The organism is Mageeibacillus indolicus UPII9-5 (genome assembly GCF_000025225.2).
GTDB lineage: Bacteria > Bacillota > Clostridia > Saccharofermentanales > Fastidiosipilaceae > Mageeibacillus > Mageeibacillus indolicus.
The window spans coordinates 980,418-1,038,088 of the sequence record NC_013895.2 but is presented as its reverse complement, the minus strand read 5'-3'; the positions used below and the strand labels follow the sequence as shown (position 1 = coordinate 1,038,088).

Annotated in this window: 52 protein-coding genes, 1 tRNA gene and 1 pseudogene (2 of these 54 cut by a window edge); 47 read left to right on the top strand and 7 right to left on the bottom strand. The window is 44.0% G+C overall.

Annotated features, from left to right (window positions below; genetic code table 11):
* The 4 genes from HMPREF0868_RS04625 to pyk all read left to right on the top strand — a co-directional run.
* A protein-coding gene (locus tag HMPREF0868_RS04625; RefSeq protein ID WP_012993543.1) for a chromate transporter crosses the window boundary here: on the top strand, window positions 1-573 show its 3' portion. Its footprint begins 12 nt before the window's first position; only the last 573 of its 585 coding nucleotides appear in the window; its start codon lies off the left edge, out of view; its stop codon occupies window positions 571-573.
* Entirely contained in the window at window positions 570-1,163 is a 594-nt protein-coding gene (locus HMPREF0868_RS04620) for a chromate transporter (RefSeq protein WP_012993542.1), read from the top strand. Before HMPREF0868_RS04625 ends, HMPREF0868_RS04620 begins: the two co-directional genes overlap by 4 nt.
* Window positions 1,164-1,195: 32 nt before the next feature.
* On the top strand, window positions 1,196-1,789 hold the full coding sequence (locus HMPREF0868_RS04615) for a hypothetical protein (protein ID WP_012993541.1): 594 nt from the start codon (window positions 1,196-1,198) through the stop codon (window positions 1,787-1,789).
* 105 nt (window positions 1,790-1,894) lie between these two features.
* Entirely contained in the window at window positions 1,895-3,634 is a 1,740-nt protein-coding gene (pyk, locus tag HMPREF0868_RS04610) for a pyruvate kinase (protein WP_012993540.1), read from the top strand.
* Between the two features lie 178 nt (window positions 3,635-3,812).
* Here pyk and pssA read toward each other — a convergent pair whose 3' ends face one another.
* The gene (pssA, locus tag HMPREF0868_RS04605) at window positions 3,813-4,385 is read right to left on the bottom strand and encodes a CDP-diacylglycerol--serine O-phosphatidyltransferase (protein WP_012993539.1); all 573 of its coding nucleotides are present in this window, start codon (window positions 4,383-4,385) and stop codon (window positions 3,813-3,815) included.
* Window positions 4,386-4,388: 3 nt separating this feature from the next.
* On the bottom strand, window positions 4,389-5,024 hold the full coding sequence (locus tag HMPREF0868_RS04600) for a phosphatidylserine decarboxylase family protein (protein WP_012993538.1): 636 nt from the start codon (window positions 5,022-5,024) through the stop codon (window positions 4,389-4,391).
* 179 nt (window positions 5,025-5,203) lie between these two features.
* Here HMPREF0868_RS04600 and HMPREF0868_RS04595 point away from each other — a divergent pair, with 179 nt between their 5' ends.
* From HMPREF0868_RS04595 to HMPREF0868_RS04575, 5 genes are all read left to right on the top strand, one after another.
* A complete protein-coding gene (locus tag HMPREF0868_RS04595) occupies window positions 5,204-5,614 on the top strand; it encodes a hypothetical protein (protein ID WP_012993537.1) in 411 nt (136 codons plus the stop codon).
* Between the two features lie 171 nt (window positions 5,615-5,785).
* Window positions 5,786-7,108 (top strand): S1C family serine protease, encoded by a 1,323-nt coding sequence (locus HMPREF0868_RS04590; RefSeq protein WP_049779002.1) that lies wholly within the window; start codon window positions 5,786-5,788, stop codon window positions 7,106-7,108.
* Window positions 7,109-7,281: 173 nt separating this feature from the next.
* Window positions 7,282-7,536, top strand: a complete 255-nt coding sequence (locus HMPREF0868_RS04585; RefSeq protein WP_012993535.1) for a hypothetical protein — start codon at window positions 7,282-7,284, stop codon at window positions 7,534-7,536.
* A 48-nt stretch (window positions 7,537-7,584) separates the two neighbouring features.
* A complete protein-coding gene (locus HMPREF0868_RS04580) occupies window positions 7,585-9,318 on the top strand; it encodes an ABC transporter ATP-binding protein (RefSeq protein ID WP_012993534.1) in 1,734 nt (577 codons plus the stop codon).
* Window positions 9,315-11,084, top strand: coding sequence for an ABC transporter ATP-binding protein (locus HMPREF0868_RS04575; protein ID WP_012993533.1), 1,770 nt, complete (start codon window positions 9,315-9,317; stop codon window positions 11,082-11,084). The genes HMPREF0868_RS04580 and HMPREF0868_RS04575 overlap by 4 nt, the downstream gene beginning before the upstream one ends.
* 236 nt (window positions 11,085-11,320) lie before the next feature.
* Here HMPREF0868_RS04575 and HMPREF0868_RS04570 read toward each other — a convergent pair whose 3' ends face one another.
* Together HMPREF0868_RS04570 and gltX are read right to left on the bottom strand one after the other, a co-directional pair.
* A complete protein-coding gene (locus HMPREF0868_RS04570) occupies window positions 11,321-13,042 on the bottom strand; it encodes a glutamine--tRNA ligase/YqeY domain fusion protein (protein ID WP_012993532.1) in 1,722 nt (573 codons plus the stop codon).
* A 1-nt stretch (window position 13,043) separates the two neighbouring features.
* Window positions 13,044-14,504, bottom strand: a complete 1,461-nt coding sequence (gene gltX, locus HMPREF0868_RS04565; protein WP_012993531.1) for a glutamate--tRNA ligase — start codon at window positions 14,502-14,504, stop codon at window positions 13,044-13,046.
* 183 nt (window positions 14,505-14,687) lie between these two features.
* Here gltX and HMPREF0868_RS04560 point away from each other — a divergent pair, with 183 nt between their 5' ends.
* Window positions 14,688-15,590, top strand: a complete 903-nt coding sequence (locus HMPREF0868_RS04560) for a DUF5685 family protein (RefSeq protein WP_012993530.1) — start codon at window positions 14,688-14,690, stop codon at window positions 15,588-15,590.
* A 31-nt stretch (window positions 15,591-15,621) separates the two neighbouring features.
* Here the strand turns inward: HMPREF0868_RS04560 and HMPREF0868_RS04555 are convergent, their stop codons facing one another.
* Entirely contained in the window at window positions 15,622-17,295 is a 1,674-nt protein-coding gene (locus HMPREF0868_RS04555; RefSeq protein WP_012993529.1) for a formate--tetrahydrofolate ligase, read from the bottom strand.
* 310 nt (window positions 17,296-17,605) lie between these two features.
* Here HMPREF0868_RS04555 and HMPREF0868_RS08780 point away from each other — a divergent pair.
* The 37 genes and pseudogenes from HMPREF0868_RS08780 to HMPREF0868_RS04375 all read left to right on the top strand — a co-directional run.
* Window positions 17,606-17,770, top strand: a pseudogene (locus tag HMPREF0868_RS08780) (J domain-containing protein); the annotation flags it as partial.
* A 13-nt stretch (window positions 17,771-17,783) separates the two neighbouring features.
* Entirely contained in the window at window positions 17,784-18,068 is a 285-nt protein-coding gene (locus tag HMPREF0868_RS08675; protein WP_242821306.1) for a hypothetical protein, read from the top strand.
* Window positions 18,049-18,564 (top strand): hypothetical protein, encoded by a 516-nt coding sequence (locus HMPREF0868_RS04545; protein ID WP_012993527.1) that lies wholly within the window; start codon window positions 18,049-18,051, stop codon window positions 18,562-18,564. Before HMPREF0868_RS08675 ends, HMPREF0868_RS04545 begins: the two co-directional genes overlap by 20 nt.
* A gap of 170 nt (window positions 18,565-18,734) precedes the next feature.
* Window positions 18,735-19,925 carry a M28 family peptidase gene (locus HMPREF0868_RS04540; protein ID WP_012993526.1) on the top strand — a complete coding sequence of 397 codons (1,191 nt, stop codon included), beginning with the start codon at window positions 18,735-18,737 and terminating at the stop codon, window positions 19,923-19,925.
* A gap of 14 nt (window positions 19,926-19,939) precedes the next feature.
* On the top strand, window positions 19,940-20,431 hold the full coding sequence (locus HMPREF0868_RS04535) for an NfeD family protein (RefSeq protein ID WP_012993525.1): 492 nt from the start codon (window positions 19,940-19,942) through the stop codon (window positions 20,429-20,431).
* Window positions 20,432-20,506: 75 nt separating this feature from the next.
* The gene (locus HMPREF0868_RS04530) at window positions 20,507-21,478 is read left to right on the top strand and encodes an SPFH domain-containing protein (protein WP_012993524.1); all 972 of its coding nucleotides are present in this window, start codon (window positions 20,507-20,509) and stop codon (window positions 21,476-21,478) included.
* Window positions 21,479-21,545: 67 nt separating this feature from the next.
* Window positions 21,546-22,850, top strand: a complete 1,305-nt coding sequence (locus tag HMPREF0868_RS04525) for an AAA family ATPase (RefSeq protein ID WP_012993523.1) — start codon at window positions 21,546-21,548, stop codon at window positions 22,848-22,850.
* A 10-nt stretch (window positions 22,851-22,860) separates the two neighbouring features.
* The gene (locus HMPREF0868_RS04520) at window positions 22,861-23,577 is read left to right on the top strand and encodes a hypothetical protein (RefSeq protein ID WP_012993522.1); all 717 of its coding nucleotides are present in this window, start codon (window positions 22,861-22,863) and stop codon (window positions 23,575-23,577) included.
* Window positions 23,570-24,835 carry a radical SAM family heme chaperone HemW gene (hemW, locus tag HMPREF0868_RS04515; protein WP_012993521.1) on the top strand — a complete coding sequence of 422 codons (1,266 nt, stop codon included), beginning with the start codon at window positions 23,570-23,572 and terminating at the stop codon, window positions 24,833-24,835. Before HMPREF0868_RS04520 ends, hemW begins: the two co-directional genes overlap by 8 nt.
* Before the next feature lie 114 nt (window positions 24,836-24,949).
* Window positions 24,950-26,032 carry a heat-inducible transcriptional repressor HrcA gene (hrcA, locus tag HMPREF0868_RS04510; RefSeq protein WP_012993520.1) on the top strand — a complete coding sequence of 361 codons (1,083 nt, stop codon included), beginning with the start codon at window positions 24,950-24,952 and terminating at the stop codon, window positions 26,030-26,032.
* A 4-nt stretch (window positions 26,033-26,036) separates the two neighbouring features.
* Entirely contained in the window at window positions 26,037-26,702 is a 666-nt protein-coding gene (locus tag HMPREF0868_RS04505) for a nucleotide exchange factor GrpE (RefSeq protein WP_049779001.1), read from the top strand.
* 106 nt (window positions 26,703-26,808) lie between these two features.
* Window positions 26,809-28,650, top strand: a complete 1,842-nt coding sequence (dnaK, locus tag HMPREF0868_RS04500; protein ID WP_012993518.1) for a molecular chaperone DnaK — start codon at window positions 26,809-26,811, stop codon at window positions 28,648-28,650.
* 19 nt (window positions 28,651-28,669) lie between these two features.
* Entirely contained in the window at window positions 28,670-29,815 is a 1,146-nt protein-coding gene (gene dnaJ / locus HMPREF0868_RS04495; RefSeq protein WP_012993517.1) for a molecular chaperone DnaJ, read from the top strand.
* Window positions 29,816-29,850: 35 nt separating this feature from the next.
* Window positions 29,851-30,894 carry a 50S ribosomal protein L11 methyltransferase gene (gene prmA / locus HMPREF0868_RS04490; RefSeq protein ID WP_012993516.1) on the top strand — a complete coding sequence of 348 codons (1,044 nt, stop codon included), beginning with the start codon at window positions 29,851-29,853 and terminating at the stop codon, window positions 30,892-30,894.
* A 213-nt stretch (window positions 30,895-31,107) separates the two neighbouring features.
* A complete protein-coding gene (locus HMPREF0868_RS04485; protein WP_012993515.1) occupies window positions 31,108-31,659 on the top strand; it encodes a DUF3793 family protein in 552 nt (183 codons plus the stop codon).
* A 39-nt stretch (window positions 31,660-31,698) separates the two neighbouring features.
* Entirely contained in the window at window positions 31,699-32,130 is a 432-nt protein-coding gene (locus tag HMPREF0868_RS04480; protein WP_012993514.1) for a flavodoxin, read from the top strand.
* Window positions 32,131-32,360: 230 nt separating this feature from the next.
* A complete protein-coding gene (locus tag HMPREF0868_RS04475; RefSeq protein WP_012993513.1) occupies window positions 32,361-33,254 on the top strand; it encodes a YitT family protein in 894 nt (297 codons plus the stop codon).
* A gap of 118 nt (window positions 33,255-33,372) precedes the next feature.
* Window positions 33,373-35,364: a 1,4-alpha-glucan branching protein GlgB gene (gene glgB, locus HMPREF0868_RS04470; protein WP_012993512.1), complete on the top strand. Its 1,992-nt coding sequence runs from the start codon at window positions 33,373-33,375 to the stop codon at window positions 35,362-35,364.
* 47 nt (window positions 35,365-35,411) lie between these two features.
* Window positions 35,412-36,668 (top strand): glucose-1-phosphate adenylyltransferase, encoded by a 1,257-nt coding sequence (locus HMPREF0868_RS04465; RefSeq protein WP_012993511.1) that lies wholly within the window; start codon window positions 35,412-35,414, stop codon window positions 36,666-36,668.
* 15 nt (window positions 36,669-36,683) lie between these two features.
* Window positions 36,684-37,790: a glucose-1-phosphate adenylyltransferase subunit GlgD gene (glgD, locus tag HMPREF0868_RS04460; RefSeq protein ID WP_012993510.1), complete on the top strand. Its 1,107-nt coding sequence runs from the start codon at window positions 36,684-36,686 to the stop codon at window positions 37,788-37,790.
* 14 nt (window positions 37,791-37,804) lie between these two features.
* Window positions 37,805-39,256 carry a glycogen synthase GlgA gene (gene glgA, locus HMPREF0868_RS04455; protein ID WP_012993509.1) on the top strand — a complete coding sequence of 484 codons (1,452 nt, stop codon included), beginning with the start codon at window positions 37,805-37,807 and terminating at the stop codon, window positions 39,254-39,256.
* A gap of 133 nt (window positions 39,257-39,389) precedes the next feature.
* Entirely contained in the window at window positions 39,390-41,126 is a 1,737-nt protein-coding gene (argS, locus tag HMPREF0868_RS04450) for an arginine--tRNA ligase (RefSeq protein ID WP_012993508.1), read from the top strand.
* Window positions 41,126-42,697 (top strand): gluzincin family metallopeptidase, encoded by a 1,572-nt coding sequence (locus HMPREF0868_RS04445; protein ID WP_012993507.1) that lies wholly within the window; start codon window positions 41,126-41,128, stop codon window positions 42,695-42,697. The genes argS and HMPREF0868_RS04445 overlap by 1 nt, the downstream gene beginning before the upstream one ends.
* Window positions 42,637-44,418: an RsmF rRNA methyltransferase first C-terminal domain-containing protein gene (locus HMPREF0868_RS04440; RefSeq protein WP_081470250.1), complete on the top strand. Its 1,782-nt coding sequence runs from the start codon at window positions 42,637-42,639 to the stop codon at window positions 44,416-44,418. Before HMPREF0868_RS04445 ends, HMPREF0868_RS04440 begins: the two co-directional genes overlap by 61 nt.
* Window positions 44,357-44,968: an RdgB/HAM1 family non-canonical purine NTP pyrophosphatase gene (gene rdgB / locus HMPREF0868_RS04435; RefSeq protein ID WP_242821305.1), complete on the top strand. Its 612-nt coding sequence runs from the start codon at window positions 44,357-44,359 to the stop codon at window positions 44,966-44,968. Before HMPREF0868_RS04440 ends, rdgB begins: the two co-directional genes overlap by 62 nt.
* 170 nt (window positions 44,969-45,138) lie before the next feature.
* Entirely contained in the window at window positions 45,139-46,203 is a 1,065-nt protein-coding gene (locus HMPREF0868_RS04430; protein ID WP_012993504.1) for a hypothetical protein, read from the top strand.
* A 41-nt stretch (window positions 46,204-46,244) separates the two neighbouring features.
* Window positions 46,245-46,727 (top strand): Lrp/AsnC family transcriptional regulator, encoded by a 483-nt coding sequence (locus HMPREF0868_RS04425; RefSeq protein ID WP_012993503.1) that lies wholly within the window; start codon window positions 46,245-46,247, stop codon window positions 46,725-46,727.
* Window positions 46,721-47,902, top strand: coding sequence for an aminotransferase class I/II-fold pyridoxal phosphate-dependent enzyme (locus tag HMPREF0868_RS04420; protein ID WP_041705685.1), 1,182 nt, complete (start codon window positions 46,721-46,723; stop codon window positions 47,900-47,902). Before HMPREF0868_RS04425 ends, HMPREF0868_RS04420 begins: the two co-directional genes overlap by 7 nt.
* 5 nt (window positions 47,903-47,907) lie before the next feature.
* Window positions 47,908-49,017, top strand: a complete 1,110-nt coding sequence (prfB, locus tag HMPREF0868_RS04415) for a peptide chain release factor 2 (RefSeq protein WP_012993501.1) — start codon at window positions 47,908-47,910, stop codon at window positions 49,015-49,017.
* Window positions 49,018-49,145: 128 nt separating this feature from the next.
* Window positions 49,146-49,985 (top strand): nickel pincer cofactor biosynthesis protein LarB, encoded by an 840-nt coding sequence (gene larB / locus HMPREF0868_RS04410; protein WP_012993500.1) that lies wholly within the window; start codon window positions 49,146-49,148, stop codon window positions 49,983-49,985.
* A 1-nt stretch (window position 49,986) separates the two neighbouring features.
* Window positions 49,987-51,390, top strand: a complete 1,404-nt coding sequence (gene larC, locus HMPREF0868_RS04405; protein WP_012993499.1) for a nickel pincer cofactor biosynthesis protein LarC — start codon at window positions 49,987-49,989, stop codon at window positions 51,388-51,390.
* A complete protein-coding gene (gene nadD, locus HMPREF0868_RS04400; RefSeq protein WP_012993498.1) occupies window positions 51,383-52,666 on the top strand; it encodes a nicotinate (nicotinamide) nucleotide adenylyltransferase in 1,284 nt (427 codons plus the stop codon). The genes larC and nadD overlap by 8 nt, the downstream gene beginning before the upstream one ends.
* A gap of 187 nt (window positions 52,667-52,853) precedes the next feature.
* On the top strand, window positions 52,854-53,195 hold the full coding sequence (gene rsfS / locus HMPREF0868_RS04395; RefSeq protein WP_012993497.1) for a ribosome silencing factor: 342 nt from the start codon (window positions 52,854-52,856) through the stop codon (window positions 53,193-53,195).
* A gap of 134 nt (window positions 53,196-53,329) precedes the next feature.
* Window positions 53,330-54,235: a ComEA family DNA-binding protein gene (locus HMPREF0868_RS07945; protein WP_012993496.1), complete on the top strand. Its 906-nt coding sequence runs from the start codon at window positions 53,330-53,332 to the stop codon at window positions 54,233-54,235.
* A 113-nt stretch (window positions 54,236-54,348) separates the two neighbouring features.
* Entirely contained in the window at window positions 54,349-55,179 is an 831-nt protein-coding gene (gene thyA / locus HMPREF0868_RS04385) for a thymidylate synthase (RefSeq protein ID WP_012993495.1), read from the top strand.
* A 59-nt stretch (window positions 55,180-55,238) separates the two neighbouring features.
* Window positions 55,239-55,769 (top strand): dihydrofolate reductase, encoded by a 531-nt coding sequence (locus HMPREF0868_RS04380; protein ID WP_012993494.1) that lies wholly within the window; start codon window positions 55,239-55,241, stop codon window positions 55,767-55,769.
* A 37-nt stretch (window positions 55,770-55,806) separates the two neighbouring features.
* Window positions 55,807-55,882, top strand: a tRNA-Lys gene (locus tag HMPREF0868_RS04375).
* 333 nt (window positions 55,883-56,215) lie between these two features.
* Here HMPREF0868_RS04375 and HMPREF0868_RS08830 read toward each other — a convergent pair.
* Window positions 56,216-56,530 carry a hypothetical protein gene (locus HMPREF0868_RS08830; RefSeq protein ID WP_041705684.1) on the bottom strand — a complete coding sequence of 105 codons (315 nt, stop codon included), beginning with the start codon at window positions 56,528-56,530 and terminating at the stop codon, window positions 56,216-56,218.
* A 245-nt stretch (window positions 56,531-56,775) separates the two neighbouring features.
* Window positions 56,776-57,671, bottom strand: partial view of a glycoside hydrolase family 65 protein gene (locus HMPREF0868_RS04365; protein ID WP_012993492.1) — the final stretch only. Its footprint extends 1,243 nt past the window's final position; only the last 896 of its 2,139 coding nucleotides appear in the window; the start codon falls outside the window, past its right edge; its stop codon occupies window positions 56,776-56,778.

The following is a 57,671-nucleotide window of genomic DNA, read 5'->3' as shown; positions in this document are numbered from 1 at the left end:
AAATACGGAATCATAAAAATATTTTTTACAATGCTTTATCTAAGTGCATTTACTTTTGGCGGTGGCTACGTGATAATTTCATTTATGCGGCGCACCTTTGTCGATAAATGGGAGGCTTTTACCGAGGAAGAAATGCTCAACATGTTGGCCTTGGCGCAAGCTGCCCCTGGTCCGGCTGCGGTTAATTCCGCAACTGTCGTGGGCTACAATCTGGCCGGCATACCTGGAGTATTGGCGGCAGTGATCGGTACACTCATACCGCCGTTCATTACTTTCAGCGTAATAAGTTACTTCTATGAGGCGATAATGCAGAATCATTGGCTGGCTTTGGCCATGCAGGGCATGAAGTTGGCGGTTGCTGCAGTTGTTATTCAGACGGCCGAAGCACTGTTTTGTCCTTTGTGGCAAAAAAGCAGCAAAAGTTCACGTTACCGCTTAAGCATAATAACCATTGTCGTTGTTTTGGCAGTTGCTGTTTTTAAGTTAAATCCTATTTGGGTAATTATAGGGATTCTCTTGTTCAGTATTTTTTCATATAAATTTTTAATAGGACGAAAGAAGATACAGGGATGATTTGGCGATTATTTTGGAATTTTTTCCGCATCGGAATTTTTGCTTTCGGCGGCGGCTATGCGGTTTTGCCGCTCATTCAGAGAATTACTGTGGATGAGCAAAAGTGGTTTACCCCGGAAATATTTGCCGATTTGGTGAGCTTGGCAGAGATGACACCTGGCCCTTTAGCCGTAAATGCGGCGACATTTGCCGGACGTAAAGTTGGCGATACGCTTGGATCACTGGTTGCTACGGTGGCCATAAGCCTGCCGGCGGTGATCATTGTGGTAATTTTGGCAGTTATCGGGCAAAAAATTTATCACTACAATCTGACTAAACACGTATTAAGCGATTTTCGCCCTATGATTGTCGGCTTGATTGCCGCAGGGGGAATCAGTTTGTTGATTACCGCAGTGCGTGAGACATTGCTAAATCTGCCAATCACCAAGCTGTATCCGGCGATTGAAACATGTTTTAATATATTGGTAATAGTTGTTTTATTTTGTGGCCTTAAGTTTAAAAAGCTATCGCCGGTGACGGCGATTATCGTAGGTGGACTTGCGGCGGTTGTATTACATAGCGTTGCTGCAATGGTGTATGATATAATCTAGAGTATTGGCTAACTTGTATTGGGAGATGCTTTATGGATTTTTTAGAGGGGGCGTTACTTGGCCCGTTATGGAGTGATACTGATTATGCAGACAAGCCGCATCGCTTTCCGGCGATAATTTATATTGCCGTTTTTTACGGTATATTGCTTAAGCTTTTACGCCAAAACTCGGTGCCGCTTATATTTAAGGGTCTTGCGCCGCTTATATGGTTGATGTTAACCCTGCTTTTTATGGTGGTATCGACTTTTTTGGCTTCAAAATATTATCGGTTAAAACTGCCAGGAAGATTCACCATTTTATTTACGATAGGCGTGAAATATGTGTTCGGAACAGGTTTTTTTATTTCTTTATTTAGGCCGTTGTACCAAATGGATTTAACCGGTTTCAAGGACTGGGTGATCGGCATTATGGATAGCACGGTAGGGGAGTTTATTTCCAATGCGGCAGCTAAGTTCAGAATCATGGGGTTGGTGATCAGCGGAATTTTTTCGGCCGCTATGGGTATGATCATTTTTGTGTTGGTAATAACCATTTTACTCATATTACCGGTGATTTTTTTGCGTTTGATACGTTACGGACAAAATTTACTTGATACTATACTTATGCACAGCAAGTTTACGGTGTAATTTAAAAATTTGGACAATTTTTGTACTTGTAACTGACAACGGTTTGGCTTATCATTTTTAGGATGGATTTAATTATAACGATTTATGATAGAGAAGAGGTATCATATGAGAAAAACAAAAATTATTTGTACATTGGGTCCGGCTACTGATGACGAAAATGTCTTGCGCGAATTGGTTCGCAGCGGCATGAATTTGGCACGGTTTAATTTTTCTCACGGCACCCATGAAGAACATTTTAAACGTCTACAACTTTTGCGCCGTATTGTTGCTGAAGAAGGTGCGACAGTTGCAACTTTGCTTGATACCAAAGGGCCGGAGATTCGTACCGGACAGTTCCCAGAAGGGAAAGTTGAGCTTAAAATGGGCGAAAAGATAGTCATCAGACATGACGACGTGCCTGGAAATGCCCATGAGTTTTCCGTTAGCTACAAAGACATGCATAAAGATGTGAAAGTCGGCTCACCGATCCTCATTGATGACGGCAGTGTTGAGTTGCTAGTTGACAGCATTTCTCCGGAAGGTGACATCAGCTGTACCATCCAAAATGGCGGCTTTGTCAGCGATTATAAAAGCATCAATCTGCCCGATTCTTTTGTGAATTTACCGGCACTGACTGAGCGTGATGTGAGTGATTTGAAATTTGCGGTTGATAACGACATGGATTTTATCGCTGCTTCGTTCGTACGTCGCCCCTCTGATGTTGCCGAAATTCGCCAAACTTTGGAAAGATTCGGCAATCGTGATATCAGAATTATTGCCAAAATTGAAAATCGGGAAGGCGTAGATAAATTTGAGGAGATCTTACATGTATCTGACGCAATTATGGTTGCTAGAGGCGATTTAGGTGTAGAAATACCTGCTTATGAAGTACCGCGTGTACAAAAGAACATGATCCGTCTTTGCTATAGATTTGGGATCCCCGCCATTACCGCAACGCAGATGCTCGACTCGATGATCCGCAATCCGCGTCCGACTCGTGCTGAAGTCTCTGATGTAGCCAATGCTATTATGGACGGAACATCCGCAATCATGCTTTCCGGTGAAACCGCTTCAGGTAAATATCCGGTTGAAGCTCTGCAGATGATGAGCAGAATTGCTGAAGAAACCGAACGTAACTACGATTATTGGGATTTCTTCCGTCACGCGGGTGAGAAAGTACGCCCGACTGTAGGCAATGCGATCAGCCATTCATGCTGCACTACAGCTATGGACTTACAAGCTAAGGCCATTGTTGCTATGTCCATTTCCGGCCGTACGGCGCGCCTCATTTCGCGCTTCAGACCTGGATGCCCGATTATTGCAACGGCAGCTTCCGAGAAAGTCAGCCGTCAGTTACAGCTCAGCTGGGGTGTTATTCCTTATCACGTAAAACCGGTTAACACAACTGATGCCATATTCCAAAAAGGTGTGGACATAGCTGTTAATTCAGGCTTAGTAAAAACGGGTGATGTTGTAGTCATTACTTGCGGAACACCGGTTGGTATGAGTGGAACTACTAACACCTTGAAAGTTCAAAACATCGGCAATGTTCTTTGCCAAGGCAAGGGAATCGGTAAGGGCATAATTTCTAAAGAAGTGTTGAATACTTCGGAAAAAGATTTTAGTATGTCTAATATACCGAGGGACAAATATATTGTCGTAGCTAAAAATACCAATAATGATCTCATGCCGTTGTTGCGTCAAGCTGCCGGTATCGTGGTTGAAAATCCTGATCCTAACGGTCATGCAATCACCGTTGCTGAAGCTTTAAACATCCCAGTAATCTATGATTGCTCGAATGCAACCAGTATTTTACGCAGTGGTCTGATTGTCAGCATGAATGTTAAATCAGGACTAATTGGATGATTAGCTGCAGGTAAGAACGAAGTTGATTTAGAGATGAAAAGAGGCGAGTCGCGATGCGACCGCCTCTTTTAGTTTATCCTAATGATTACAAGTAAAAAAAAAAGCTGAAAGAATAAAATCAATCAAAAACAATTAAAAACCAATGCTAAGGGAAAGGGTTGACACGGCGGACTTTGCTTCAGCGTTTTTGTAACTTGAATTTACTGATCATTAAGACACCCAATATGGCTGTTACAATAATTGTAAGCATGGAAACGGCAAGGCTGCATGGTTGCCCATGTCCAATAAAAACCATAAGTAATAGGTTAATCAATGCTGTCATTCCACCGGCCAAAGTAATCGGTATTCCGACAAAATAGCTTCGATCGTCCTGAATGTTGAACTTGGCTAAACGTAAAGCACCGGCCATTGGGAAGAATAGCACAACTAAGTACAAGATAATTGTAGGCAGGGTTCCTCCTTCGTTTGCGGTAAGGTTGTACAAACGCCAAGTTAGAATTGCCGGAGCTACACCGAAAGAAACGAGGTCACTGAGGCTGTCTAATTCTTTTCCCAATTCACTTACTGTATTTAGCTTGCGTGCCATTTTACCATCGAAACGATCAGTGAAAGCGGCGATGATAATCAGCAGAGCTGACCACAGATAAGGAATGGATCCGATTCCTGACGATGCTGATATCAAAATAGAAACAACCCCTAGAGTGAAGTTGGTTAACGTAAGAATATTTGCTATATGAGTTCTTAAATTCATAGGTTATCCTTTCTTAGCGATTGAAGTTTTGTTGCCACGCACTTTGTCTCCCGGGCGGACTGTGATTTCCGTGCCGGCCGGTAACAAAAGCTCGGTGCAGGAGCCAAATTTTATCATACCAAAACGCTGCCCTTTTTTTATTTCATCGCCCACCTTTACATCACATACGATACGTCTGGCTAAAATTCCGGTTATTTGACGAACTTTATACCGAAAACCGTCCGACATTTTTACGCCGATCGTCGCTCTTTCATTTTCATCGGAAGCGTGCGGCTTGTAGGCCGGTAAAAATTTGCCGGGACGGTAATTGTAATATTCAACCGTTCCGGAACCGGGGGTTCGATTGACATGTACATTAAAGACGGACAGAAAAATTGTTATTTTCTGAGCCTTGGCTCCGACGAAATCATCATCAACTTCCGTTATGCTCATCACCTTGCCGTCCGCCGGGCTTATTAAAATATTTTCGGTTTCATCCACCGGTCTAGTAGGATTGCGAAAGAACCACAATAAAAACGCCAGCAATATGAGGCCGGGGATCAGTAACCATGGGGCTATTATATACAATAAAATATTAAGTATTACCGTTAAACTCAGATAAGGAACGGATTCTCTGCATAAAAATATTTCTCGTTTCATAACTTCCTCCAGTGGTATTTAATTATCTCATAAAAAGCATGGTCGTTCAATCAGAAAATATTACTAGGCGTTTTTATGATACAATACCTTCAAGGGCATATGTGCAGTATATAAAAAATATCAAGCATAAGTATTTCGTGTGCTTGTTGTACGACTTTACAAAAATAGGGAGAAAAATCATGACTCATATAACATTAGCGGAATTGTCAAAGAAGTTGAAACGCTATATTTGGCCAGCTTCGGCATTGACTGCCCTAAGCTTTTGTTTTGTGGTGCGCGGCGTACTGGCTATGGTTGATGGCAAAATTGGCTTAGGCTTGCTAATTTTTTTGCCGGGAACCTTGGTATTTGCTTTTGGGATTAACTGTTTGCGTGCTCTCTGTAAGCAGCTGAGAATAGTCAGACATAAGATGAGTGAGGGCTATAGATACGTCGATTCCGAGTCTGAAACTGGGGCAGAGCTGCTTGACAAAGTAGCTGACGAATCACATCATGATAAGGCACCAGCCAAAGTTTCAGCCAATGCCCCAGTCAAGGTCACGCTTACCAAGGTGGATGACAAGACGGGGAATGATGACTTGAAATTTTGAACCGCTGTACGGCCTGGGCGCGGCGGAGTTTATTTCGATCTCGTGTAAATTTTGTTAACCGAGCGAATTTGTTTAATGATTATTTTATTTTCCGCTTTTTTTGTGCCATAAAATTCTTTTCGGCGTATGATACATTATAAGCATAAAGAAAATGACAGTGAGGTAACTTATATGGAAGACAATACCAATACGACTTATCGGGCTGAATATACTGTTTCAGAGGATTCGGCCACTTCGGGAAATGACAAGGCTAAGGCGGCTTCGGCTGCAGAGGCGGCCAATTATTCTACCTCATCAGATTGCGCTCATAGCGGTGAGGCTGGCTCACCTAAAAAATTAAAGCCCAAATTCCCTTGGCTTCGTATTCTTGCCATGATGCTGGTTTGCGTTCTGCTGGGCGGGGCGGTTGGTGGTCTTACCGTCCATGAAATAGGTATGCTGCCGCCTAATTCATCTAATAGCAAGCACAGTGAAAACGATAGCTCAGTGACCAACATGTTGCAAAACGCACAACCTAAGGCTACTGAGGCGGCCAAAACTTTACTTAAAAAAGACAGCAAACTTTTGACTCCGGCTCAAATCGGAGAGAAGGCAAGTTTGGCTGTTGTAGCCATTAATACTCGTACTCGGGTGCAAAGTATATTCGGCCAAGCTGACGCGGAGGGCGCTGGATCCGGCGTTTTGATTTCCCCGGACGGTACAATAGTAACTAATAATCACGTTATAAATAATGCCACTTCTATTTCCGTAAATTTGGCAAATGGGAAAAAATATGATGCTGAAATAGTTGGTCAAGATCCTACCACCGACTTGGCGGTAATTAAAATTAAGGGCAAAAATTTTCCTTATCTTTCAATGGGCGATTCGGCAAAAGTTAAAATGGGAGATCAGGTCGTGGCCATTGGCAATCCTTTGGGGGAGCTTGAAGGGAGTCTGACCGTAGGTTACATAAGCGCTACTAACCGTAACTTATCCGTTAAGGAAGATGACGGCCGCGTAACTACAATGTACGGCTTGTTGCAAACCGATGCCGCAATTAATCGTGGTAATTCTGGCGGAGCTTTGATTAATATGTATGGCGAACTAATCGGTATAAATTCCATGAAGACTTCCGCTGTTGGTGTGGAAGGATTGGGCTTCGCTATCCCTGTGAGCACGGTAAGGCCCGTTGTGGACGATCTGGTAAAATACGGCAAAGTTAAGAATCGTCCCAGCATCGGCATAACAGGCAGAGCCATTAGTGATGAGGTTGCGAGAGAGTACGAATATCCTAAGGGAATATATGTTCTTTCTGTACTTAAAGGCAGCCCTGCGGAAAAAGCTGGCCTGAAGAAAGGCGATGTAATTACTGCTATCAACGGTAAAAGCGTAGCTTCCGTTGCCGATATCAATGGCATTAAAGTTCAGCTTAAAGCCGGCGATGTAATTAAAGTTCAAATTTATCGCAACGGTGATCAGCATGAAGTTTCACTTACTTTGGCCGGAGAAAATTGAAATCGCTGGCAAACTGTAAGAATGCACAAGATATAGCAAAGTATAAGATAAGGCCAAGCGTGGCCATGATAAAGTCCCTCTCTGAATCGAGGGACTTTTATCGCTTTTACCATCTTGTTATTTAGCTAATTAATCCATATAATAAAATTATATTAGTGTTTTCGAGGTGCTTTATGAAATTATATGATGTTGATGCTGAGGCTTTTGCCAAACTTATTGCTGGTTGCAAAGGCAAGGTTGTTCTAGTGACTGAGGACGGTGACCGCTTGGTTACCAACAGTATGTTGTCGGCTTTGGTCGGTTTTTCCGCATTTTTATCGGTAGCCGAAGCTAAAGAAATTGAAATTGAATGTGAGAATTCTGAAGACAAGAAACGTGTGCTTGACTTCATGATGCAATATCGTCACGACCACCACTTGGAAGAATAATTTTGTTCATTTGAAGCCGCCCTCTTCGGGGGCGGCTTATTCTTTATTATGAAATTTTTTAAAAGTGTTTTACAAAAATATAGTCGATATTTTATCTTAGGCCCATTGTTCAAGTTTATTGAAGCCGTGTTTGAGTTGTTGCTGCCTTTGCTGGTGGCTTTTCTATTAAAATTGGCCTTCAATCAAGGCTTTAATGCGGCATTGAATTATGTCTGGCTTTTGCCACTGTTGTCCACCGCCGGGGCGGTGGCTGCTTTGGTATGTCAGCATATGGCAGCAAAGGCTTCACAAGGCAGTGGAACGGAATTGCGTCGACAAATTGTCAGCAAAATACAGCGGATTTCGCTAGAAAATATCATCGGGGACGGAGCGGAGTTTTATCTCAGCGGAGCTACTGACGATGTCAACAAGCTGCAAACGGTAATTGCCATGACCATTCGGCTTTTGGTACGGGCGCCGTTTATCTGTATCGGCTCGATTTTGATGACCCTGTTTATCGATCGAAAAATTGCCGCCGTTATGGTTGGTATTTTACCGCTTTTTGGATTTGGCATATATTTCATCATTAAATTTATAATTAAACATTATCGTTCGCAGCAAGTTGCACGTGACCGGCTTACTCGTCTAATCAGCGATACATATAATGGTTTAAGAGTGATCAAGAGTTTTAATGGTGCAATTAAACAGAGGGAAAATTTTGCCTCCGCCGACCGGAACCTAATTGATATAACTTCTCGGATCGATTTTACAGCGGCTTCAATCAATATTTGGATTGTCTTATTTCTACAGCTTACTGAACTCGGAATTTTGTACCTCGGAGGGGTGGAGATCAGTCAAGGAGATATGATCAAGCCACAATTAATTGCCGTAATCAACTACTTTAATCAAATGATCATGGCGACGTTGGTGGTGGCGAATTTAGCAATACTGTTTCCACAGGGTTTTGCCGCGGCAGAGCGAATTAAACGGATTTTAAACTTGCCGGAGTTGCCGGAACCTCCCGAAAGCCGGGCAGAAATCGCCAAAGTCAAAGCGTCTTGGAGTAAAAATACCACGAACGGTTTGGAGATAATAAATGTGAGCTACACCTATCCGGGGGCGGCCGCAGCAGCGCTCGCCGGAATTACTTTTTCTCTGAATCCTGGCGAAACCCTCGGTATTATCGGTGGAACAGGCAGCGGCAAGTCAACTTTGCTGAAACTTATGTTGGGCTTTTACTTGCCAAATTCAGGTGAAATAAAAATTGGCGAGTCGGTGTTGAGGCAGCACAATCAGGCTGCTTGGGGAAATATGTTTTCGTATGTGCCGCAAGGCGGGGTGCTGTTTAAAGGCACGATTGCAGATAATTTCCCGGATTCTGACGGGGTAAGACAGGCTTTGGAAACTGCACAGGCGGGAAATATAGTCAACTGGCCGGATGATCGGGGCAAAGAGGTTATGAGTGCCGGTAAAAACTTTTCTGGCGGTCAACGGCAACGCCTATCTATAGCTCGCGCCTTGCTGGTAGAGGCGCCAATTTTGCTTATGGATGATGCTTTCAGTGCTTTGGATTTTTATACTGCTTCATTGGTGCGGCAAGCTTTAGCAAAGAATTATCCACAGCTGACCAAAGTAATTGCCGGGCAACGTATTGAAACGGTAAGCAAAGCCGATAAGATTTTGGTGCTGGATGCGGGGCGACAAGTCGGCTATGGAAGTCATGCTCGGCTTATGTGCAGCTGCCCACTTTATCAAAAAATTTATTTGACGCAAGTGGGTGAGGCAAGAGGTGAATCGGTATGAACGGAAAAGAACTGAAGTCAAGTATCAAGTCAATATTCAGATCTGTCTATCCTACTTCTGCTCACCCCGTGTATTCGGCCATATACAGTCAGCGTTATAAATTTATATTGGCGATGCTGATGAGCGTGATCGTGGTTGTGATCACACTACTATTGCCTCAATTAGTTAGCAAAATTATTGACAGCTTCAGCAAAGGCGGGGCTTGGCCGCGTTCGTGGTCACGGGATGCCGGATTTTTCATTGGTTCAGTTGTAATTTTAGCCGTCAGCTATGTAATGATGAATAAGCTTACCGTGAGATTAATCAATGAGGTTGTGTTTGCTTTGCGTCAGTCAGCCTATGCCAAGCTTTTTAAATGTCCACTGTTAAGGTTAGATCAGTTTTCAGCCGGGGAAATGGTAAGCAGGTTGATAAATGACTTGAATAACATAAAAGACGGTTTTTCGACCGGCGCAATTCAGGCGGCAGGTAACGTAATTGCTATTTTCGGAGCATTATATTTGATATTTGATTTGAGCTATATGGCGGGAGTGGCCGTGCTGGCAATGACTCCGTTTTGCTTTACTATAACATACAATCTAGCTCGGCGTGCAAGGCGATATTTTAAGGCGCAGCAGGAGATTACATCTGAAATGACGGCACTTTTGCAGGAAAATTTGCTTAATGCCGATATAATGCGAGCTTTACACCGCAAAGAAAAATTTTTGGCTGATTATGAAGCATTAAACGATCGTCTGGAGGTTGTCGGACGCCAGGCCCAATTTACGGCTTCGCTAACCAACCCTGCTACGCGGTATGTGAATAATTTGCTTTATGTAGTAATTGCCTTGATTGCTGCTAAACTCGGCAGCGACGGCAGGCTTAGCTACGGGGCGATTACGGCCTTGATAAGTTACACGCTTATTTACGTGGCACCGATTAACCAACTCGGAGCCATCCTCGGTGAAATTCAAAAAGCAGTTACGGCTGCCCGCCGTCTGGCCGATTTCATCTGTTTACCGGAAGAATCGGTGACGGAAGGTGAAATGTTGACATGGCAAGGCGGCAAAGTGGAGTTCGAAAATGTAAGCTTCAGCTATTCACCCGATAAATCGTTTTACCAAAATTTTAATTTGACCGTCATGCCAGGCGAAACAGTGGCTATTGTCGGACCTACCGGAGGTGGCAAAACTACCTTGGTTAATTTACTTATGCGTTTTTATCCCTGCCAAAGTGGCAGAATTTGTTTAGATGGGCAGGATATAAATAAGGTGGCGAAGGACACGTATTACCATACGGTAGGCATGGTTTTGCAGGACACATGGCTTTTTAATGATACGGTGGCGGCCAATATTGCTTATGGTTCTGAACGAGCTACTCCGGCCGAAGTTGAAGCGGCTGCGCGAACTGCTTGTGCTGACAGTTTTATTCGGCAAATGCCGCAAGGTTATGCTACTCTTCTCAATCAATCCGGTGGCAATTTGTCGCAAGGGCAAAGGCAACTACTGACAATAGCCAGAGTAGTTTTGCTGCGGCCACGAGTGCTGATTCTTGATGAGGCTACTTCCAATGTCGATGTCACAACGGAACAGATGGTGCAGGCAGCTTTACAGACAATACAGGAGCATTGCACAACCTTTGTCATAGCCCACCGTTTGTCGACAATTAGGGAGGCCGACAGAATTATTTATATCGATAACGGTAAAATATTGGAAAGCGGAAATCACATTGAATTAATGGCCAAGCACGGTTGTTATTATCGAATGTACATGAGCCAGTACGTATAAAGTAAAATGGAGATAGGACTGCTGGCTGCTGGCGGAGTGAATTCTACGAAGCAGAAATAATGTGACTCGTGGATCACCGAAGTTGCTGCATAAGCTGCTTGGCATAAGTCGGTTGCTATTGTAGCAAAGAGAAGACCGACAAGAATATTTATGAAACAATATTTCTTGCCGGCCTGCAATTGCCTATTTATCCACCTAAGCCTTAGCCTGAGCCTGGGGGCCGTCGCCTGAGTACATCAGTTCATTGACGTAGGTTTAAAGCTGTCTTTCAGCGATACACTTCGGTTGAAGACAAGTTTTTCAGAAGTAGAGAACTTAGTGTCGACAGTAAAATATCCGGTACGTAAAAATTGGAAACTGTCACCGGGTTTGGCCTGCTTAAGCCAAGCTTCAGCAACTGCACCGGGTAAAATTTCTAGCGAATTTGGATTCAAATATTCTTTAAAATCGACTTCGCCGTTCTCCGGATTAGGATCAGTGAACAACTCACTATACAGACGTACTTCGATTGGATAAGCATTATCCTTGTCAACCCAATGAATCGTACCCTTTACTTTGCGCCCGTCAGGCGTGTTACCGCCGCGCGTAGACGGATCATAGGTGGCATATACTTTAGTCACGTTGCCGTAAGCGTCTTTTTCACAGCCGGTACATTTAACAATGTAGGCATATTTTAAGCGAACTTCATTACCAGGATAAAGCCGGAAATACTTGCGAGCCGGATCTTCCATAAAGTCATCAGTTTCGATCCACAAATGTTTGGAAAACGTGATCTCGTGAGTCGCTGAGGCCGGGTCTTCCGGATTGTCCTGAGCAACAAAAGTTTCGCTTTGACCGTCGGGATAGTTGGTTATTTCAAGTTCGACCGGACGAAGTACTGCCATTGCGCGATTAGCTTTTTTGTTCAAATCTTCCCGCAGGCAATATTCCAAAAAGGCAAATTCGACGGTTGAAGCTACTTTGGAAACGCCAATGCGCTCACAAAAATTACGAATGGATGCTGGGGTGAAGCCGCGTCGCCGCAAACCACATAAGGTCGGCATACGAGGATCGTCCCAACCGTCAACGTAGTTGTTTTCAACTAATTCACGTAACCTGCGTTTACTCATGACCGTGTGAGTCAGACCCAAGCGACTGAACTCAATCTGCCGCGGCCGGGCAGGTACGTCACAATTGGCTATAACCCAGTCATACAGCGGACGATGATCTTCAAATTCCAAGGAACAAAGTGAATGAGTAATATTTTCCAGGGCATCTTCTATCGGGTGGGCAAAATCATACATGGGATAAATACACCATTCATTACCCGTGCGGTGATGCTTCAGATGCGCAATGCGATAAATTACCGGATCACGCATGTTCATATTTCCGGAATTCATATCAATTTTAGCGCGTAAGGTGAGTGAACCGTCCGGAAATTTCCCCGCACGCATTTGGGCAAAAAGGTCAAGACTTTCTTCAATCGGACGATTACGTTCGGGCGATTCAACTCCCGGTTCGGTTAAAGTCCCACGATTGAGGCGCATTTCCTCTGGGGTCATGGAACAAACGTAGGCCAGACCGCGTTTTATCAAGCCTTGTGCCAGACGATACATTTCTTCGAAGTACTCCGAAGCGTAGAAGAAACGGTCATCCCAATCAAATCCAAGCCAGTGAATATCTTCTTTAATTGCATCAACATATTCAACATCTTCTTTGGCTGGATTCGTGTCGTCCATACGAAGATTACATATTCCTCCGAATTTTTCGGCATTACCGAAATCGATACAAAGTGCCTTGGCATGGCCAATGTGTAAGTAACCGTTAGGCTCTGGTGGAAACCTAGTATGAACAGTCTTTCCAGCGAAACGGCCACCTTCTGCGATATCTTCTTTGATCATTTCTTGAATAAAGTTAAGTCCGGTTGCGGAATCCCCGGTCGGTTCGGACGAAAGGTTAGAATTGATTGTGTCACTCATATTATTTACCATTTTCTTTCTGTAATTTTGCCAAGCCTGCTTCCAGACGACGTAAACTTTCCTCTTTGCCTAATACGGTTAAGATTTCCACTGCTCCACCTGGGGTAACTAGTTGTCCAGCTGCGGCAATACGCACTGGCCACATGATTTGTCCGTTCTTACAATTTCTTTTGGTGGCGGCTTCCAACAGAAAATCGTGAAGTGCTTCGGACGACCAAACAGGGAGGGCAGTCAATTCGGGAATCAATTCTGCCAGAACTTGCTTGGAAGATTCCAAAGTGGTTTTCATCTTTTTATTTACGTAGATAGAACATTCGTAGTCGGGCAATTGTGCCAAGAATCCCAACATTTCAGGAATTTGGCTCAACTTTTTTAACCGAGGTTGCAACAAACCGGCCAACAATTCGTCATGCGATGAATCATTCGGCAAAATTTGACGAAGATAGGGACAGCAAAGTGCGGTGAAGTCGGCTAGAGATTTTTTTTGCAAATAAACTGAATTAAACCAAGCGAGTTTGTCATAATCAAAAACAGCCGGAGATTTGCTGATGCCTTTAACAGAAAAAATCTTTTCCAGTTCTTTAAGGGTGAATATTTCTTCGGTACCACCCGGAGCCCAACCAAGTAAAGCAATATAGTTAACTATTGCTTCGGGCAAATAGCCTTCTTTAACCAGGTCCTGGAAACTTGTCGCTCCATGTCGTTTGGACAGTTTAAGTCCGTCACTGCCGAGAATCAACGGCAGATGAATGTAAGTAGGAATCTTATAACCGAAAGCCTCATATAGTAAATTATATTTGGGGGTGGAAGATAGGTATTCCGAGCCGCGGACTACATGAGTTATGTGCATGGCGTGATCGTCGACCACATTGGCAAAGTTGTAGGTAGGATAGCCGTCAGATTTAAGCAAAATCTGATCTTCCAGTTCTTTATTTTCTACTGTGATGGCTCCATAAACTTCATCGATAAAGGTTGTTGTGCCGGTGAGCGGCATTTTCTGCCGGATAACATACGGTTTGCCTTCTGCCAGATATTTTTCGACAGTGACCTGATCTAGATCGCGGCAATGACGGTCATAGCCTGAATGATCATTGGCGGCGTGTTCATCCTTCAGCTTAGCGAGCCGTTCTTCACTGCAAAAACAATAGTAGGCTTTACCAGCTTTGACCAGTTTTTCCGCTTCCGGACGGTAAATGTCGCGACGCTCGCTTTGAATATAAGGGCCATAAGGGCCTTCTTTTCCTGGTCCTTCATCATATGATATGCCCACTTGAGCCATGGTTTCATAGATTACGTCAACACTGCCTTCTACCAAACGACCGCGGTCGGTATCTTCCAAACGGAAAACAAATGTACCGTTGTTGGACTTGGCAACTAAGTATTCAAATAATGCCGTTCTCAAATTACCGATATGCATAAAGCCGGTCGGACTTGGCGCGAAACGGGTTCTGGTCTCACACATAAAACTTCCCTCCTGAAACTATATTAACAATTACAATTGACATTGCGTAAACCCATAATTAAACTTAATATTATCACTTTACGCCAACATCTGGCAATAATATCCTTGTGATACTTAATCCACCAATCTATGAGATGCATGAGATGCATGATTTATGATGTATGAAACGAGACGCAGGTAAACATGTTCGGATATATAAAACCTTATAAGCCTGATTTGACCTTCCGCGATTTTGCCGAATACCGTGCCGTATACTGCGGTCTGTGTAAAACTATTGGTCGTAAATCAGGCCAACTGATGCGCTTGGGCCTTACCTATGATGCGACATTTATGGCGATTCTGCTCTTGGCACTCAACGAAAAACCGGCCGCTAAGGATTCGGAAACTTGTATCGTTCACCCCGTGAGTTCCCATCTGGTTATGGCCGAACAGGTCGTTTTGCCGGCGGTAGCGCATATGATGAACATCTTAGCCTGTTTGAAACTCGAAGATAATTTGCAGGACAAAGAGAAGGTTATATTAAGTCGCTTATTGCTGTCTTACATAGACAAAAAGCAGGACGTGGCAGATTTTAAACGTACGAAAGCATCCGCTGCGGTAATGGCTGCCCTTGAAAGGCTACATATTGAGGAGCAGGCCAAGTCTCAGGCTTTGAACCCTGTTTTGATGGGCGAAATTAATGCCGAAGTGGCAGCGACAATTTGGCGATATATGAGCGGAACTATGCGAAAAGATTGGCAACAGCTTCTGCCGGAAGGCGTACGTGGAAAATATGACGGGCTAACGGAACGGTTGGCCGATTTTATTGGCTTATTGAGCAGTTGGGTGTATTTCATTGACGCATGTGACGATTTCATGGATGACAAGAAACACAAGCACGCCAATCCGTTCGCTTTTTGTAGCAGTGAAGAAGAGCTATGGCTGGCCGCTGATCCCTTACTCATTGATCTTGAATTACGCCTCAACGGTATGGCAGCTTGTTTGCCATGGCAAAATTACGTGGAAATAATTGCCAACGTTATCCGCTCCGGCCTGCCATTTACTCGTATGCTTGTTCGCCGTCACTTGCCGCGACCGCGCCTTTGAAGTAATGAACTTCCTGTCACTCAGCCCTGGTTTAGAACAAACCTATGATATTTCCGGTATCGTCGATATCAATATTAAACGCTGCTGGTTGTGCCGGCAAACCGGGCATAGTCATAATATTTCCGGCCAAGGCCAAAACAAATCCGGCACCGGCCGATATGTTGACGTCTCGCACCGTAAATTTAAAGTCAGTTGGACGTCCAAGTAGGCCTGCCTGGTCCGAGAGCGAGTACTGCGTTTTGGCGACACAGATTGGCATGCCGCCCAAGCCTTCCCGCTCATACATAGCCAATTTTTGCCTGGCTAATTTAGATATTTCTATCTCGCCAGCACCGTATATCTTCCGAGCCAGCTTTTCTATTTTTAATGGATAGCTATCTTCAAGCTCATAAGGAAAACTAAGTTCACGGTCTGGCTCAGCCGCTAAATCGGTCACAGCTTCCGCTAAAGCTAAGCTACCATCTGCTCCTGCGGCAAAAGCCTCTGTTACAACTGCTTTGACTTGATAACTTTCACAAAAACACTTTATTGTATCAATTTCCGATGGGGTATCACTGACAAACTTATTAATAGCGACGATCACTTTACAGTTATACCCGAGCATATTTTCAATGTGCTTAGCTAAATTGTTTAAACCGCTTTGTAAGGCTGAGAGATTGGGGATGTTGAGATCGGCTTTTTTTACTCCACCATTATATTTTAAAGCTTTTACGGTAGCGACAATGACTACGACGGCCGGTTTGATACCGTTTAGGCGACATTTTATGTCCAAAAACTTTTCTGCCCCGAGGTCTGCCCCAAAGCCGGCCTCAGTTACTACATAATCTGCGAGTTTGCGGCCGAGTTTGGTGGCGATGACAGAACTGCACCCATGGGCTATGTTGGCGAACGGACCACCGTGAATTAAAATCGGAGCGTGGTTCAACGCTTGGACAAGATTCGGCATGAGGGCATCCTTCAGTAATGCAGCCATGGGGTTGGCCGCTTGCAATTGAGCGGCTGTTATCGGTTTTCCATGACGGTCATAAGCCATGATCATCTTGGCTAAACGATCTTTTAAATTTTTCATATCTTCTGCCAGACACAAAACTGCCATCACTTCGGAGGCCACGCTTATTTGGAAATGTTCTTGTCGTGGCAGACCGTCATTTTTCCCGCCAAGGCCGATCACACAATTTCGCAGGCTGCGATCGTTCATATCCAGACAGCGTGACCAAGCGATATTGTGAATATTAATATCAGCCTCATTACCTTGAAAAATGTGGTTGTCGAGCAAAGCAGCGGCCAGATTATTGGCTGCGGTTATGGCATGAATATCTCCGTTGAAATGTAAGTTGAGATCTTCCATGGGCAAGATTTGTGCAAACCCGCCGCCTGCTGCCCCGCCTTTCATGCCAAAGACAGGTCCCAACGATGGCTCACGCAGAGCGCCGATAGCTCTTTTGCCCATCGCGTGCAAAGCTTCGACTAAGCCTATGGAAACGGTGGTTTTTCCTTCACCTCCGGGCGTAGGGTTTATAGCCGTAACCAAAATAATTTTGCCGTCCCGTTCATTCTCCAGTCGGTGCATTACTTTGGCTTGATCTATTTTAGCTTTATAAAAACCGTATGGAATTAATTCATCTTGCTGTAAGGAAAGTTTGGCGGCTACATCATATATAGGTCGCATGGTCGCCTGGCGTGCTATTTCTAAATCAGACAGCATAAAAAACCTCCTGAAACTATTTGGACAATTTTAGCATACTTGGCACGTGAGGGTGAATAATGCCATATTTATAAACGGACTGTTTTTCAATTTGTTAACAAGTCGGGGGCAAAATTTTGTTATAATAACAAAAAACGTAGTATTCGAAAGATAAGTTCGAGGTAGGGTCTGGAAGTTGCGATATACGATATACGCTGCGTAGGTTGTGCGGCTTCGGCGAACTCAGGGCAGCCGGCTGACCGATTCCAATTCAAATTTGTTGTAGGGGCAAGTGAACGGTTGCCACAATTATTTTTTTAGTGAGGTGCTTATGCAGGATCCATATGAGATACTTGGCTTAAAACCTGGTGCCAGTCAAACAGAAATCAGAGAGGCGTATGACCGTTTATGCCAAGTGTATTCTGCTCAAATTCAAACAAATCCTTCTATGCGTGATTTTGCCGAACGCAAAAGAAGCGAAATTGATGCTGCTTACAACAGTCTGATGTATGGGAGTACCGGATTCAGTCAAAATAGTTCGGCACAAAATGCCGCCAACTCAGGAAATTACAGCAATTCAGGTAGCAACGGTAGTTATGACGCATCAGGCAGCAATGGTAGAAATGCGTACTATGGCGGCACTTCTGGCGGCAACCCTTTTGGTTATAACAATGCATACAGTAGCAGCAATCAGGGCCTTTGTGGCAACACTTCCATTAGTGATTTGTTATGCGGCCTGTGCTTATTTGAAACCTGCTGTGACCGAGGTTGCATGTGCTGAACAAAACATATAAATTAACTCAAGCTGGTCTGCTTGCCGCTTTGTCGCTTGCTATATTCGTTATGAGCCGTTTTCTGCATCTCGGCTTGTTCAGCGTTGGCGTTATCCAGACCGTTTTGATTATGTGTGCCGTACTGATCATAGGCTTGAACCGAGCCGTATATGTCTTTGCGGTTGCTGCCATAGCCGGCCTTATTTTGACTCCGTCAAGTTATGTACTTTCGTACATTGCCTTTTTTGGCAGTTATCCGTTAATCAAAGCCAAGCTCAATCTGATCGCTTGTACGTTTTTAACAGGGCCGGCGGTTAAAGCGGTTTATTTTGCTGTGGTTTGGTTTACAATTGTTTTTGCCAATCGAGTGATGCGTTTTTTTGTGGTTGACGGTATTTTTTATTCGATTTACGTCGGTATGTTTTTCTTCATCCTTGCAGCGTTTATAATTGATTTTATCATTGACCGCTATGCTGAAAATTTACGTATTTGGTTACAAAGGCATCGATTAATTTGAAAGCATTGCAGTGTGTAGGCTCGCCGTATATGTATTTGTGGTGTACTATTGATACTTGTAGATGCTAAAGAAGTTTGGTTTTGATTGGCGTCAGTCAATTTTGTTAAATTGAAAAAAAAACATTGGCGTTATATCATAAGATAAACTTAAAAAGACGATGGAGATCGACAGTGAAAATATTGCAACAAATTAAAGTAGTTTTACCGCCGCTGTGCCGGTCTGGCAGAAAAATTTTTATGGCGGTTTTGATCGGGGCGGCGCTGGGTTTGCCGTTGGCGGGAATGACCGCCTGCACAGGCGGCAGGGAAGAGGCAATGGCTGGCAGCGACTACGGCTCGTTTGGATCGGAAATGGCAATTAAACTGGCCACGCAAGATCCTTACCGCAAGGCATATTCCGCTGGTGAAAAAGCCGCTGCCGAATTTATCGCTCGCCAAATAAAGAATCTTGGCTATGAATATAAAGAGCAGCAGTTTACCAGCAACGGCAAAAGCGGCCGAAATATTATTGTGTCTCTGCCGGGACGCGGCTTTTATCGACCACAGACGGCGGCTACCGATATAGCCGGAGCTCCTGACAAAACGCTTACTGTCGGCGATTTCAAGCGCAGAATTATTGTCGGAGCTCATTACGATACCAAACTGGGTGAAGAAAACAAGTCTGAAGCACCCAAATTTGATGGAATTTCGGACAATGCTTCAGGCGTTGCCGTATTGTTGAACGTGTTGCGCCAAATTAAGGGAGTTACAACAGGTTTTGATGTGGACATAGTATTTTTCGGGGCTTCCGGAGATGGGTTTGCTGGAGCTAAGGCTTATCTTGCATCTATAGGTAATGAACAACGGCGGGAAATTGAAAGCGTGATCGTTGTTGATTCGATATACGGTGGTGACAACTTATATGCTAATGCCGGTATTAATTCCGCCGCACCAGACAATCGCCACCGCCTCCGTACACCGTTATATGACTTGTTAAATATTTCGGTCAGCAATTATACTGGTTTACGGCTTTTGGATAATCAAGGCGGATTTAAAGTTAAAGTCCAAGGGTTGACCAATTCAGTTGTTTATCGTGAATTTACTTTTAAAGAAAGTGATCATACCCCTTTTGATGCCGCCGGGCTGCCGGTTGTTTATATAGAATCCGGTAACTACAAGGTTAAGGAAGTCAATAATACATTGGAAAATCGCACTCAACTTTTTGAACCTACGGGCGGGGCCATACGCGGAACAAATTATGATGATATAGATACTTTGAAAGAAAACTTGCCTGAAGGAATGCTTGAATTACGCATTAATTCAACTACTTTTATACTTAAGACATACATTGAAAGCGGTTTGTACAACGCAAAAATGCATTAAACGGAGGTGAGAATTTGGCTGATTTAATTGGGGCGTTTGCCATTAATTATTCTGGTCGGCAAAACGAGTGGCTGCTTTGGCTGATATTGGCGGTGTTTTTCTTGGTTGTTGAACTGGCTACAGTCAATTTGGTTAGTATTTGGTTTTTCATCGGCACAGTGGCTGCCTTAGTAGTTACCTTGTGCGGTGGTGGGTTTGCGCTTCAGATTAGTGTTATGCTGATTGTATCGCTGATATCTCTTTGGGTGTTTTGGCGTTGCCGTGACCGCATGAAAGTTTCGCCACGCCGAGTTGAATTTACCAATGCTGACCGCATTATCGGTGAAATTGCTTTGGTTACGCATGATATAGATCCTATACGGAAAATCGGACAAATAAGCGTTTTGGGTCAGACGTGGAGCGCGGTTTCCGCAGATGAGCACCCGATTGCCAAGTCAACCAAAGTAAAGGTGGTAGGCTTGAAGGGTGTTAAAGCTGTGGTGGAAACACAGAAAAATTTGCTGTAGAATAATATATAGTTAGTATGAAATAAATCGCATTAAAAATCTATATAATGCACAATTTTGGAAGGAGATGAATTTATGCTGCGAATTGCTTCTTGTTTGGGTGATATGGCCGGATTGAGTAACGTTATTGAACCGGGGACGATAATTCTCGTAGTCATTTTGCTTATTTTGTTGGTGTTGGTTTTACGGAATATAAGGGTTGTGCCACAGGCTCACAACTACATTGTCGAGCGGTTAGGGACGTATCACGCAACTTGGGGTACTGGTATGCATGTAAAAATTCCGTTCGTTGATCGGGTTGCCAAAGTAGTAAGTATGAAAGAAAAAGCAGCCGATTTTGCTCCGCAAGCTGTTATTACTAAAGATAATGTAACGATGCAGATAGACACTATAGTTTTTTACCAAATTACTGATCCGAAGTTGTATTCTTACGGCATTGAAAATCCGGTAATGGCGATTGAAAATCTCTCTGCAACGACACTGCGTAATATTATAGGTGATTTGGAATTGGATGAAACCTTGACTTCACGCGATATTATCAATGCTAAAATGCGCTCAATTCTTGATGAAGCAACTGATCCTTGGGGAATAAAAGTGAACCGGGTGGAACTGAAAAATATCCTGCCACCGCGTGAAATTCAAAACGCTATGGAGCGTCAGATGAAAGCTGAGCGCGAGAAGCGGGAAAACATTCTTCGGGCTGAGGGTGAGAAGGAAGCGGCCATAAGAGTTGCTGAAGGTGAAAAAGAAGCAGCAATTTTACGTGCCGATGCTCAACGCGAATCCGCCATTAGGATAGCTGAAGGACAGGCTCAAGCTATTTTGAAGGTTAAACAGGCTACTGCTGACGGTTTGCAAATGATTAAAAATGTAGGCGCAAGTCAGGCGGTAATTGCCTTGCGCAGCTTAGAAGCTTTGGAAAAAGTGGCTGACGGAAAATCGACCAAAATCATCATTCCCTCAGAAATACAGGGAATGGCCGCTCTTACAGCAGCTCTCAAGAGCGTTGCTGCAGAAATGAGCGAGAAAGATGAGTCAGCAAATTGATATTAACCGATACGCCATGCCTTAGGTATGGGTTTTAAGTATGGTTGCATGGTAAAGGTTTAGGCACATGCTTTTAGGTTTACATATTAAAAATTTTGCCTCATTGGTTGATGTGAAGGTAGGCTTGGACGTGGATCAGCTGTCCGGCTTGAATGAGTCGACGACAAGTTCTGAGCGGAAGAATTTTTCACTTCAATCGGTTTCGGTTCTTATCGGTGCTAATAATGCCGGCAAAAGCAGCGTGTTACAAGCCCTTGATTTTTTGCAGGACTGTGTTTTGCACGGTGTCACGTCTGCGGCTCAAATGAATGGCCGACACGGATTTTTTGACTTGCGTACACGCGGCACCGATGAACCGATGAGTTTGCGAATATTATTTTCCTCGGCAAAGACGGGAATTATCTACAATTATATGCTGCAGATAGGTGATAACGATCAGGGAAAGCCGCTTATTACTGCAGAAAGTTTGCAAATTGTCGAACAGGAGAAGGGTGATTTTTTCCGCTGTGCAGATGATAAATTTACTGCTCGTTTCGGAACACATGAAGAGTCACAAGTGGTAAAACCATATGATTTACCGTTGCTTAGTGTTTATGCTAAATTACCAGGAGCAGATTTCTGTCGCGAACCTTACGAATATATAGAACATTGGCTGTACATATCGTTCCCTGCTTTAATGAATCAACCTGGGCGAGCATCTCGCGATTTTATGTTGCAAGCCAGCCAATTGGGAAATTTATCAGGCGGCCATCGGCATATCAACCGATATGCCGATAATGTACCTAATGTTTTGGCTTATTTGCAAAAAAAACATCCAAATATCTATCAAGAATTTTTGCAGACGGTGCGTCAAAGCGTTAAACTTACGGCAAATTTAAAAAATGCTTTGATAAACAGTGACTTTTCTAATGCTGATGCACGGTATTTTTTGTTAGTATTACTACTCTTTGATCCCAAACCAAGATCATTACTTTTGCTTGATGCGCCGGAAAGTGAACTGTATCCCGACAAAATTAATTCGCTAGCCGAGCAGCTGCGTCGATTTTCGTTTAAAACGTCATCGCAGATTTTGCTCACTACACACAGCCTAGGGTTGGTGGATAATTTTGCGCCATGGGAAGTGTGGCTGTTTAAGAACCATACACAAACCGCGCCACTGGAAAACAGTGATTGGAATGATGAATGGAATCGTTTGGCCTACCAAGTGTTTCCGGTGGAAGGTGAAGAGAAGAAGCCTGAGATAAGCAAAAGCGGCGTTGCGGTTAAAGCTGGGGTGGTTGCCAAATGCGTGGCTGCCGACCCAAAAGTCAGGGCCATGTATAATGAAGGTATTGGCTTGGCTTCGCTTTGGTATTCCGGACATTTTGCGTAGGTGCTCAAATATGCATTTAGAAATTTTGGTTGAAGATAAGTCAGGGGGGATTATACTTGCCGCCTTGGTCAACTCTCTTTTGCGCAATTACAAAGGTGAAAAATGGACATACAGTATTCATCCGCATCGCGGTGTAGGGAAGGTTGATTTCTCTTGGAATGAACCACCAAAACCGCATACAGCTTCTTTGTTGAATTTATTGCCGGCCAAGTTGCGAGCCTACCGCAAAGTTTTGTCCCAACCGGGACTTCAGTGCGTAGATGAAATTTTGGTAGTGGTTCTGGATGCTGATGATAATTCGCCAGATGAACTTAGGTCTGCTATCAGACGAATGGGACGATTGTTTGCTCCGGAAATCGGTTTGGTGATCGGCGTAGCTGTTGAAGAGTTGGAAGCGTGGGCTTTGGCTGACGAGTCGGCCTTGGCAGCGGCTTTCCCAGATTATGACCGTGATTTGTATGCAACCTATAAGCAAGATGCGGTTTGTGGTACTTGGGAAACCTTGGCACGTATAATTATGCCGCCGCACCAAGCGCAACAACTAATTGCTGTCGGCTATCCAGCCGTCGGAGCATACAAGCATTATTGGGCTTCGGCTTTGGCAAAAAATCTGGCAGCAGAAAACAATAGATCGCCGAGTTTCCGAAAGTTCAAAAACGATCTTTATCAAATGATGCGACTGATCGAACGAAACAACCACTGGCAGAACGGGGGAAACATTGTTTGAATGGTTGAGTCTGCCGCGAGCAGCTTATATACATATACCGTTTTGTGAACGGAAATGCGGTTATTGTGACTTTAATTCTTACGCCGGCAAGGAAAAATATATAGAACCTTATGTTGATGCCTTAGTTAATGAAATACGATTTAATTTCCGGAAAATGCTTAGGGCGTTTGGCAGTAGCATACCTCTGTCGGAGCTGAATTTTGGTAGCGAAGGATTTTCATCATTCGACATGGCTTTGCGAACCGTTTATTTCGGCGGTGGCACTCCAAGTTTGCTTTCTGCGCAACAAATCGGCGAAATAATTGATGTTTTACGGCATACTTTCGGTTTGACCCCCAATTGTGAAATTACTTTGGAAGCTAATCCATCCAGTGCGTCTGCCTTGGATTGGTCGGAGGTGAAAAGATTCGGAATCAACAGGGTAAGCGTCGGCTTGCAGTCTTATAATGATCGGTTACTGAATGTTTTGGGACGCATCCATACTTGCCGGGATTTTGATTGTACTACTGCGGCATTGCAACGAGCGGGGCTAGAAAACATTTCCTGTGACCTTATGATCGGACTGCCGACCCAAAGTCTTGCGGATATTCACATGTCTTTAGAACATGTGATTAAATCAGGTTATCGTCATATTTCAGTGTATTCCTTGATTATTGAACCTGGTACTCCTTTTGCGTCGCTTTACGGCATGGATGCCCCTGATAGTAAGAGTAAGTTGGCGACTTCGGTGGCTTTGGCTGTTCTGCCGGACGAAACGACTGAACGGCAACAGCAACATTTTGTATCTGACTATTTAAAAGATCACGGTTTTTCGCGCTATGAGGTAAGTAATTATGCGCAAGAAGGCAGCCGTTCTAAGCATAACATCGTTTATTGGGATGGGCTAGGTTATTACGGATTCGGAGCCGGGGCGCACCGTTTTGTAGGGGGGATCCGTTCAGGCAGCGAGATTAATCCGCTTAAGTATATTAGTAACTTTTCTGATTCAAAAGTTCCAACCAAGCTAGATTATCCGATTGAAGAAATAATTTCCCGGAGGGCTGCCATGAGTGAATTTTTTGTGCTGGGCTTACGTAAAACGGACGGAGTATCCAGACAGGAATTCGTTCAACGATTTGGCTGCGACATTCCTTTGAACCTCCGAGTTAAACTGGATGAGTTGAGGGGGAAAGGTTTATTAATTGCCGAAGCAGGTGGTTGGCGGCTGTCCGATTTTGGGCTGGATGTAGCTAATATAGTTTGGGAAGAGTTTTTATAGCCGTTTGCAAATTAGTTACAAACAACGACTTTGATTTTCCTTGACATTCCTAAATGGTAATGGTAGATTATCTTTAGCACTCAAGTAAGGTGACTGCTAAGGCGGGAGGCAAATATGATTTTAAGTAATCGCAAACAAGCTATTCTCAAAGCGATTGTCGAGGATTATATAGCTACAGCCGAGCCGGTCAGCTCTAAGAGTTTAATTAAAAAATATCCTTTGCAGCTCAGCTCGGCCACAGTGCGCAATGTTATGGCCGAACTTGAAGATGAAGGGTATTTACAGCAACCGCACGTTTCCGCCGGCCGTATTCCTGCGGACAAGGCCTACCGGCTTTATGTTGACAGTTTGATTGATATACCTGAAGTACAACCGGATGTTAAAGAGAAAGTCGAAACGGCTTTACAGGATGATTTTCATGCCTGGGAAACCGCGGTGAAGAAAGCAGCTGAGGTTATGACCAACAGCACCGGCTATACATCGGTTGCTTTGGCTACGCGTACGGAGCGGACAAGTATTTTGCAGATTAAACTACTCATGGTTGAACCGGGTTGTGTGCTTGTGGTTCTTGTTCTCGCCCCAGGGATTGTACGGGATCGTTTAATCAACATTCCGCCTCAGGTCAGCAATTCCGAATTGCAGCGATTAGGAATGGCGATTGAGCAAGGGTTAGCCGGACGCAAACTTAATGAAATAACTTGGATAACCGTTGAAAATACCGGACGTGGAAGTGAGTTGCCGGAATCCTTGTTGAATCAAGTGCTGTTTGAAGCGTATATGGCAATTAAGCAAAGCGATAATTTGGACGCTTACTTGGATGGTATACAAAACTTATTGCGTCACCCCGAATTTCGCGATCCGGATAAGGCAAAAGATATTTTGAATGTTTTAACCAGAGACGGCATGCTCGCTGGCTATTTGACCGACAGTTACCTTAAGGAAGATGCGTCGATGACAACTGAGCTGGGCGACGGCACCAAACGACCTAAATTTATGATCAGGATAGGTCAGGAGATAACCTTACCGGGGCTAAGTGATTGCAGCTTTGTAACTACAACATATGCGCTAGCCGATAATTTGATAGGCCAAATCGGGGTGGTAGGGCCACGCCGTATGGACTACCGTCGGGTAATGGCCAACATGAATTTTATACGACAAGTGTTTAAGAAAAAAATATCCGGCAGAAATGAAAGGTGAAATGATGAAAAAGAATAAAACGGATGTATCAATGAAAGCAGACAATTCGATTGATCCGGGGGCTAAAGCCCAAACTGAACAAGCGGCGGAGGTCGAGATGGAAACAAAGACCGTTGAACCCGGAGCCGATACAGTCGATCGTACTACAACAGAGTGCGACAAAGCCGGAACTGCTGAAAAAAATATTGATCTTGCGGAAGAAATCAAGAAATTGTCGGCAGAGAACGCAAAACTGACGCAAAAATTAGCGGCACGAGATAAAGAATATGTATCTTTGGCGGCAGAGTACGACAACTTCCGTAAGAGAAGTAAAAAAGAAAAAGAAAATTTATATAAAGATTCAGTTAAGGATGTTGCCGAAGCTTGGCTACCATTAGTTGATGATTTGGGACGTGCGGTGGCTGCGGCCGAGGCAATGAGCGAAAAAGTTGATAAGTCAGTTATGGACGGCATAATTTTAATCCAAAAGCGGGCGGAACAAATTTTGGCCAGCTTGAAAATTAAGGAAATCAATGCGTTGGGTGAGAAGTTTGATCCTAATTTACACAACGCAGTTATGCAAACAACTGATGAAACTAAAGGCGAACAAGAGATCGTTGAAGTATTTCAAAAAGGCTATACCTACGATGATCGCGTCATTCGTCACAGTGTTGTTAAAGTGGCTAACTGATTCACCTTGGGCTGCTTTACAAATTAGATTGTTTGTGAGTGAATTTATCAGATTGAACTGTGTGACAGTTCAGTTAAATGTTTGAAATATAGAGGAGGCAGATATTATGGCAAAAGTAATAGGTATTGATTTAGGAACGACAAACTCATGCGTAGCAGTTATGGAAGGTGGCGAACCGGTAGTTATTCCAAATCCTGAAGGCAACCGTACGACTCCTTCAGTAGTAGCATTTACTAAGAGTGGTGAACGTCTGGTGGGACAGATTGCAAAACGTCAGGCGGTAACCAACCCTGACCGCACGATTCAATCCATCAAACGTCACATGGGGACTTCTTATAAGAGAGATATAGACGGAAAGAGTTATTCCCCGCAAGAAATTTCAGCAATGATTCTGCAAAAGTTGAAAGCTGATGCGGAGGCATATTTAGGTGAGAAGGTTACTCAAGCGGTTATTACAGTCCCGGCTTACTTTACCGATTCTCAGCGTCAGGCGACTAAAGACGCTGGTAAAATTGCTGGCCTAGAAGTTATGCGTATTATCAACGAGCCTACAGCCGCATCACTGGCTTATGGCTTGGACAAAGATCATGACCAGAAGATTTTGGTGTTCGACCTTGGTGGAGGTACATTCGATGTTTCGATTTTGGAAATAGGCGATGGTGTATTTGAAGTTCTGGCGACCAATGGTAACAACATGTTGGGCGGTGATGATTTTGATAAAAAGATCATCGACTGGATGGTGGCTGAATTCAAACGTCAGGAGGGCGTTGATCTTTCCGGTGACAAGATGGCTATGCAAAGATTGCGCGACGCGGCAGAAAAAGCGAAAATTGAGCTTTCCGGCGTAAGCTCGACCAATATCAATCTGCCTTACATCACTGCCGATGCAACCGGGACCAAGCATTTGGACATGACTTTGACGCGAGCTAAATTTGATGAATTAACGGCTGATTTAGTTGAGGCCACTATGGGGCCGGTTCAAGCTGCTATGAAAGACTCTGGTTTGAGCACCAATGATATAGATAAAATTTTGTTGGTAGGTGGTTCAACACGTGTGCCAGCTGTACAGGATGCAGTTAAAAAATTCTTCGGCAAGGATCCTTTTAAAGGGATAAATCCGGATGAGTGTGTGGCTATCGGAGCAGCTATACAGGCAGCCGTTTTGACCGGTGATGTTAAAGGCCTCCTTTTGTTGGATGTAACACCGCTTTCATTGGGTATTGAAACCTACGGCGGAGTATTTACTAAATTAATCGAGCGCAACACGACGATCCCTACCAAGAAAAGTCAGATCTTTTCAACGGCTTCGGATAATCAGCCCCAAGTTGATGTCCATGTCTTGCAAGGTGAACGGGAATTTGCCAAGGATAATAAAACTTTAGGCAATTTCATCTTGGATGGTATTGCCCCGGCTCCTCGCGGTGTACCGCAGATCGAAGTAACCTTTGATATTGATGCTAATGGTATAGTTCACGTTTCGGCTAAGGATATGGGTACCGGTCGTGAGCAAAATATCACGATTACCGCTTCGAGCAATTTGAATGAGGAAGAGATAAATAAAGCGGTCAAAGAAGCTGAGCAGTTTGCGGCGGAAGACAAAAAGCGCAAGGAAGAGGTCGATACGAAAAATTCGGCTGAAACAATGATCTATACGGTTGAAAAAACGTTGAAAGACTTGGGCGATAAGGTCGATCCGGCTGATAAAACGGCGGTGGAAAGCGCAGTAGAAAAACTGAAAAAGAGCGTGGCGGCCAATAACCTTGAAGAGATGAAAGCGGATACGGAAGCTACGCAAAAAGCCTTGTTTGCGATAAGTGAGAAGTTGTATAAAAACGCAGCTCCTCAACAAAATGCAGGCGGGAATGCTGGAGGCCCTGCTGGTGGAACAGCCCAAGGCGGATCTGGAAGTTCTGATGGAACTTACAAGGCCGATTTTGAAGAGAAATAATTAGTTGCGGAGGCTGAGTGTGCCTGAAAAAAGAGATTACTATGAGGTTTTAGGTGTCAGTAAGACGGCAAGCGACGATGAGCTTAAGAAAGCTTATCGCAAACTGGCCAAAAAATATCACCCGGATTTAAATCCGGGTGATAAGTCTGCTGAAGCAAAATTTAAAGAAGTCAACGAAGCTTATGCAGTTTTGAGCGACAAAGAAAAACGAAGCCAGTATGATAATTACGGTCACGCCGGAGTTGACGGTCAGGGCTTCGGTAATTATTCACAAGCCGATTTTGCAGACATTTTCAGCTCGTTTTTCGGTCGCGGATTCGGTGGCTTCAGCGGTTTTGGTGGTTTCGGTGGCGAGGGTGCGGCTCGTGGCCCTGTTCGTGGGGATGACTTGCGCTATCAGTTGACGATTGAGTTTATGGAGGCGGCGTTCGGATGCACCAAAGAGTTCAATGTCACCAAAGAAGATGTCTGTGAAGCTTGCCAAGGCAGTGGTGCCAAACCAGGCTCATCCGTTGAACAATGTGCCAGATGCCATGGTACGGGGCAGGTTATGCAGCAACGTCAGTCTATACTTGGCATTGTACAGACGGTGACGGCTTGTCCGGAATGTCATGGCAGAGGTAAAAAAATTAAAGACCCTTGTCCTCAATGTCATGGAGTTGGTCATTACCGTCGTAATAAGACTTTGAGTGTCAAGATTCCGGCGGGAATTAATCACGGTGAAAGCTTAGTCTTGGAGAATGAAGGTGCTCCCGGCGAAAACGGCGGAGGTAAAGGCAATTTATACATAACTATTGCTATAAAGCCTCATCCTATTTTGGGCCGCAATGGTAATGATACCTATTGTGATGTCCCGGTTAAATTTACCCAAGCTGCATTAGGTGGTAAGATCGAAGTTCCGACGATTGACGGGCCGGTAGAGTATGAGTTGCGTGAAGGAACGCAGCCGGGCGATCGTATAACGATTAAAGGCAAAGGAATTCCGTATATCAATCGTAAAGACCAGCGTGGAGATCATATCGCGACGATTAAGATTGAAGTACCGCGCAATTTGTCAGCGGAACAGCGTAAGTTGTTGGCCGAATTTGCTGATACTTGTACAGCAAAAAATTACCAGCAGCATACTGATTTTTTTACTAAACTTAAGCAATTTTTCCGCAATTGAGCGGTCTTTTCACACTAGATGACGGGGTGGCAGATATGGCAAACGCGGCACAATGGTTGGAAGCAAAATTTACGATTAGTGAAGAAGCGTCGGAAGCACTTACTGAACGATTGATTCAGTTCGGAGCCTGCGGTATCGCTACCCAAGATCCGTTTGAGCTTAAACGCCTGCTCAGTGACAATTCGACAACTATATTTGTTGACCCGGAATTTCTGGATGACTTGCCGGATTATGTTACGGTGAAGGCATATTTTGCCTGTGATGATCGGGGCGTGCGTCTGATACCTTCTTTGGCGGATGATGACAATCCTTTTTTGGCGGTGGAGCAATATTTGTATCAGCCCTCTCATGTCAATTATTGTCGACCGGAGGATTTGCTTGCCAATTTACGGGCTATGTTGGCTGATTTGGCACAATTTTTACCAATTGGCCTGGGAAAAGTTGAAGTTGGAACGGTTAACGAGGAAGATTGGGCTAACAATTGGAAGCAATATTACCATCCCATCGAAATATCTGATTCATTAGTAATTTGCCCGGAATGGGAGGACTATAACCTTAAGCCGGGGCAAAAAATGATCAAAATGAATCCGGGCTCGGCTTTTGGCACGGGTAGCCATGAAACTACTGCTTTATGTCTGAAACTTTTAGCCGAGAACATGAAACCTACTGATCTTATACTTGATTTAGGTTGCGGCTCAGGGATTTTAGCGATTGCGGCCGCTAAACTTGGCGGTAAATCAATTACTGCGATAGACATAGATCCTTTAGCGGTAAAGGTATGCCAAGACAATATACGTTTAAATAACGTTGCTGAGCAAGTTACAGCTTCGGCCGGAGAAATCTCTTCCCTTGCCGGGCAAAAATTTGATTTGATCTTAGGCAACTTACTGGCTGAAGTTCTCGCTGCTCTGGCCCCCGCCCTGTATCAAGCCGTTAAGACGAACGGCAAGTTGATTTGTAGCGGCATAGTCGCGCACAAGGCTGACATTGTGTCCCGCGCTTTTACGCCCGATAGATGGGAATTAACCGAAGAACGTAAAGATAACGATTGGATCGCGCGCATTTATCGCCGGCGTTAAAACATAATTGTAAACTTATATTTGTATGCAATTTTTCCCTAGCTCGGTAAAGAAACTTTATTGCAAAAATTTTCTGATTATTTGATCTTACCTATTGACAAAAAGGTTAACCTCGGTTAATATTGTCATCAAGAGTTAGCAAATACTAATTCTTCGAGTTTCTCCCTCGTTGATGTTTTGTTTCCGGCTGCAGTAGCAGAGAAGGAGGTTGCCGTGAACTTTGCAATGGAAATCGCTAATCATTGCTCTCCGGCGCTGGCGGGAATCAAACCGGCCAATCTTATATCCTACTCCTCTGCTACCTGTTGCAGCATAGCTGAGTATCTGGTGTATTTGGCGGAACAGCTTCAAACGGCGAGAATTTTTTTTCGCCTTTTGCAATCTGATCGCCACCACCGTTTATGTTTGGTATATAAAGAGCGTATTTTACAGAAACATTTGTCTCGCCCGGAAGTAAAACATGAATTGGCCTTGCTCGGTTACCCTACTGATGCGGATTTAGAGGCAATGCTAGATCATTTGGCGAAAAGATTCAAGGTTGCCGACTCGTTCCCGCATGAAATAGCTTATTTTTTAGGCTATCCGGTTGATGATATCAAAGGATTCGTTGTTAATGACGGACGCAATTATTGTCTTAACGGTTATTGGAAGGTTTACAGTGACCCTGAACAAGCCATGAAGTCATTTCGTCGATATACGTTGTGTCGTGAGGCTGTGATGCGACGTTTGGCCGGCGGTACGGCTCTGGAGAATTTATTTAGATAATTTCCATCAAAGATGGAGAAATTATAGGAGGAAAATGAAATGGCAAAAATTGCAGTTGTTTATTGGTCAGGAACGGGTAATACAGAAGCTATGGCTAACTTGGTCGCTGAAGGTGCACGTATTGACGGTAACCAAGTTGATGTGCTGAATGTTTCTGATACCGATGTTGATACCGTTTTGGGTTATGACAAAATTGCATTCGGTTGCCCGGCTATGGGTGATGAATCTTTAGAGGAAGTTGAGTTTGAGCCTTTCTACACCGATATTAAAGGACGTTTGTGTGGCCGTCCGGTAGTTCTCTTCGGTTCTTATTCTTGGGCTGAAGGCGCTTGGATGGAAACTTGGCAGGAAGATGCTCGTTCCAACGGCTTGAATTTGGTAGCTGATGGATTGATTTGTTTTGAAGCACCGGAAGGCGATACTGAAGATGCTTGCCGCAAATTGGGTGAAACTTTAGCCAAAGCTAAATAATGATTTGAGCGATAGGTAAATCATTTAATTTGACTGATGTTTCTCTGATATAAATATGTGATATACGTTAAAGCGCCGAACTCATTGAGAGAACGGCGCTTATTTGTTTGATTGCGATTTCACTGGTATAATACGAAGTTATTGAAGTTTGATGGCACTGGTTGAGACGAAATCAGTTTAGATTATGCGGGGGAAACGAGGTAACGGTGTAATTACGCCAAAATAGATATATGACACAATTTCATGCTTGGACTAAATCATTATTCAGCAAAGATGAGTTGATAAATTTTGTGTGGCTGAATATTGGCACGTTTCTAATTGCTATAGGCGTGCATTTTTTCAAATTCCCTAATAATTTTAATATTGGCGGCGTTACCGGTCTGGCGGTAGTTCTCGGGTATTGGTACCCTAATATTTCCGCCTCATTATTCATGTTTATTTTGAACACGATCCTGCTGATAATCGGTTATATGTGTTTTGGCCGCTCATTCGGTTTCAAAACAACTTACAGCAGTCTTATTTTATCCGTTATGGTGGCGGTTATGGAAAAAATTGCCCCGATGCATCATCCTTTAACGGAACAGCCGCTCATGGAACTGATTTTTGCCGTTATTTTACCAGGAATGGGGGCCGCCATAATTTTCAACATCCGGGCCTCCAACGGAGGGACGGATATTTTGGGTATGTTGATGAAAAAATACACCAGCCTCAACATCGGAACAGCTTTGGCGTTGGCTGATTTAACCATAGCTTCGCTTAATTTCATTGCGTTTGGTCCAACAAGCGGTTTGTATTCATTGCTCGGCCTTCTGTGCCGCGCTACGATCACCGATCACGTCATTGAGAGCTTAAATCTACATAAGCATTATACGATAATAACTTCCAACGAAAAGGCGGTGGTCGACTATATCACACATAATCTCAACCGTTCCGCGACAAAGATTAAAGCTGAGGGTGCATTTAGCGGACAACCGAAGGTGATGTTGATAACCGTTCTTAAACGCTCGCAAGGGGTGATGTTGCAGCATTTCCTGAATGAACATGATCCGGAGGCCTTTGTTTATGTTACCAATACCAGTAAAATAATCGGAAAAGGCTTTGCCGTCGGTATGCGTGATCTTTAAAATGCAATAAAACCGCCAAAAAAAGTAACTCTTACCATGAAATTTTGTTGCAAATAGACAAACTATAATCACGAATGTATAATGTGCATAGTAATAAAGATTGAAGGGAGTCGGTGCAATGGCGACAGATTTTTTCGGTGATCCTTACTATTTGTATAATGTTGGCAAAAATGATCACGCTTATAAGTTATTAGGCGCTCATGTCCGGCCGACCGGAAGTGTTGAATTTCGCGTCTGGGCACCCAAAGCGGCCGGAGTTGCCGTAATCGGGGATTTTAATGGCTGGAATGAAGGCAGTTTGCCGATGTACCGAGTCGGTGAAACCGGTATTTGGCAGGCGGCGAGCAATTCAGCTAAAGCCGGAGATAAGTATAAATTTGTTATTTATCATCACGATGGCGGCAAGACTTATAAGGCCGATCCGATGGCTCGTTTCTCTGAATTGCGTCCGAATAATGCTTCCATCATAGTTGACGAATTCAATTTTACTTGGCATGATGCTGAATTTATGAAAAACCGTCCGCAAGCCAGAGCGAATAATTTCCCCCTTAATGTTTATGAAGTGCATTTGGGCTCATGGAAGAAACACTATAACGGAAACTTTTACAATTATCGCGAAATAGCTGAGAGCCTTACCGCGTATTTATTGGATATGGGTTATAACTATGTGGAACTGTTACCGGTTATGGAACATCCGCTAGATGCTTCTTGGGGCTATCAAGTGACCGGGTTTTTCTCTCCCACTTCACGTTTCGGCACGCCGGATGATTTCCAATACATGGTAGATTATATGCATCAGCACGGAATCGGCGTTATTTTGGATTGGGTGCCAGCACATTTCCCCAAAGATGATTTCGGCTTGCGGTATTTTGACGGAACACCTACCTACGAATCTCCTGACAGTCGTATGGCTGAACAGCCGGAGTGGGGGACGATGTTATTCGATTACGCTCGCTATGAAGTTCGTTCATTTTTATTTTCGAGTGCAACGTATTGGATTGAGGAATTCCATATTGATGGGCTTAGATATGATGCCGTTTCAACTATTCTTTATAGAAATTATTGTATGCCCGAATATGTGCCTAATATATACGGTGGCCGTGAAAATTTGGAAGGCATTGATTTTTTGCGTGAACTTAATCAGCGTATAACCGATAATTATCCGCAGGTTTTGTTGATTGCCGAAGAAGCTACAGCTTGGCCACATATAACTTCGCCTACTTACGAGAACGGTGGTCTCGGTTTCACCTATAAGTGGGATATGGGCTGGATGCATGATACCCTTGATTATCAAGAATTAGACTATATCTATCGGTATTATCACCATAATAAGATAACTTTTTCGATGTCTTATGGATTTTCGGAAAGATTTATGTTGCCGCTTTCTCACGACGAAGTGGTGCATGGCAAACGTTCATTGATTGAGCGTCAACCGGGCGATTACTGGCGAAAATTTGCCGGATTGCGTACTTTGTATGCCTACATGATGGCGCATCCCGGTGCCAAACTGTTGTTCATGGGCGGAGAGTTCGCTCAGTTCATTGAATGGCGTTTTTATGAAGAGTTGCAGTGGTTCATGCTCAAGTATGAAGCTCATCGGCAGATGCAGGACTATGTGCGCTGCCTGAATCATATTTATCTGGATCATCCGGCTTTGTGGCAGGTCGACACTAACTGGGAAGGCTTCCGTTGGATAAATGCCGATGATGCCCGCAATACTATGTATTCATTCTATCGCAAGGATGAGCGTGGCAATGTGGTAGTGGTTATTTTGAACGAAGCTCCAATCCCGGTGCGAGATTATTGCGTGGGTGTGCCGTTGCCCGGTATGTACAAACTCATTTTAAATTCCGACGAGGCAAAATGGGGCGGCAGTTCCTATCCGGTTCGGCAGCATCTGTTCGGCGATTTGACCGAAGATGAGAATTCTTATCGTTGTGGAGATGAATTCTATACCAAACACCAACCATGCAATCAGTTCGATAACAGTTTAACCTTGGATATTCCGCCTTTGGCGGCAGTTTACCTGTATAAGGAATATAGCAAAGACGTAGCCGAAGAAGTGCCGGCGAAGTCCGCTGATCAAACCGTCCGCTCCACTGAAGATTGATACGTTGCGACGGTTAATGACGAATACAAATAACAGGAGGGAAGACAATGGCCAAAAAAGACATTATCGCTATGATTTTAGCCGGTGGCCAGGGATCACGTTTGGGCTATTTAACCGACGAAATGGCCAAGCCTGCCGTACCGTTCGGCAGTCGTTACAGAATTATCGATTTTCCGCTTAGTAATTGTACCAATTCTGGTATTGATACTGTTGGAGTTTTGACGCAATATCAGCCGCTAGCACTCAATACTTACGTGAGTAACGGCCATCCATGGGATTTGGATCGTAACTCGGGCGGAGCATTTATTCTGCCCCCTTATCAAAAAATCTGCGGCACGGGTTGGTACAGTAATACCGCTAATGCTATTTATCAAAATATTGGATTTATTGACAGCTTTTCGCCGAAATACGTTCTAGTTTTGTCAGGTGATCATATTTATAAAATGAACTATTCGTTTATGCTTAAAGCTCACATTAATAATAAAGCCGATGCTACAATAGCTGTTTTGGAAGTACCTTGGGAGGAAGCACCTCGCTTCGGCATAATGAACACAGACAGTGCCGACAACATTGTTGAATTTGAGGAAAAGCCGGCCAAGCCGCGTAGCAACTTGGCCAGTATGGGCATATACATTTTCAGTTGGGATGTACTGCGCCGCAAGCTTATCGAAGATGAAAAAGATGAAAAATCCACCCATGATTTTGGCAAAAACATTATTCCGGCTATGCTAGCAGACGGTCACAAATTGATTGCCTATCGATTCAGCGGTTATTGGAAGGATGTAGGTACGATCAGCAGCCTATGGGAAGCTAATATGGATATTTTGGACTGTCCGGAAGATATTAATTTAATGGATTCTTCATGGCGTATTTACGGCCGTAATCCAGTCAAACCAGCTCATTATGTCGGATCGGCAGCCGTGGTTCGTGGCAGTTGCCTGACCGACGGATGCGAAATAAACGGTGAAGTCGTACATTCTGTTCTTTCGCATTCAGTTTATGTGGAAAAGGGAGCTGTCATCCGTAACAGCGTTCTGATGCCGGGGGTTACGGTTAGATCAGGGGCGTTTTTAGACAAGGTGATAGTGGGAATGAATTGTGTGATTGAACGAGATGTTCAAATCGGAGCGCAAGTTCAAGGCGATTCACCCTATAAGAACAAACTCTGTACAGAGGATATTTCTGTATTGACGCATGGTTTGCTCATACGTGAAAAGTCGTTGATTCCAGGTAATTGCATGGTCAAAGATATGCCTGAACTTGGCGAAGCGAACATTGCGCGCAAATGTTTTGCAACATTTTAAAACTGGGAGGATACTATGTTTATTGATGCAGTCGGCTTGATTTTTGCTGATGATAAAAAGATACAACTCGGCGAATTAACTTTGCCGCGTGCGCTTGCCGCCGTGCCGTTTGGCGGCCGTTATCGTATCATTGACTTTATGCTTTCTAATATGGTGAATACCGGAATAAAAAATATCGGTGTTTCAACTTTCAATAAATATAAATCGTTGATGGATCATCTTGGAACGGGAAGCCCGTGGGATCTTGACCGTAAGTCTCCTGGCCTATCTATTTTGACGCCATATCTTATTTCGGACACATATAACGGGCTTAATGATCTAAGTGCCATCATAAATTTTTTGCGTTTCAGCAAGCGTAAACATGTTGTTATTGGCGGTAGCTCTGTTATTTTTAATTTGCAATTTAATCAAATGGTTGATTCGCACGAACAATCCGGTGCTGATATAACGCTTCTTTTTTCTAAAGAAACTACCGATTTTGAAGAGCCGAACATCGTGCTTGAATTTGATCGCAAGAACAAACTCAAAGGATTTCTGCTGAATCCGAAGAATTTGAGCGGAATGCGAAAATGTTTTATGGACGTAATGGTCATTGAACGTGAGCTTTTGCTCAGCATTTTACAGGACAATTTAAGCCGGGGAGTGGCAGGTGTCGATTTCATTAGTTTCATGCAGCTGAACGATAGCTTGAATATACGTGGCTATGAGTTTAAAGGTATGGCGATGCGCATACACTCTGTGCATGGTTATTTTGCTGCGACCATGAAAACTTTAACGCCGGCCGGGCGTAAAGCGGTTTTTGGCTCCGATCAGCCGGTTTATACTAAGGTAAAGGATGAGTCGCCAACATATTACAGCAATGAAAGCAGAGTTGTGTCCTGCATGATTTCCGACGGCTGTGTTATTGAGGGGGACTTAAAGGATTCGCTGCTTTTCCGCGGAGTCACGGTGGCGTCGGGAGCTAAACTGCGCAACTGTATTATTTTTCAGAATTCGTTTATTGGCGAGAATTGTAATTTGGAAAATTGTATAATCGACAAAAATGTTCACATCAAGCCTGGTATAACGTTAACAGGACAGGAAGCTTATCCGGTAGTAGTAGGCAAAGGTGCCATAGTTTAGAGGAGGAAAAACGTATGAAAGTATTGTTCGTTTCGGCCGAGGTAGCACCTTTGGCAAAGGTTGGCGGCCTGGCAGATGTTGCCGGAGCACTGCCGGCGGCACTAAATAAGCTGGGAGTAGATACCAGAGTTATCATGCCCCTGTATAAGAGGATTCGCGACAATTACGGGTGCGATCTCAAATTTATGCGCTGGACGATGATTAAACTTGGCTGGCGAACCATGTACAGTGGATTGTTTAGAATGGATTTAAACGGAGTTACGCATTATTTTATTGATAATGAATATTATTTTGGTCATGACGCTATATATCTCGACTATGATTTTGATATTGAAAGATATTGTTTCTTTCAGCGTGCGGTGCTTGAGGCCATGGGGGCGGCAATGGACTTCGTTCCCGACATTATTCACTGCAATGACTGGCAGACAGGGCTGATACCGGCTCTGCTGCAGGCGCATTATCATCCATATGGTTATTTTAATCAAGTTAAATGCTTTTTTACGATCCACAATCTTAAATATCAGGGGGTTCATTCTTTTGAAAGAATAGCTGATTACTGCGATTTATCGACAGCTTTTTTGAATGACTATGGTATTCTCAAAGATGGTGTGCCGAATATGATGAAAGCTGGCATTGTCTATGCCGATCAGGTGACGACCGTTTCACCAACTTATGCAGAAGAAATAAAGCAACCGTATTACGGCGAGGGATTGGATGGAGTTTTGTCATATTACTCATTTAAACTTAAGGGAATATTGAACGGTATTGACTGCCGGGAATATAATCCAGCCACGGACAGCCATTTGGTTCGTACGTATTCGTCTTCCGATGTTAAAGAGGGCAAGGCGGCGAATAAAGCAGCTTTACAGGCTGAACTCGGACTCAATGCAGAGCCTGATCGCCCACTCTTGGCAATGATTACCCGTATGGTTGATCAAAAAGGAATGGATCTACTTTTGCGGGTTTTGGGAGAGATTGCTGGTATTCCGACTCAAGTGGTAGTTTTGGGCACGGGCGAACATCGCTACGAAGAAGGCACTAGAATTTGCGCCGGCTACTTCAAAGAAAATATTAGAGCCTGTCTGACATTTGACAATGCGCTGGCTCATCGGATTTATGCTGCTGCCGATATTTTCCTGATGCCATCACTGTTTGAACCCTGCGGCTTGTCGCAGCTTATCGCCATGAATTATGGAACTTTGCCAGTTGTACGAGAAACAGGAGGTTTAAAAGATACGGTTACGCCTTACAACCAATACACGATGGAGGGAAACGGGTTCTCTTTTACCAATATAAATGCACACGATTTTCTAAATGTTGTCCGCAACGCTTGTGATCTGTACAACGACAGCAGGGATATTTGGGACAGGCTGGTGCAGAACGCTATGCATAAAGACGTTTCTTGGCAAAAGTCGGCTGAATGCTATAAGGAGTTGTACGAAGGCGTCCTGAATCGTAAAGATTGAAGTTAGCAGGCTGAAGCGAAAAACCTAAAGAAAATCTGAATTTTTTTCATACTATCGTTTCTTGCAAGCAAATTTGGTATTATTATAGCATATGCTGAAATATGCTTGATACATTTGCTTGGAGGACGATTAGATGAGTGTAGACATAAAAAAACACATTGCAGTCGAATTGGCGGCTTTGTGTAACATGCAGCCAGATGAGATGGAAGCTTTTATTGAGATACCGCCGCAGACCGACTTAGGCGACTACGCTTTGCCTTGCTTTAAACTGGCCAAAACTATGCATAAAGCTCCGCCGGTTATTGCAACGGAACTTGCTGGCGGTATTGCTGGTAAACTGCCGGAACTGACAGAAATAAGACAAACCGGAGGTTATCTCAACTTTTTCCTTAATCGTTCTTCATATATAAAAGAGACGATAGGTAAAGTGCTAACCGACCCCCACGCCGTTTTCCCAACTGCCGATTTGCATGATAAAACTGTTTTGGTTGAATTTTCTTCGCCAAACATTGCTAAGCCTTTCCATATAGGACATGCGTTTACCACTATTTTGGGTCAAGTTATCGCCAATATGTACCAAACCGCCGGCTACAATGTGGTAAAGTTGAACCATTTGGGGGACTATGGTACCCAATTTGGCAAGCTGATTGTCGCTTATCGTCTTTGGGGTGATGCCAAGGCTTTGGAAACCGATCCGATCAAAGAGCTTTTGCGCATATATGTTAAATTCCATAAAGAAGCCAAAGAAAAGCCTGAATTGGAAAATCAGGCGCGTTTTGCCTTTAAATGTTTGGAAGAAGGTCGGCCTGAAGAAAAGGCCATGTGGCAAAAATTCCGTGATTTGAGTTTAGTTGAATTCAATCGGGTATATGACCGTTTGGGAATTAAATTCGATAATTATAACGGTGAAAGTTTTTATTCCGATAAAATCCCGGCCGTGGTGGAGATGCTTAGGCAAAAGGGTTTGATGGTGGAAAGCGACGGGGCTCAGGTAGTGCAGCTCGATGACCTTAAGTTACCGCCTTGTATAATTTTAAAATCGGATGGGACTACAATTTATGCCTCAAGGGATTTGGCAGCGATATTGTATCGCGATGCTACTTGGCATTTTTACAAAAATATTTATGTGGTAGGTACGCCTCAGGCTCTGCATTTTCGACAGGTATTTGCCGTACTTAAGAAAGCAGGGTACGATTGTGCCGATCGTTGTGAACACGTTGGTTTTGGCTTAGTTAAATTCCCAGAGGGGAAAATGTCCACTCGGGAAGGTGATGTTATTTTCCTTGAAGATCTTTTGAGTGAAGCAGTAGCCAAAACCTTTGAAATTATTCGTAAGAACGCGGCGGAACGCTATGAAGACATGTCAGAAGCTGAACAGGCTGACATAGCCGAAAAGGTAGGTTTAGGTGCGGTAACATATGCTTTTCTGCGTAACGGGCGTGAGCGGGACATTGTATTCTCTTGGGAAGAGATGCTCAACTTTGAGGGCGATACCGCCCCTTATTTGCAATACACTTATGCGAGAGCCCACAGCATGTTGCGTAAAGCTGGCGTTGTCAATGCTAAGGAACAGCTGTTGGCCGCAGTGGCTGCCGGAAGCCTGAACGAGGAGAGTGAGTTTAACCTGTGCCGGCAAATCGAAGCTCTTGCAGCGGCCTTTAATAACGCGCTAAAAAATAATGAGCCGTCAATTTTAGCTAAGCAGATCAATGCTGTAGCACATGCATTTAATAAGTTCTATACTGAATGCCCGATACTCAAGGCAGAAGGTGAACTACGTACCTCTCGTTTGGCATTGGCCATGGCCACTTGTTTCGCCTTGAAACAAGGTTTGAGCATCCTAAATATACAGGTAGTTGAAAGAATGTAATGATGAAAGAAACGGCTAACAGATCTAAATCCTTTAAGGAGCTTGTCTACCAACGGCCTGATCTGCATCGGCTGGCATCGCGGGCGAAGGTTATCAAGAGTCGGCTACAAAAATGGAATAAAGAGGCTAATCTTGGTGAAACCATTGAAGACTTTCAGGCTACGTTGGATGAGTTCAATGAGCAACAAACTTTGGTAGCTATAAAATGGGCTCTGGATGTAGATAACGTAACTTTAGCCAGAGAAAATCTGTTTTGGCAGCAGATCCAGCCGAGCTTACAACGTCTGATTTTTTCCGTCAACGGCTGGCTGCGTTCCAAATCTGCTTTGCCGAAACTGGCAGAACGTTGGGGTAAAAAATTTATCTGGCAAAATCAGAGGGCACATTTGACCGTTAATCGTTCAAATCAAGCGGCTTGGAATGACGAGCAAACCTGCATTCAAGCGGTTTGCGATTCGTTTAACCGGGGGGATGTCAATGCGCTGATTCTTGCTTACCGCAAATTGGCTGATGCTCGCAACCGCCTAGCTCGCCAAGCTGATTTCCCCGACTATCTGCACTATATTTTTGCCAACGATGAGTTTTTTCCTACCTACGAAAATTTTACGGAAATAAGGGAATATCTGCGAGAGAATTTGGTCCGTTTTTTGCCAGCCTTGCAGGCTTCTACTGAGTTGGTTTCTGCAAGTCGGACATATGACTTATCTTGGCTTTCGTTGACTAAACAGCTGACGCACAGTGTTGTATCAGGTGAATACGATTTTATATTTGCGCTGAATTCTATTCTTAATCGGATCGGCTATCATAATGACGAAATCTTAGGGGCCTGGCATGACGGTTTCGTAGATATTTTGCCTTCGCCTGATAAGTCTGAGGGCGTGGAATGTTTTTATTTGCCTGCTTCGGCTCAGCCATTTTTGTGCGGTCGAGCGAGAAAAACACCATTCTTTATCTTGGACCTTTTGCGTGAGGCTGGTGTTTTTCAGGCTTACAAAAGTTTGACAGGAAAATACCGGTTCACGCCTCAGATATTACCGGACGACAAAGCCAAAGAATTTATAGCAGCCACTTCGGTTAACTTAGCCTTGCCATATTTAAATGTGTTTTATGGCGCTGATGCTGACTTGTTTCGTCACTGGTATTTGCGGGAAATTGTTATTAATATTTTGCAATTATCCATGCAAAGCGAGTTCCAGGAAAGGTTGTATGCCGATCCTAATTTAAACTGGTCGGAGGTATCAAATGAGTTGTTGCAGCGGTATTTCCCGGCAGCGGAAAAATCAGCAGCCGATGCTGATCCGGATTTCGGACACTGGGAACTGAAAAGCAATTTCTGGCTCAATGCCGGGCAGACGGCCGATCTTATTCTAGGTCAGATTGCCGCGCTTACTTTGCAAGACCAATCGGACGGCAAAACGGAAAAACTGTTTGCGGTGCTGCAAGCGTTTGTTTTAGATGGCAACAATAATTTGTTTAAAGATCGGCTAGCCGTGGCAGGAGTAAAAAATCCGTGGCACATAGAAAATTTGAAACGACAGATCTTTCAACTATGTTATATGATGGGGTACTGATGCTTAACTTACCGGATTTGTTTGTCAAAAAAATGTTAGCTTTGTTCGAGTCGGACGGCCGACGCGATGAATTCAATCAATTCTTAGCCGGGATTGGTTCTGGAGCCAAGCCAGGCATAAGGTTCAACCCAACCAAGGGTGAGGTTGAAGAAATGGCCAGAAATTTTGCCTGCTCATACAAATTGTCACCATTAGTTCCAGTGCCATGGACGAAGGATGCTTATTATTTGCCGGCCGGCTTTGCCGCTGCTCAGACTGTGGAGTATTTGCAAGGCTATTTTTATTTGCAAGAAGCTAGTGCCATGTTGCCAGCGGCACTTCTGCAAGCGAAACCTGGAATGGCGGTTTTGGATCTTTGCGCAGCTCCGGGTGGGAAAACAACTAAATTGGCCGCCGATATGAATAATCAAGGACTGCTGTTGGCTAATGAGATTAACTTGGAGCGCGCCAAAGTTCTTCTGCGTAATTTAGAGCAATGGGGAGCAAAAAATGTTGTTCTGACCAATGCAGATGCTGCGCAGTTTAATCGGGATCCGGGATTCATATTTGATAAAATTTTGGCCGACGTGCCGTGTTCTGGCGAAGGAATGTTCGGCCGCGATCCAGGAGCGGTTGCCGCTTGGACCCAGTATCAGGGACGATCTTTGACCGATTTGCAACTGAATATTTTGCTGAAAGCAGCCGATTTGCTGGCGCCGAAAGGTGAAATTTTGTATTCTACCTGCACTTTCAACCCGGAAGAGAATGAAGGGATTATTTGGCGGTTCTTGCGGGAAAAACCGGAATTTTCTTTGGCGCCACTCCGCGATCGTCTGCCTAAGCCATGCCCCGAATTAAGTGGGGGCGTGAATTATAATTCTGATCAACCTTGGGCCAATTGCCTTAGAGTTTGGCCGCATTTGGCTCGGGGAGAAGGGCATTTTTGTGCTTTGCTAGTCAAGTCGGGTGAAGCGAAGCATGGTGAACTAAATCAGGAAGATTTATCAAATAATTTGGCTCGCGTGGCAGGGGGAAAAGTTGCCAAAGACCAGGTAAATCAAGCGAAAAGATGGGTAAGTACAGCTGCCGTTGCCCACCGCGATAAAAAAGGTTACAGCGAACCAACAGCTGTTTTGGCCGCTGCCCAAAAATTTATTTCTGAGAACTTTACTCCAATGGGCCAACAAAATTGGCAATTAAATTCTTATTCTTATCATTCGGCAAATAACCCTGGTAAGCCTGATTTATCCGCTGTCGGGTATGCAGTGCCATTTGTTTATATCGAAAGAAACTTCCTTCATTATTTACCCCAAACCGCGCTGCGGATTCCCACTTTGCATGTCCTGAAACGTGGGGTAATGGTAGGAGAGTTCAAAGATGGACGCAATGCCAAGTTTGTGCCATCCCATGCTCTGGCTTTGACAATAGCTGCTAATGAATATCGCTACTGCCTTAATTTGCCGCGTGACGACTCACGAATTACGGCCTACATCGCTGGACAATCTATTATTTGGGATCAAAGCGAATTACAGACCATTCCTTGCCGTACTTACGTCCTTTTGCTGGCTGAATCGGAGCCGCTTGGCTGGCTTTACCGTGAAAAAAGTGAAGTACTGAAAAATTTATATCCTAATTCTTGGGTGCGCAGATTGCGCTCCCCCCATGAAAGTGAGGTAAAACATGAATCAAAACATGAATCAAAACGTGAACAGACTGATAATAGCGACTCACAACCGAAATAAACTGCGTGAATTCACCAAAATTTTAGGTGATAAGTTTCAAGTCATATCGTTGAGCGAACTTAACCTTAATGAAGAAATACCGGAAACAGGTACTACTTTCACAGAAAATTGTTTGATTAAGTTACACACTTTGGCTAAGCTCTATCCAAATGACTATATTTTAGCGGATGATTCCGGCCTGTGTATTGATGCCCTAAACGGTGCTCCCGGCGTTTATTCAGCTCGTTTTTGTGGGGAAACAACATCTTACGATGTCAAAATAAAACAATTGCAATCTTTGTTGCGAGAGGTACCTGAGGAGGCGCGGACGGCTCATTTTGTTTGCGTTTTGGCTTTGCATTATCCGGACGGGCAGGAAAAAATTATGGAAGGACGCTGTGACGGCTTAATTGCCCATAAAACGGCAGGATCAAATGGATTCGGTTATGATCCTATCTTTTATTTGCCGCATTACGGTTGTACGATGGCCGAGCTTAGTGAAACAGAAAAAAACAAAATTTCCCATCGCGGCGCGGCTACGGCAAAATTGCTGGCCGAGTTGAAATTGTAATTGTATGTTGGAATTTTTTGCGGCCTCACGCGATACCGCCGATTAGCTACTTGCTGTTGCGGCTTGCTGACTGCAGAATTGATTGAAAACAGGTTATTTCTAGTACTTTTTCTTGTGCTATAATAACAGGGCAGCTATATGCATGGTAAAACTTTACAAGGAGAAGAGCATTGAGCTTATTTTTTGCGTTTGAAGCATTGAAGATCTACAAAATTCGGACAGAACGGGCGGTACAGCTGCTTTTCCTCATACTTTTAGGTGTCCATATTTGGTTGATTTTTAATCCTATAGGTGATCCTGATTTTACGAAATTAAATAAGTTTTTCACCTCCAATGTTTGGCAGGAAACTTTGGAAACTGGTAATGTACCGCAACTCGCTTCACTTATTTCTCCAGGAAATTATATTTTCTTGGCCGGGCAAATGTTTTTGCACGTGCTAGGCATTATTGCCGGCTGGATTTACATTGCCCTGTACTTCCGCATGCCGAAATATGCCGACAAGGAAAGCAAAAATACCATCGTTTCAGATCAACAAGAAACGTCAGACGGTGACGTATTGGCAAATGAAGCAACTCTAACTTTGGCCAAAACTGGTGAAGCCGAGATGGCAAAGACTGGTGCGCACCTAACTACTGGGTTTAAAATGGGCAAACTTTGCCGCTTGGCCGGCTACCTGGTGATCACCGTAGCTGTTTTTTTGATTTCCCCGTTTTTGTTCATGCTGCCGATAATAATTTTTTTGATTTACACATATTATACGGCTCCTTACATTATTTTCTATAACTATTCTTTGCCGAAAGCCATGCGAGCTTCAGCTGGAGCAGTCAGGACACATCTTGGCTTGGTTACTTTAGCCTCGCTGATTTTATTCTTTTTAGCCAACATGTGCCAAACTTTGTTGACAGATTTTTTGACCACTGACAGTTGGCTAAAACTTTCCGGCAGCTTTTTTGTTGTACTGACGACATTAGCTCGTGGCCGCTTAAAAGCAGTTTTATTTTTGGATTTTTGTCGTCCTGCACTTATCGCTATCGGTGGTTACAGGAACATTATAAATCCTGAACTGATGATCAATTCGCTCGTCCGGCGTGAACGTTATGGCCTTACTTGGTCGGTTTATAAAACGATGCATGAAGTTCCTAATTTGGTGCATACGGCGGAAGGACTTACTTTAAATATAAAAAGCAGCCTCGGCAAACAGGAAGATAAAAGCAAAAAGGGCGACGATAATTAAAAATTACGAAAATTTGGGAAGCCAAGAAAGAAGAGGCCGATATGAAAGACAAACTTTTACAAATTTTAAATGAAGATGCACGTTTGACAAGTAAAGAACTTGCAGAAAGATTGCGGATAACACCGGAAGAAGTTGATGCTTTGGTCGCAGAGTTAAAACAGGAAGGCGTTATTTTGGGGTCAAAGACAGTAATCAACTGGGAGAATTCCGGTAAAGAGTTGACAACAGCTCTGATTGAAGTAAGGGTAACACCGCAACGTGGCCGTGGCTTCGATCGAATCGCACACCGTCTCTATCAATATCCGCAGGTCAATTCCTGCTACCTGATGTCGGGTGGCTTTGACTTAATGCTGATTCTTGAAGGCAAAACTTTGCGCGACATTGCCCAGTTTGTGGCCGAGAAGATAGCCCCGGTTGAGTACGTTTTGTCAACATCGACTCATTTTATCTTGAAAAAATATAAAAATGATGGCACAATATTTGCTTTACCGAACGAAGATGATCGAGAGGCTATAGTATTATGACAGAAATTAAAGTGGCACGACGAGTGCAGGAAATTCCGCCCTCGGAGATTAGGCGTTTTTTTGATGTTGCCAATGAGATGAAGGGGGAAGTATACTCTCTTTCCATTGGTGAACCAGATTTTGTAACTCCTTGGAGTGCTTGTGATGCCGGTATATATTCGATAGAACAGGGGAAAACGCATTACAGTCCTAATTACGGTATTATAGAATTACGACGGGCAATTGCTGATTACATATACAGGCATTATGGTGTTGATTATGACTCAAAAACTGAGATAATAACCACAGTTGGCGGCAGTGAAGGAATTGATATCGTATTTCGAGGCCTGGTAAACCCGGGAGAGGAAGTCATAGTCCCTGAGCCGAGCTTTGTCGCTTATAAAGCAGGAGCTAAACTGGCCGGAGCTAAAGTTGTCACCGTGGCAACACAGGCTGAAAATGGCTTCAAACTTACACCTGAACTTTTGCGCTCGGCACTCACACCCCAGAGCAGGCTTTTAGTAGTTAGCTATCCAAGCAATCCCACCGGGGCGGTGATGAACAAGGCTGATTGGGCAGCCTTGCTGCCGGTTTTGCGCGAATTTCCGGATTTAATTATCCTAACTGATGAGCTTTACACAGAGCTTGATTACAGTGGGGAAGAACCGTCGTCTTTGATTCAATGGCCGGAGCTGCGTGACCGTATTTTTTATGTCGGAGGTTTTTCTAAAACTTATGCGATGACTGGATGGCGAATCGGCTATTTGATCGGTCCAGAATATCTTCTAACGGAAATTGCGAAAGTGCACCAGTATACTTTGATGTGCGCACCTACGGCAGCACAATATGCTGCTTTGGAGGCGATTACTAACGGTGAAGATGTTGTAAATACAATGCGCAATCGCTATAACTTAAGGCGCAATATGATTTGTGCTGCTTTGCGAGAAATGGAGCTGCCGGTGTTCGAACCTAAAGGTGCGTTCTATATTTTCCCAAATATTACGGCTTGCGGTATGGACTCAAATACTTTTTGTGAAAGATTTTTACGGGAAGAAAAGGTAGCTATTATTCCTGGCTCGGCTTTCGGCGATTGCGGCGAAGGGTTTGCTCGAATCAGCTACGCTGCCTCAGAAGAAACTATTGAAGAAGCAATGTTGCGAATGCATCGATTTGTTAACAAATATCGTCGGAGATAAATGATATGTTGGAATTGGAACAATTAAAACTTGAACTACATGGCATGACTGAACCGTTAAAAGATCTGGGCAAAGCTCTCTACATTGAGCCTACACTTGACCGCATTTCCGAATTGGAGGCGCGTACACAGGAACCGGACTTCTGGAATGATCAAACTAAGGCTCAGGAGGTACAAACCAAGCTTGCCGGTCTGCAACGAAAGGTTGATACCTATCGTCATTTGCAAAAAGAATTTGACGATATCGATACACTTATCGACTTGGGGCAGGAAGAAAACGATGGGGCGGTTGTCGCAGAAGTACAGACGCAGTTCAATGCTTTTAAGGAATTATTTAACAAATTGCGTTTGCAAACTTTGTTGGTTGGCGAATATGATCGAAATAATGTCATTTTAAACATTCATGCCGGTGCTGGCGGTACGGAAGCGCAGGACTGGACGGAAATGCTTTATCGTATGTACACACGTTGGGCGGAAGATCATGATTATCAGTTGAAAGTGCTTGATATTCTGGATGGCGACGAGGCCGGACTGAAATCGGTATCTTTTGAAATCATCGGAGAGAATGCTTATGGATATATGCGTTCGGAGATGGGAGTTCATCGTTTGGTGCGCATTTCACCTTTTGATGCTTCAGGTCGCCGACACACGTCATTCGCATCGGTGGAAGTTTTGCCGGAACTTGATAATTCCATACAAATTAATATTAATCCGGATGATTTGCGTATCGATCGCTATCGTTCCTCCGGCGCCGGCGGCCAACACGTCAACAAAACGGAATCAGCGATTCGAATCACTCATATTCCTACCGGTGTAGTAGTTTCCTGTCAAACGGAACGCTCCCAGATTCAAAACCGTGAAACTGCCATGAACATGTTAAAGTCAAAGCTATTCGCTCTGGCTAAAGCGGCTCAGATGGATAAGGTGGATGATTTAAAAGGTAACCAGATGGATATCGCCTGGGGCAGCCAGATTCGTTCCTATGTTTTTTGCCCTTATACGATGGTTAAGGATCATCGCACCAATTATGAGGTCACCGGAGTCGATAAAGTTATGGATGGCGATTTGGATGGATTTATAAATGCCTATTTGTCTCAGGGAAAGCAGGATAAGTGACCTAAGGATCAAGTTGTTTCGGCATTCTCAAGGTAAATAAGTAGTTAATTAAAAACGTCAACTTAAATTTTGAGTACGTAATTTACATTGAATGATTTATAATATATGATGTTTTAGGGGGCGTAAATATGGATAAAGCTGCTTTAGAATTTATGTTACAGCAGGTTGCCGATCATAAGCTTTCCCCGGACATGGTGTTAACCAAGATAATGGAGAAAAGCTTAAATTTGGCTCCTCAAGGTGGTGATCCAACGGCTGAGCTGAAACAAAATTTCAGCGGCGGTTATAATGAGTTGGGTTTTGCAAAGGTTGATACTGATCGCGAGCGGCGCAATGGTTTCCCTGAAGTTATTTTTGGCCAAGGCAAAACCGCCGAGCAAATCATTGCCATTTCTAGAGTTTTAGAGGCTAAAGGTAGCAATCTTCTGACAACCAGAATTGACGGTGTTAAAGCAGAGGCTGTACAAACCGCTTTGCCTGAATACGTATACGATGCGGCGGCCGAATGTTTGTGCTTTAAACAACATGAGCCGCCCTTTTTAGGTAAGGTGGCAGTTGTAACGGCTGGGACCGCCGATCATAAAGTAGCGGAAGAAGCTGCTGTCGTTGGGGATTTCTTAGGCTTGAAAATTTCGCGTATATATGATGTCGGTGTTGCTGGTATACATCGTCTGTTAGATAAGGTAAACTTGATAAATGATCATGAGGTTGTCATCTGTGTTGCTGGTATGGAAGGCGCGTTGGTCAGTGTCTTAGGCGGTCTGATTGATAAGCCTTTACTTGCCGTGCCAAGTGGCATAGGCTATGGCATCGGAGCCGACGGGATCACAACTTTGATGGCCATGCTTAATTCATGTGCTTCGGGCGTTGCGGTTTTAAACATCGGCAATGGCTTTGGCAGTGCCTACATGGCCGCTACAATTTGCCGTCAAATTCGGATAGCTGAACGAAAGATTAAGGAGAAGTAATATGCGTACGTTATACTTGGACTGTTTTGCCGGAATTAGTGGCAATATGATATTGGGTGCTCTTATGGATTTAGGGCTGGATTATGAGCAGTGGTTGGCAGAAATTCAAAAATTGGAGATACCTGCTGCTTTTAAATTCTGTAAAGAAACGCGGAAAAATTATGGCATAACCGGTACTTTTTTCGATGTTGAGCTAACAGGAGATGGTGAGCATGAGCACATGCATGAACATGAGCATGAGCATGCGGATGGAACTGTGCATTGCCACATGCATTCGCATATGTTCAGCCATGATCATATTCACTTGCATGAGCATGAGCATGAGCACGAGCACTTGCATGAACACGAACATGAGCACGAGCACGAGCACTTGCACTTGCATGAGCACGAGCATAGCCATTCCCACCGTCATTATGGCGAGATAGTAGCAACTATAGATAAATTGTCGCTACCGGAAAAAGTCAAGGCTGACAGTAAGGCTGTATTCACTACTTTGGCACATGCTGAAGGGGCAGTGCATTCTATGCCATGGCAGGAAGCTGGATTCCATGAAGTTGGCAACTGGGATTCTGTCATAGATATTGTAGGCGGCTGCCTTGCTTTACATATGATGAAAATAGATAAAATTGTGGCAGGTAATTTGGCAGACGGCAGCGGTACAATCGAATGCGCACACGGCATTATGCCAGTTCCGGTTCCGGCAGTAGCCAAAATGCTTGAAGGCAGCTCATTTTTAGTGCGTACGGTGCCGGATGTATACACCGAACTTATAACTCCTACTGGTATGGCCATGCTGAAGACATTGACAACCTATGTCAACACAAGACCGATAGGACGGCTTATACGCGTCGGCTACGGATTCGGTAGTCGAGAAACCGGTCGTCTGAACGCTTTACGAGGTATGCTGATTGAGACCGAGGCTGGACCATTAACCGGCGACAGCATTAGCTGTGAAGGAGAATTGGCCGACCAAGTAGCCGAGTTAAGCTTTACAGTAGATGATGCGGATGCGGAAACACTTGCCTACCTTCAGGAAAAATTGCGCCGTAATGGGGCTTTAGATGTAGTGGCATGGGGTGTGACCGCTAAAAAACAACGGACGGCTCTAAGAATTGAAGTTATCATCCCGACTACAGAAATTGAAACATTTACCAAGATGATTTTCTGCGAGCAAGGCACGGTTGGGTTGCGCTATCGAATTTTAAATCGACGCAAAATGGCAAGATCGTTCAGTGAAATTACGGTTCATGGTTGCCCAATAAAAATAAAAGAATTTACATACCACGATATACATAAATGCACTGTTGAATATGAAGATCTGGCCGCTTTAGCCGATAAACTTAATTTATCTTTACGTGAGGCGCGTGAGCTGGTGTTGCGGCAACGAGGTCAGCAAAATGGCTGATTTAATCGGCAAGGTAAGACGTGTTGCCATATTTGGCGGAACTTTCAATCCTCCTCACAACGGCCATGTGCGTATGCTGCAAGCGGTCGCGACTGCTGCTTGGGCTGACAAGACAATTGTGATCCCTGCCGGTAACCCACCGCACAAAACTGCTCTTTACCGCTTACCGGCTACCTATCGTTTGGCTATGAGCCGGCTTGCGTTCAGTTCGCTTGCCGAAGTATCTCCGTGCGAAGTAGAACGCGAAGGAAAGTCTTTTACGATTGATACCTTAAAACTGATACAAGAACAATATGCGCCTAACGGTGAGCCGCCTGAAATGGGTCTGGTCATCGGGGCCGATTCATTAGTCGAGCTGCCTACTTGGTACAAAGCACGAGATATTATGGCCATGGCTACATTGCTGGTTATCAGGCGACCAGGGATAAGTGAAACAAAATTGAAGGAAGCTGCTGATGGCTTAAAACGAGAGTACGGTGCCAAAATCATATTGATTGACTGTCCGGAGACTGATGTTTCTTCAACTAAACTGCGAGACACCCTGCAGGCGATTTTGGCTAAGCCGCAAAACGTTCCTACCGGTCTGCCGGAGACGATTCCGGATAATCTTCGAAGTTTGCCGATTCCGCCAGAAGTTTTGCGCTTTATTCTTACCAACGGACTTTACGCTTATTACGATCTTTTCGATGGGTTTTCTCCGGACGCTTACTTTGAGTGTGTTGATATTGAACGAAAACTGCGTCGACGCCTTACGGCCGCTAGGCTTATCCACAGTTTGAACGTTTACTGTTTAGCTTTAGCCATGGCCAATGCTAATGCGATAAATAAGGATGAAGCCGGTTTAGCCGCCATTTTACATGATTGCGCTAAACAAATGAGCCGTTCTGACTGTTTACGGCTTTGTCCGGAGCTGTTAGCCAAAGAAGCAGATTATCCGTTTCCAATCTGGCACAGTGATGTAGGTGCGGTAGTAGCTGCAAATGACTTTGGGATTACTTCGCCTTCTGTTATTAACGCCATCAGATTTCATACAACGCTACATGCCGGGGCCACCAAACTGGAGGAATTAGTATTTGTTGCTGACAAGCTTGAGCCGTCGCGCACTTACACTGATTTGTCCGAACTGCGCCACAAACTTTCACGCGATGTTGAGGAAGCCGCCTATTTTACCGCCCTAACGATTGCTAAAAAACAACCAGAACTTGGACAAAAAGTTGATTCAAACATGCTGGCGTTTTTAGCTGAAAAGGCAAAAAAATACGCTTTAAAAGCTTAATTGCATCCACACATATCCCCACGTTTAAAAATAGGTTATAGAATGTGCAAAATTTAACATTGAACGACGGCGGCCGTTTACTATATAATTGAAATCAACGCAGAAGAATCGGACCGTTGATGTACGGGCAGGCTCAGTACTGCCATCGTCGCGTAGCGCGGTTGTATAAGCTAAGACAGGAGTTTATATGCAAGCTGATACCTTAAAAGATATTATTGTTAATATTTTAGATGCGAAGAAAGCATCTGATATTGAATGTATTGATGTTACTGACAAAACCACTTTGGGCGACTATTTTATTATTGTTTCGGGGACTTCCGTGCCTCATGTCAAATCTTTGGCCGATGAAGTTGAGTATAAACTGAAACAGGACTGGCAGGTGTTGCCGCTTCATGTGGAAGGTCAGGCCTCTGGCAGATGGATTTTGCTTGATTACGGCGATGTAATCGTACATGTATTCCATAAGGAAGAGCGCGAATTCTACAGTTTGGACAAACTGTGGTCGGGGGCAAAACCTCTGCATGAATGAAGGTTGAAATAAACGTTGATTATTGCCGAATGTTGAAAATTGTAGAAAATTGTAGAAAATTGTAGAAAATTGTCGAAAATTGTCGCTTAAAATGCCTCTTCAGCTGAGTAAAATCAAGCCACGGAGGTGATAAAATGCGACTCTGGTGGCAAATACACAGATTTTACGAACAGGTGAAGCATTCCCGGCCGGCCAAAATTGCCGTGGCGACGGCAGGAGGAGTTTTGTTCTTAATATCTGTCATAATCGCAGTTTTTCTCAGCACGGCCGAGGACTCTAAACTCGGGATCAAGGCTTATTTTAACGAAAGCGAATCGAAAGATATGCGCGATAACCCTTTAATGGAAGACCGCCAGCCGACACCGGGGAATATTTCCGGGGGGCAATTGGTTGATGATAATGACTTGTATGGTAAGAAAGATCTGAAAAGCAATCAGGGGACTTTCCCGGTCTGTATTAGCGGTGCGGTAAAAAAACCTGGGGTGTATCAGGTTCATGCCGGGGCTTATTTGCAAGAGTTGATAGATTTAGCCGGCGGTTTTACCGAAAAAGCTGATACACGCAGCATAAATTTGGCCGGCAAGTTGGAACAAAATGAGCTTTATGTTGTTGATGAAAAAAACTCACAGAACCGAGACGGCCTAGCCGAACCGGCCGAACCGGCTGAACCGAGCGATGACAATACCGATTCCCCACCCGGAGACACCTTTGCGGCCTCGATGAAGATGCAAAAAGGAGGATATTCGGCAAAGGGCAAAGGTTCTGGACGACGTTCACGGACAAGCAAAGGCCGAAGACCAGCCAAAAACAACCGGAGCAAAAAAGAACATTCTTCGGCTGATCGACGGCAGCGTGTCAACATAAACACGGCGAGTGCTACTGAACTGGCTACTTTACCCGGAATCGGCACTGGAACGGCGCAAAAAATTATTGACTACCGCAAACGTCACGGCAAATTTGCACATATAAGCGATATAACTAAGGTGGCCGGCATTAAAGAGGCCAAGTATTCTAAAATCAAAGATAAAATTTTTACCTAAGATTTTAGCGATGGAAAATTGCTGGCGAATGAGGCTAGTCTTCAGATCGGAGGCTAATCGAAATGAGCAGTAAAATTTTAAATAACTTGAATGAAAAAAATAGGTGACTTCAAATGAGCAAAGTAGATAACATTTTTATCAACAACTGCCGTTATATCTTGGAACACGGTATATCAACGGTTGGTCATACGGTGAGACCGCATTGGCCGGACGGAACCCCGGCCCACACACTTAAAACGTTTGCCCTAGTCAATCGCTATGACCTAAGTGAAGAATTTCCGCTTTTGACGTTGCGCAAAATAAACTTTAAGGCAGCATTGGACGAAATGCTGTGGATTTGGCAACGTAAATCGAACAAAATTGCCGACTTAAACAGCAAAATTTGGGACAGTTGGGCAGGCGAGGACGGTACTATCGGTAAGGCCTACGGATACCAGCTGGGAGTCAAGCATCATTATCCAGAGGGGGATATGGATCAGGTAGATCGTGTGCTATACCTCTTGCGTAATGATCCGTACAGTCGACGTATTATCACTAACATTTATAATCATGCAGATTTGAATGAAATGAATCTTTATCCTTGCGCCTACAGCGTAACGTTTAATGTTACTGGTAATCGCCTCAATGCCTTGCTGAATCAGCGCAGCCAGGACATGTTGGTGGCGAATAACTGGAACGTTGCGCAATATGCAGCCCTATTACTGATGATTGCCAAAATTACCGGATATGAGCCCGGCGAACTGGTTCATGTTATAGCTGATGCCCATATTTATGACCGTCATATTCCTCTAGTTGAGGAATTGATCAAGCAACCTACTTATTCCGCGCCTAAGGTTGAACTTAAATATAGCGGTAATGATTTTTACGCTGTAAACGTTGATGATTTTGTGGTCACTAATTATCACTGCGGACCATTGTTAAAAGGAATTCCGGTAGCAATATGAAAGTTTATCATCCGCGCCGGCGAGAACGATAATTTAAAGTGAAAGCACGAGGTAAACAAATGCAACTTGGTTTAATAGTCGGAGTAGATCGGCACAATGCTATCGGTTATCGAGGTGAACTTCTTTTCCGTTTACCGGAAGATATGAAATTTTTTCGCCAGACGACACTTGGAACAACAATAATTATGGGGCGTAAAACGCTGGCCGGATTCCCCGGGGGTAACCCTTTGCCGGGGCGTGAAAATTGGGTGCTGAGTCGTAGGGTGCATTCAGATTTGAAACTATCGAATTGTCGTTTTTTTGCAGATCTTGAGCAAGTATTAGCGGCTTTGCGAGAGCTTCCGTCCGAGGCCTCGGCTTGGGTGGTAGGAGGCAGTGAGATATATCAGCTTTTTTTACCGTACTGTCAGATAGCTTATTTGAGCGAATTTGATTGCACCGCTCCCTTGGCTGATGTGTTTTTTCCTAATTTGGCGCACGATCCGGCTTGGCAGGTCGTAGCAAAGCAGCCAACGATCCATAGCCGGTCAGGTGTCGATTTTCAAATTGTCACTTATAAAAATTTATCACCTCGGCCGCTATTCTCTTGACAGCTACGAAATATGTGCTAGAATAATAAATGTTGTCGCACCTCTAGCTCAGTTGGTAGAGCAACTGACTCTTAATCAGTGGGTCCAGGGTTCGAGTCCCTGGAGGTGCACCAATAATAGCCTTACGGGAACGTAAGGCTATTTTCATAATGATTGCTGCTTTGTTGAGAGCTTTCATTTTGTCGTTGACTTCTGATCGGGACAGCGGCTTTTTTGTTTTAAAAAAATTAAAAAACTTTTAGTGTAAGGAGATACAGCAGCATATATGCAGCTGTCGATACAACCAAGCAGCAAAATTATTTGCTGAAAACTCAAGCGTTCACCTCCCTCATAATTTGAAGGTGACAATCGAGAGTAGATTTATCAGAAGGGGAGAGAGCTGTCAAAATAAACTCTCCTATTCCTCAATGGCGGTTTGTTGGTACAAAACCAATGAACCGCTTTTTTTATGCAAAAATTTCGGATTCCCAAAAGACAACCGTTTCATATAGATTGTAGAATACAAAAATCGAGTAGACCTTATCACCGGCGCGGGCAGATCCCACACCGGCACCGACACCGACATTGCCTGTTCTGAGGGCACACCAATTCTTGCTGCCGCAGATGTAACTGTCACCGTAGCCAACGGTCTCGACAGCTTGCGTGGCAGCTACGGCTACTATATTCAAATTGACCACGGCGGCGGGCTGTAAACACTGTACGCCCACTGTTCCGCCATCTGCGTCACCACCGGCCAACAAGTGCAAGCCGGGCAGGTCCATTGGCTATGTTGGGGACACCGGGCGTGCAACCGGCAGTTATCTGCATTTATAGGCACCTGTAAATGGAGGAAGGACAGATGCCATGAACTATTTCGGAACGTAAGAAATAGCCATACCCATTTTTGTGCCTCAAGAATACTGAATAATTCGGATATATCCTAATATAACGATTGAAGTAAGCAGAATGGAACGCAAGATTTAACTTGGCTGTGTATTAATGAAAAACGCAATTAACAAATTAGAAGTTAAACTTTCGAAACTGAAGAACGTCCTTCAGAAACAACAATCTGATATTGGCTTCCTTTCCAATAAAAGTTCATTTTTAATGCTTTCCAGCTGGAAGGAAGAGAAGGAGAAAAGGTGGGGATTCCGCTGTCGAAATTGGCCCCCAAGAAGCCAAATAAAATGCTTGACCATGTTTCGCCTAAACAGGCAAGATGAAGGCCTTCTTTTCCCGTATTGTTCATAACTTCGTGGAGATCAAGATAGAGAGCTTTTTTTAGGTACTTTTCGGCAGCACTCTGCAAACCATTTTGTGCTGCAAAAAGCGCATGGCTGGCGAAACTCAAAGTGGAATCGTGCAAGCAACATGGCTCGAAATCTTCCCAAGCGTTCAGACGTTCCATGTAAGTGAATTTCTTTGGCATTCGGGACATTAGGAGCAGTGTATCAGCTTGTTTGATGACTTGATATCTTTGCAGACGATCAAAGCAAACATGATGATAGCTGGCACTATCATCGGTTTTTAGTGTTTTAATGTCAACCGGCTCTAACCGAGCAAAGGTTTCATCTGGCAGATATCTCCCTGTTTGAGAATCGCGGCATTCTTTTAGGTTGTCGCGAAGAGAATGCCATGTAAGAACTTCTTCATCACTGAGAGAAAGCTCTGTATATCGGCCAGGATCCGCTTTCTTGAGTTTTAGGGCTGCATTGATGGCCAAGTCAATGTTGAACTTTACCATACAATTGGTAAAAAGATTGTTGTTCGTAATTCCACAATATTCATCAGGACCCTTACAAAACATGAGGTCGGCGGAGCCATCGGGATGAATAATACAACGGCTATACCAAAAGCGGGCTGTTTCGATGAGGACTTCCATAGCTTGCAAGTAAAAGTCTTCATCGTCAGTGGCACTAAAGT

What these genes read in the sequence shown, in the direction of transcription:
- HMPREF0868_RS04620 (WP_012993542.1), top strand. Translation starts at nt 570, where the DNA reads ATGATTTGGCGATTATTTTGGAATTTTTTCCGCATCGGAATTTTTGCT.
- HMPREF0868_RS04615 (WP_012993541.1), top strand. Translation starts at nt 1,196, where the DNA reads ATGGATTTTTTAGAGGGGGCGTTACTTGGCCCGTTATGGAGTGATACT.
- pyk (WP_012993540.1), top strand. Translation starts at nt 1,895, where the DNA reads ATGAGAAAAACAAAAATTATTTGTACATTGGGTCCGGCTACTGATGAC.
- pssA (WP_012993539.1), bottom strand. Translation starts at nt 4,385, where the DNA reads ATGAATTTAAGAACTCATATAGCAAATATTCTTACGTTAACCAACTTC.
- HMPREF0868_RS04600 (WP_012993538.1), bottom strand. Translation starts at nt 5,024, where the DNA reads ATGAAACGAGAAATATTTTTATGCAGAGAATCCGTTCCTTATCTGAGT.
- HMPREF0868_RS04595 (WP_012993537.1), top strand. Translation starts at nt 5,204, where the DNA reads ATGACTCATATAACATTAGCGGAATTGTCAAAGAAGTTGAAACGCTAT.
- HMPREF0868_RS04590 (WP_049779002.1), top strand. Translation starts at nt 5,786, where the DNA reads ATGGAAGACAATACCAATACGACTTATCGGGCTGAATATACTGTTTCA.
- HMPREF0868_RS04585 (WP_012993535.1), top strand. Translation starts at nt 7,282, where the DNA reads ATGAAATTATATGATGTTGATGCTGAGGCTTTTGCCAAACTTATTGCT.
- HMPREF0868_RS04580 (WP_012993534.1), top strand. Translation starts at nt 7,585, where the DNA reads ATGAAATTTTTTAAAAGTGTTTTACAAAAATATAGTCGATATTTTATC.
- HMPREF0868_RS04575 (WP_012993533.1), top strand. Translation starts at nt 9,315, where the DNA reads ATGAACGGAAAAGAACTGAAGTCAAGTATCAAGTCAATATTCAGATCT.
- HMPREF0868_RS04570 (WP_012993532.1), bottom strand. Translation starts at nt 13,042, where the DNA reads ATGAGTGACACAATCAATTCTAACCTTTCGTCCGAACCGACCGGGGAT.
- gltX (WP_012993531.1), bottom strand. Translation starts at nt 14,504, where the DNA reads ATGTGTGAGACCAGAACCCGTTTCGCGCCAAGTCCGACCGGCTTTATG.
- HMPREF0868_RS04560 (WP_012993530.1), top strand. Translation starts at nt 14,688, where the DNA reads ATGTTCGGATATATAAAACCTTATAAGCCTGATTTGACCTTCCGCGAT.
- HMPREF0868_RS04555 (WP_012993529.1), bottom strand. Translation starts at nt 17,295, where the DNA reads ATGCTGTCTGATTTAGAAATAGCACGCCAGGCGACCATGCGACCTATA.
- HMPREF0868_RS08675 (WP_242821306.1), top strand. Translation starts at nt 17,784, where the DNA reads ATGGGAGTACCGGATTCAGTCAAAATAGTTCGGCACAAAATGCCGCCA.
- HMPREF0868_RS04530 (WP_012993524.1), top strand. Translation starts at nt 20,507, where the DNA reads ATGCTGCGAATTGCTTCTTGTTTGGGTGATATGGCCGGATTGAGTAAC.
- HMPREF0868_RS04525 (WP_012993523.1), top strand. Translation starts at nt 21,546, where the DNA reads ATGCTTTTAGGTTTACATATTAAAAATTTTGCCTCATTGGTTGATGTG.
- HMPREF0868_RS04520 (WP_012993522.1), top strand. Translation starts at nt 22,861, where the DNA reads ATGCATTTAGAAATTTTGGTTGAAGATAAGTCAGGGGGGATTATACTT.
- hrcA (WP_012993520.1), top strand. Translation starts at nt 24,950, where the DNA reads ATGATTTTAAGTAATCGCAAACAAGCTATTCTCAAAGCGATTGTCGAG.
- HMPREF0868_RS04505 (WP_049779001.1), top strand. Translation starts at nt 26,037, where the DNA reads ATGAAAAAGAATAAAACGGATGTATCAATGAAAGCAGACAATTCGATT.
- dnaK (WP_012993518.1), top strand. Translation starts at nt 26,809, where the DNA reads ATGGCAAAAGTAATAGGTATTGATTTAGGAACGACAAACTCATGCGTA.
- prmA (WP_012993516.1), top strand. Translation starts at nt 29,851, where the DNA reads ATGGCAAACGCGGCACAATGGTTGGAAGCAAAATTTACGATTAGTGAA.
- HMPREF0868_RS04480 (WP_012993514.1), top strand. Translation starts at nt 31,699, where the DNA reads ATGGCAAAAATTGCAGTTGTTTATTGGTCAGGAACGGGTAATACAGAA.
- HMPREF0868_RS04475 (WP_012993513.1), top strand. Translation starts at nt 32,361, where the DNA reads ATGACACAATTTCATGCTTGGACTAAATCATTATTCAGCAAAGATGAG.
- glgB (WP_012993512.1), top strand. Translation starts at nt 33,373, where the DNA reads ATGGCGACAGATTTTTTCGGTGATCCTTACTATTTGTATAATGTTGGC.
- HMPREF0868_RS04465 (WP_012993511.1), top strand. Translation starts at nt 35,412, where the DNA reads ATGGCCAAAAAAGACATTATCGCTATGATTTTAGCCGGTGGCCAGGGA.
- glgD (WP_012993510.1), top strand. Translation starts at nt 36,684, where the DNA reads ATGTTTATTGATGCAGTCGGCTTGATTTTTGCTGATGATAAAAAGATA.
- glgA (WP_012993509.1), top strand. Translation starts at nt 37,805, where the DNA reads ATGAAAGTATTGTTCGTTTCGGCCGAGGTAGCACCTTTGGCAAAGGTT.
- argS (WP_012993508.1), top strand. Translation starts at nt 39,390, where the DNA reads ATGAGTGTAGACATAAAAAAACACATTGCAGTCGAATTGGCGGCTTTG.
- HMPREF0868_RS04445 (WP_012993507.1), top strand. Translation starts at nt 41,126, where the DNA reads ATGATGAAAGAAACGGCTAACAGATCTAAATCCTTTAAGGAGCTTGTC.
- rdgB (WP_242821305.1), top strand. Translation starts at nt 44,357, where the DNA reads ATGAATCAAAACATGAATCAAAACGTGAACAGACTGATAATAGCGACT.
- HMPREF0868_RS04425 (WP_012993503.1), top strand. Translation starts at nt 46,245, where the DNA reads ATGAAAGACAAACTTTTACAAATTTTAAATGAAGATGCACGTTTGACA.
- prfB (WP_012993501.1), top strand. Translation starts at nt 47,908, where the DNA reads ATGTTGGAATTGGAACAATTAAAACTTGAACTACATGGCATGACTGAA.
- larB (WP_012993500.1), top strand. Translation starts at nt 49,146, where the DNA reads ATGGATAAAGCTGCTTTAGAATTTATGTTACAGCAGGTTGCCGATCAT.
- larC (WP_012993499.1), top strand. Translation starts at nt 49,987, where the DNA reads ATGCGTACGTTATACTTGGACTGTTTTGCCGGAATTAGTGGCAATATG.
- nadD (WP_012993498.1), top strand. Translation starts at nt 51,383, where the DNA reads ATGGCTGATTTAATCGGCAAGGTAAGACGTGTTGCCATATTTGGCGGA.
- rsfS (WP_012993497.1), top strand. Translation starts at nt 52,854, where the DNA reads ATGCAAGCTGATACCTTAAAAGATATTATTGTTAATATTTTAGATGCG.
- HMPREF0868_RS07945 (WP_012993496.1), top strand. Translation starts at nt 53,330, where the DNA reads ATGCGACTCTGGTGGCAAATACACAGATTTTACGAACAGGTGAAGCAT.
- thyA (WP_012993495.1), top strand. Translation starts at nt 54,349, where the DNA reads ATGAGCAAAGTAGATAACATTTTTATCAACAACTGCCGTTATATCTTG.
- HMPREF0868_RS04380 (WP_012993494.1), top strand. Translation starts at nt 55,239, where the DNA reads ATGCAACTTGGTTTAATAGTCGGAGTAGATCGGCACAATGCTATCGGT.
- HMPREF0868_RS08830 (WP_041705684.1), bottom strand. Translation starts at nt 56,530, where the DNA reads ATGGACCTGCCCGGCTTGCACTTGTTGGCCGGTGGTGACGCAGATGGC.